At 40.8% G+C, this 57671-nt stretch carries 41 protein-coding genes and 1 tRNA gene (2 of these 42 cut by a window edge); 11 read left to right on the top strand and 31 right to left on the bottom strand.

The window, feature by feature from the left end; genetic code table 11:
- The 7 genes from MUN53_RS01070 to MUN53_RS01100 all read right to left on the bottom strand — a co-directional run.
- Positions 1–1304 carry the 5' portion of a hypothetical protein gene (locus MUN53_RS01070; protein ID WP_243323047.1) on the bottom strand. 502 nt of this gene lie to the left of the window's left edge, so 1304 of the gene's 1806 nt are visible here — the first part of the coding sequence; the start codon lies at positions 1302–1304; its stop codon lies off the left edge, out of view.
- On the bottom strand, positions 1301–3331 hold the full coding sequence (locus tag MUN53_RS01075; RefSeq protein WP_243323049.1) for a glycoside hydrolase family 71/99 protein: 2031 nt from the start codon (positions 3329–3331) through the stop codon (positions 1301–1303). Before MUN53_RS01075 ends, MUN53_RS01070 begins: the two co-directional genes overlap by 4 nt.
- 131 nt (positions 3332–3462) lie before the next feature.
- Positions 3463–4557 carry a DUF4959 domain-containing protein gene (locus MUN53_RS01080; protein ID WP_243323051.1) on the bottom strand — a complete coding sequence of 365 codons (1095 nt, stop codon included), beginning with the start codon at positions 4555–4557 and terminating at the stop codon, positions 3463–3465.
- A 21-nt stretch (positions 4558–4578) separates the two neighbouring features.
- Positions 4579–6333, bottom strand: a complete 1755-nt coding sequence (locus MUN53_RS01085; RefSeq protein ID WP_243323053.1) for a RagB/SusD family nutrient uptake outer membrane protein — start codon at positions 6331–6333, stop codon at positions 4579–4581.
- 28 nt (positions 6334–6361) lie between these two features.
- Positions 6362–9445, bottom strand: coding sequence for a SusC/RagA family TonB-linked outer membrane protein (locus tag MUN53_RS01090; protein ID WP_243323054.1), 3084 nt, complete (start codon positions 9443–9445; stop codon positions 6362–6364).
- Positions 9446–9475: 30 nt separating this feature from the next.
- A complete protein-coding gene (locus MUN53_RS01095; protein WP_243323056.1) occupies positions 9476–11371 on the bottom strand; it encodes a RagB/SusD family nutrient uptake outer membrane protein in 1896 nt (631 codons plus the stop codon).
- Positions 11372–11384: 13 nt separating this feature from the next.
- The gene (locus MUN53_RS01100) at positions 11385–14591 is read right to left on the bottom strand and encodes a SusC/RagA family TonB-linked outer membrane protein (protein WP_243323058.1); all 3207 of its coding nucleotides are present in this window, start codon (positions 14589–14591) and stop codon (positions 11385–11387) included.
- A 675-nt stretch (positions 14592–15266) separates the two neighbouring features.
- Between MUN53_RS01100 and MUN53_RS01105 the strand changes: the two genes are divergently transcribed.
- The 3 genes from MUN53_RS01105 (at position 15267) to MUN53_RS01115 (ending at position 19617) form a co-directional block, all read left to right on the top strand.
- Positions 15267–17438, top strand: coding sequence for a S9 family peptidase (locus MUN53_RS01105; protein ID WP_243323059.1), 2172 nt, complete (start codon positions 15267–15269; stop codon positions 17436–17438).
- A gap of 2 nt (positions 17439–17440) precedes the next feature.
- Positions 17441–18286: a lipoyl synthase gene (lipA, locus tag MUN53_RS01110; protein ID WP_243323060.1), complete on the top strand. Its 846-nt coding sequence runs from the start codon at positions 17441–17443 to the stop codon at positions 18284–18286.
- A gap of 173 nt (positions 18287–18459) precedes the next feature.
- Positions 18460–19617: a hypothetical protein gene (locus tag MUN53_RS01115; RefSeq protein WP_243323061.1), complete on the top strand. Its 1158-nt coding sequence runs from the start codon at positions 18460–18462 to the stop codon at positions 19615–19617.
- Here MUN53_RS01115 and MUN53_RS01120 read toward each other — a convergent pair.
- Positions 19614–20108 (bottom strand): metallophosphoesterase family protein, encoded by a 495-nt coding sequence (locus MUN53_RS01120; RefSeq protein WP_243323062.1) that lies wholly within the window; start codon positions 20106–20108, stop codon positions 19614–19616. The genes MUN53_RS01115 and MUN53_RS01120 overlap by 4 nt on opposite strands.
- A 59-nt stretch (positions 20109–20167) precedes the next feature.
- Between MUN53_RS01120 and MUN53_RS01125 the strand changes: the two genes are divergently transcribed.
- Both MUN53_RS01125 and MUN53_RS01130 read left to right on the top strand, forming a co-directional pair.
- Positions 20168–22249: an RNA degradosome polyphosphate kinase gene (locus MUN53_RS01125; RefSeq protein WP_243323063.1), complete on the top strand. Its 2082-nt coding sequence runs from the start codon at positions 20168–20170 to the stop codon at positions 22247–22249.
- A 5-nt stretch (positions 22250–22254) separates the two neighbouring features.
- Positions 22255–22920, top strand: coding sequence for a hypothetical protein (locus tag MUN53_RS01130; protein WP_243323064.1), 666 nt, complete (start codon positions 22255–22257; stop codon positions 22918–22920).
- Between the two features lie 138 nt (positions 22921–23058).
- Here the strand turns inward: MUN53_RS01130 and MUN53_RS01135 are convergent, their stop codons facing one another.
- The gene (locus MUN53_RS01135) at positions 23059–23454 is read right to left on the bottom strand and encodes a hypothetical protein (RefSeq protein ID WP_243323065.1); all 396 of its coding nucleotides are present in this window, start codon (positions 23452–23454) and stop codon (positions 23059–23061) included.
- A gap of 133 nt (positions 23455–23587) precedes the next feature.
- On the opposite strand from MUN53_RS01135, the gene MUN53_RS01140 reads away from it, so the two are divergent.
- Positions 23588–24583: a DUF4837 family protein gene (locus MUN53_RS01140; protein ID WP_243323066.1), complete on the top strand. Its 996-nt coding sequence runs from the start codon at positions 23588–23590 to the stop codon at positions 24581–24583.
- Here MUN53_RS01140 and MUN53_RS01145 read toward each other — a convergent pair.
- The gene (locus MUN53_RS01145; protein WP_243323067.1) at positions 24578–25969 is read right to left on the bottom strand and encodes an RsmB/NOP family class I SAM-dependent RNA methyltransferase; all 1392 of its coding nucleotides are present in this window, start codon (positions 25967–25969) and stop codon (positions 24578–24580) included. The two genes, MUN53_RS01140 and MUN53_RS01145, sit on opposite strands and share 6 nt — an antisense overlap.
- A gap of 53 nt (positions 25970–26022) precedes the next feature.
- On the opposite strand from MUN53_RS01145, the gene MUN53_RS01150 reads away from it, so the two are divergent.
- A complete protein-coding gene (locus MUN53_RS01150) occupies positions 26023–26727 on the top strand; it encodes an SAM-dependent methyltransferase (RefSeq protein ID WP_243323069.1) in 705 nt (234 codons plus the stop codon).
- 1 nt (position 26728) lies between these two features.
- A complete protein-coding gene (locus MUN53_RS01155) occupies positions 26729–27310 on the top strand; it encodes an acyltransferase (protein WP_243323070.1) in 582 nt (193 codons plus the stop codon).
- Positions 27311–27370: 60 nt separating this feature from the next.
- Here the strand turns inward: MUN53_RS01155 and MUN53_RS01160 are convergent, their stop codons facing one another.
- Together MUN53_RS01160 and gltX are read right to left on the bottom strand one after the other, a co-directional pair.
- Entirely contained in the window at positions 27371–28618 is a 1248-nt protein-coding gene (locus tag MUN53_RS01160; RefSeq protein ID WP_243323071.1) for a 3-deoxy-D-manno-octulosonic acid transferase, read from the bottom strand.
- A gap of 36 nt (positions 28619–28654) precedes the next feature.
- Complete coding sequence (gltX, locus tag MUN53_RS01165) at positions 28655–30172, bottom strand: glutamate--tRNA ligase (protein WP_243323072.1); 1518 nt, start codon at positions 30170–30172, stop codon at positions 28655–28657.
- Between the two features lie 213 nt (positions 30173–30385).
- Between gltX and MUN53_RS01170 the strand changes: the two genes are divergently transcribed.
- Entirely contained in the window at positions 30386–32419 is a 2034-nt protein-coding gene (locus MUN53_RS01170) for an HD family phosphohydrolase (RefSeq protein WP_243323073.1), read from the top strand.
- On the opposite strand, the gene MUN53_RS01175 is transcribed toward MUN53_RS01170, so the two are convergent.
- From MUN53_RS01175 to MUN53_RS01190, 4 genes are all read right to left on the bottom strand, one after another.
- Positions 32391–32888 carry a low molecular weight protein-tyrosine-phosphatase gene (locus tag MUN53_RS01175; RefSeq protein WP_243323074.1) on the bottom strand — a complete coding sequence of 166 codons (498 nt, stop codon included), beginning with the start codon at positions 32886–32888 and terminating at the stop codon, positions 32391–32393. The two genes, MUN53_RS01170 and MUN53_RS01175, sit on opposite strands and share 29 nt — an antisense overlap.
- A 331-nt stretch (positions 32889–33219) precedes the next feature.
- Positions 33220–35688, bottom strand: coding sequence for a replication restart helicase PriA (gene priA, locus MUN53_RS01180; RefSeq protein WP_243323075.1), 2469 nt, complete (start codon positions 35686–35688; stop codon positions 33220–33222).
- 82 nt (positions 35689–35770) lie between these two features.
- A complete protein-coding gene (locus tag MUN53_RS01185) occupies positions 35771–36937 on the bottom strand; it encodes a 6-bladed beta-propeller (RefSeq protein WP_243323076.1) in 1167 nt (388 codons plus the stop codon).
- Positions 36938–37064: 127 nt separating this feature from the next.
- Entirely contained in the window at positions 37065–37643 is a 579-nt protein-coding gene (locus MUN53_RS01190) for a porin family protein (protein ID WP_022455277.1), read from the bottom strand.
- Positions 37644–37893: 250 nt separating this feature from the next.
- Here MUN53_RS01190 and MUN53_RS01195 point away from each other — a divergent pair, with 250 nt between their 5' ends.
- Positions 37894–39069, top strand: coding sequence for a 6-bladed beta-propeller (locus MUN53_RS01195; protein ID WP_243323079.1), 1176 nt, complete (start codon positions 37894–37896; stop codon positions 39067–39069).
- Between the two features lie 91 nt (positions 39070–39160).
- Here MUN53_RS01195 and MUN53_RS01200 read toward each other — a convergent pair.
- The 8 genes from MUN53_RS01200 to MUN53_RS01235 form a co-directional block, all read right to left on the bottom strand.
- Positions 39161–39233: transfer RNA gene (locus MUN53_RS01200), tRNA-Thr, on the bottom strand.
- Between the two features lie 36 nt (positions 39234–39269).
- Positions 39270–39731, bottom strand: coding sequence for a hypothetical protein (locus MUN53_RS01205; protein WP_022455275.1), 462 nt, complete (start codon positions 39729–39731; stop codon positions 39270–39272).
- A gap of 59 nt (positions 39732–39790) precedes the next feature.
- On the bottom strand, positions 39791–40828 hold the full coding sequence (locus MUN53_RS01210; protein ID WP_022455274.1) for a DUF6340 family protein: 1038 nt from the start codon (positions 40826–40828) through the stop codon (positions 39791–39793).
- Between the two features lie 40 nt (positions 40829–40868).
- Positions 40869–41720 carry a sugar phosphate isomerase/epimerase family protein gene (locus MUN53_RS01215; protein WP_243323081.1) on the bottom strand — a complete coding sequence of 284 codons (852 nt, stop codon included), beginning with the start codon at positions 41718–41720 and terminating at the stop codon, positions 40869–40871.
- A 152-nt stretch (positions 41721–41872) separates the two neighbouring features.
- A complete protein-coding gene (locus MUN53_RS01220; RefSeq protein WP_243323082.1) occupies positions 41873–43351 on the bottom strand; it encodes a glycoside hydrolase family 30 protein in 1479 nt (492 codons plus the stop codon).
- An 87-nt stretch (positions 43352–43438) separates the two neighbouring features.
- On the bottom strand, positions 43439–44632 hold the full coding sequence (locus MUN53_RS01225; protein WP_243323084.1) for a 6-bladed beta-propeller: 1194 nt from the start codon (positions 44630–44632) through the stop codon (positions 43439–43441).
- 52 nt (positions 44633–44684) lie between these two features.
- Complete coding sequence (locus MUN53_RS01230; protein WP_243323086.1) at positions 44685–44867, bottom strand: hypothetical protein; 183 nt, start codon at positions 44865–44867, stop codon at positions 44685–44687.
- Positions 44851–45081 (bottom strand): hypothetical protein, encoded by a 231-nt coding sequence (locus MUN53_RS01235; protein WP_243323088.1) that lies wholly within the window; start codon positions 45079–45081, stop codon positions 44851–44853. The genes MUN53_RS01230 and MUN53_RS01235 overlap by 17 nt, the downstream gene beginning before the upstream one ends.
- Positions 45082–45682: 601 nt before the next feature.
- On the opposite strand from MUN53_RS01235, the gene MUN53_RS01240 reads away from it, so the two are divergent.
- Positions 45683–46459: a DUF6261 family protein gene (locus tag MUN53_RS01240; RefSeq protein ID WP_243323090.1), complete on the top strand. Its 777-nt coding sequence runs from the start codon at positions 45683–45685 to the stop codon at positions 46457–46459.
- A gap of 94 nt (positions 46460–46553) precedes the next feature.
- Here MUN53_RS01240 and MUN53_RS01245 read toward each other — a convergent pair whose 3' ends face one another.
- The 7 genes from MUN53_RS01245 to MUN53_RS01275 all read right to left on the bottom strand — a co-directional run.
- Positions 46554–48431 (bottom strand): RagB/SusD family nutrient uptake outer membrane protein, encoded by a 1878-nt coding sequence (locus MUN53_RS01245; protein ID WP_243323092.1) that lies wholly within the window; start codon positions 48429–48431, stop codon positions 46554–46556.
- 20 nt (positions 48432–48451) lie between these two features.
- Entirely contained in the window at positions 48452–51880 is a 3429-nt protein-coding gene (locus MUN53_RS01250) for a TonB-dependent receptor (protein ID WP_243323094.1), read from the bottom strand.
- 121 nt (positions 51881–52001) lie between these two features.
- Positions 52002–53087 carry a FecR family protein gene (locus MUN53_RS01255; protein ID WP_243323095.1) on the bottom strand — a complete coding sequence of 362 codons (1086 nt, stop codon included), beginning with the start codon at positions 53085–53087 and terminating at the stop codon, positions 52002–52004.
- A 112-nt stretch (positions 53088–53199) separates the two neighbouring features.
- Entirely contained in the window at positions 53200–53775 is a 576-nt protein-coding gene (locus tag MUN53_RS01260; protein ID WP_243323096.1) for an RNA polymerase sigma-70 factor, read from the bottom strand.
- Positions 53776–54017: 242 nt separating this feature from the next.
- The gene (gene hisS, locus MUN53_RS01265; protein ID WP_243323097.1) at positions 54018–55373 is read right to left on the bottom strand and encodes a histidine--tRNA ligase; all 1356 of its coding nucleotides are present in this window, start codon (positions 55371–55373) and stop codon (positions 54018–54020) included.
- 65 nt (positions 55374–55438) lie between these two features.
- The gene (mnmA, locus tag MUN53_RS01270; RefSeq protein WP_243323098.1) at positions 55439–56530 is read right to left on the bottom strand and encodes a tRNA 2-thiouridine(34) synthase MnmA; all 1092 of its coding nucleotides are present in this window, start codon (positions 56528–56530) and stop codon (positions 55439–55441) included.
- 92 nt (positions 56531–56622) lie between these two features.
- Positions 56623–57671 carry the 3' portion of an MATE family efflux transporter gene (locus MUN53_RS01275; RefSeq protein WP_243323099.1) on the bottom strand. Its footprint extends 307 nt past the window's final position, so 1049 of the gene's 1356 nt are visible here — the last part of the coding sequence; its start codon lies off the right edge, out of view; the stop codon is at positions 56623–56625.

Here is a 57671-nt window from a genome sequence, read left to right on the forward strand (position 1 = left end):
CCTCGATAAGAAGCAAAATAAGGCCTTACATCATCCCATTCTCCCTCTTTACCAATACAGATGGATTTTTGAGGAGATACAACATCCGGTTTAGAGACTCCTTTAAACCGTCTAACGTTATTCACTAATTGTAAATAATAAACATCTCCTTTATCGCCCCACCCTTTGTTAGGCTCAATATCTCGACTACAATTCCAATTATATTGATCTACAAAAGAAAATGGTTTTCCAGTCCAACCATCTTTCTCTAGCCACATACCAGCTATGTATTCGTTCCATCCAGTTACAAAAATTAATTCTGGATCTAACCCAAGTGCATAATCCCACTGTTCTTGAAAATTCCAACCATACAAATAGCCATCAATTCGTGGATCAAACCCTTTAGTCTCAGTATAATTACGACCATATGCATTAGGCAAATTAAATGCACTACAATGCCCTTTACTTTCAGGATTAGTATTTTGAGCGACACCAACAGTTACTTCTTCATAACCGCCTGTTGTTTTAACATATCCATGCTGAGGATACACTTCTAACCATCCCCACTGATCGTTACGAGTAGGTCCATTCACGTAATCAGGTTGTCCAGGACGGAATGTAAAAAATTGAGCGATCTCTTGGTCAATTGGGTCATTGGTTAAATTATCTGGATAAGCCATGATACAAGGTTTTCCTTTCCAATTAAACCATAAATTTTTATAACGTCCCGTCTTATAAATATCTTCATACAATTTTCTTAAAGAAACCAAAGAATTGGGTACAGCCCCAAAAGGGAGCATAAATGCTATTTTAGGAACTTTTACTCCATCCTTCATAGCAGATTCCCAAGTTTTCATTAAAATCTCATAAGAATCTTTCCAAGTAAATGAACCATTTGTACAATCGAAAAAGACCGCATCTATACCGGCATCAGCCAACAATTCTGCATGTTTACGAAGAACCCATGGATCCGTAGTGCGATAATATCCCATCAAGGGTTGTTCCCAATAGAAAAAACCAGGTTTTTTATCGCCCCATGCCGGATGATTATAATCTGCCATAGCTTCCGGATATTGACGAACTATTTCCGTAATATTTTTAACAGGGTAATTTGTATCATCACTCCCCTGGTGCCATGTCCAGTAAAAAATCGCAACATATTTATTCTCCCTTTTTGCCAATGCTTCTGAATAATCTATGACCTTACGTCCTAAAGCATCAGTGGCAGCCCATTGATCACTATTCACCAACTGTTGGGATTGCATATTTATATACATTCCACAACAACATAATATACATATTATTCTCTTAAATAACTCTTTCATCTTTTCCAAATATAACGATAATTAAAACGACGATTGGGAGCTGCGTCCCCTTCAATAAAAGCAATAGGATCAATTAATTCAGTAGCTGGATTATCCGCCCATTTGAAATCCAAAACAAAAGAATCATCTTTAAGTCCCAATAAATCCCGATCAATTGCTAATTCCATACATTTATTCCCTTTTCTATAAGCAATATCTCCAACATTCATCCAAGAGTCTGATTTATGATCATATTTCATTATAGTTGTTTTCTGTCCATCTATAACATGTTTATTAATCAAATAATCATAACCATACCAACCTGTTTCCACGTTTTTATCAACATCAATAAACAACATCATCCAATTTTCATCATTAAAATCCGTTAAGATATCAGCCGTTTCCACAAAAAAATAAATATTATCTTCATCTACAGCAACCTTTGAACATATAATATCGTTACGTCCAGTTGTATCTATATATTGATAACCTCCATATCCTTTATAATTTCTATGGACAATATCACCTCTTGTATCTCGATATTCTACCAAAACATCTTCCCAATCTTTAAATGATCCATCGATTTTTATATTGACAAATCCCTTGCATTCAGGGATACTTCGAACTCCCTTATAACGACGAATATTTTGAACCATTTGCATGTAATAATTATCAGTATATCCGCCTTTCATCGGTTGAATCGTACGATTAAATTCTGCATTATATTGATCAACAAAATAAAAATTACTTTTCCGATTCAAAAATGTAGTTGGCCCAGGAGACTCAGAGCCAGGAGCCTTTCCTCCAACATATTTACCCGCAGTCCACTCGTTCCAATCGTTTAAAAATAAAAAATCCGGATCATTTGCCAATGCTTCATCCCATCTTTGCTGAAAATAAATGCCATAAGCTGTAGGATTATTTACCGTTTTCCCTAACCAAGGGACATAGGAAGAAAGTGGCATGTCGTATTCATTCAACTTTGGCTCTTTATTTTCTCGAGTCCAAGATTTACCAACAACCGAAATTGGATGCTGAGCAGGAGTAACAGCCATTTGTTCCTTCAGACCTTTGTGAGTTGCTACTAAATCTGCTGGATTTAACAGACAAACACGATCATCTCCCAAATCATAACCAAAACTCCAATTATCTTCAGTACCGACATAACGTTCTCCTGCCCATTCATAATATCCCCACCACATATTGCGTAACGTAAAAAAATCTTTTACTTCTTGTGTATAATCAGTATAAAATTCGTCTACATAATCTTTATCTAGGTAATGTTGGTGTGTTGGATCTGTCAAAGCTTTCGGATCATAATGTGGATTGGGATTTTTTACCCCTCCACCATTTGCATCTACAAAAGGTTTGCTATTATATAACAATAAAGGCTTACTATCCCAATAAAACCATAAGTCTTTATATTTTCCTTCTTTATATATTTTGTCATATAAATCTTGAACAACGGTAATCACTGGGCCATTAAATGCCCAAAAACAGAATTGAGGAACTTTGTTACCTTCTTCTTTCATCTTAAGCATCGTAGAAAATAAAGCCTCCCATTCATCCCAATAACGGACAGCATTGGTTACATCCAGGACTAATACATCTACTCCAGCATCAGCTAACATAGAAATATCTTTCTGAATAACATATGTGTCACGACTTAAGAAATAGCCTAACTCAGGCTCACCCCAATGATATGAGCTTTCAGTCCATACAGGATTTGTACCATCGAGCCTTGCCATAGGATCCTCTCGCAAAACCTTAGTAACATCACCGTTATAAGGAGCTCTTAAATTAGCTAATCCATCAGAATGCCAAGTGATATAAAAAATTCCTACGACTCTACGTTTATCCGTCTTTACTTCCCCAACATCTTCTTGTTCAGGCATAGTTCTTCCTAAAGCATCAGTTGCAACCCATGTATCTGAATAAATATCCCACTCAAGATTATCAGATATCATTCCTATATTCTTCCGACTACTACAGGCCATCAACAAACTTTCCAAAAGAATACCCAAGACAACCCATTTAATATATTTCATAATTCATCTTTCCTTAATTTATTATTTTACTATTCCAAACATGATCAATTCTACAAAAATCTCCTTTACATAAATTTAGCGAAGAGGCTATAAGTTAGTACAACTTACGCCCTCCTTCGCTTTATTTTACACTATTCAAAATGTATATTCTTTAATTTAATAGTTAAACCAGCTTTTGTACCAAGATCAAATCTCATAAAGTCACCAGCATTACCCATCCAAGAATGCTGAGCCATAGCCTCGGTATAATCGTATCGGAATGTTTGCCACTCTCCTGTATTATTTTCAGGCACTTCTACTGAAGTAGAACGTCCTCCTGCAGCACCCCCACCTGCATCACACCAGAACAACTCTAAAGTAAAGGATTCTGTCGATTGATAACGAAATACCAATACTTTTCCTGCGATTGAATTGTGCATACCATAACAATTAATATTTGGATCACCCCCAAAGGTAACAAAAGTATATTCATACACATTATCTGGATTATCTTGGGTAAATGATACCTGATTAGCACCTGTTCCAAAAGTAATATAATCCACATCGTCATATACTATATCATCTGGATCAATGAGAGGAGTTACCTCAAAAGTATGAGGATCTGTCTCACCTTCATCCCCATCATTTTTGGCCACAATAGTCAAAACCGTAGTTTTTGTTATTCCTGCTAAAACATAACTACCAGTAACACCAGCATCAATTTCTACTTCTATGTTCTCCCCTTCCCTATTAACATAAAAAACTTTTAACTTTACAGAAACTCCTGTTTCATTCACCCAAGAAATCCTTGCCCCAGAAGATATTGGATCTACTGTAATAGTTTCAATAACATAATTCATTGCTTCTTGAGTATTTTGAGGTATACCAGATATTTCAACTGCAGATGAAATTACTCCAGAATAACCAACTGAACGTAAATTAAACACATGCTCATTCGTATCGGTAAATCCTCCTACAGTTGTTTCACCCAAGCCATCTTCATTTATATCATATTTACTAACTTTCTTCCTTACTTCCTTTCCTCCTGAATCTTTATATGTAATTAAAACATAATAAAAATCCTCATTATCTGGGTTCTCCCAATTCAAAATAACAGATCCAATAAAAGAAGTACTAGTAACATTCGATACAGGTTCTATTTTAGAATCATTTTTCCCATCATCCTCAGTACATGAAAAAATGGAGATAAGTAAAAATGAAATCAGAAATGCAATATTTTTTTTCATACTACTTATTCTTTTTATTAATTACCATCCTAAATTTTGCCAATCATCACCAGTTAATCTCTCCATTTTATCAACTTCAGTAACATCTAATGGATAAAATAGATAACGATCTTCATAAGAAGCACGATCATTAAAACGAAAACGCTGATAACTCAAAGAACCATCTTCTTTTCGTACAATACGCATACCTGTTACAAAACGCTCCGTTTCACTCAGAATCTTCCAACGACGCACATCAAAGTAACGCAAAATTTCCATCGCATATTCTATACGACGTTCATTACGATATTTCTTCTGAAATTCATCTGCACTCATGCCTGATTCAAATCTAGGCATTCCCACACGAGCTCTAACCACATTAATTGCATCACATGCACTCAACGAAATGCCATTACCCAAATCAATTTGTTTGTCAGGGCCATAAACCTGATAAGCTGTTTCTGCAAAATTATAATATAGTTCAGGTAAACGGAAAATACGCATGTATCCATCTGAATTACTATATCGATTAGAATTAAAATGTGCATACTTATGCATATAGTATCCTGTTCGTGTATACATCTTACTTGTCGTAGATATACCTTCAGTTCCCCCCTCGAATGTTTCTATTTTCTGATCGCTTGAACCATCTAATTTGCGAAGTGCCCCATTATAATAAATAGTTGCATAAAAACGAGGGTCACGACCTTCATATGGATTATTTTCATCATATCCCGAATTAGGATTAATAATAGGCTTCAAATGATCTACATCGTCATAGCCTAAAATAGGGGCTAATCCATTGGCCATTTCATAAGCATCTACCAAATCCTGAGTAGGACATGGACCAGCTTTAGTCATACCTTCAGTCGTAGGCAATCCAGCATCCGACCATGCGCTAACTTGAGTTCCACCATAAATTGTTTCTTTATCAGTAGCTCCTAAATCATTGGGATTATACAAAAAATAATATGCATATGCATTATGATAATCATCGGTTGTAGTAAACAAAGTATACCCATGATTTAAACACTGTGATAATGCGTCTCCAGTAATTTGAACTGCTTGTTCTATAGTAAAAGTACCGTCATCAAATAATGGACTTACGGCAAATGTAATAGCCTGTGACTTTATTGCATAAGCAACTGCTCGAGTCATCATATTCCACTGATTGCTCATCATTCGCCATGGAAAATCTTCACTTTCAGCAGTTGCTAATGCCGTATCACAATCCGACAATATTTGTGTAACAATTTCACCTATTGAAGCCTTTTTATCTTGAGCATAATCATAATCTGCAGACCTGGATTCTAAAACTAAAGGAACTTGTCCATAACGCTTAAAAAGCTCTAAATAATAAAATGCCCGTAAAACATAAGCCTGAGCTTTCCAGCCTATTTTTTCCGCATCTGTAACGTAAGCCGTGGCTTCATCAATATTAGCTATAAAAACATTACAACGACGAATTCCTTGATAATAATTTCCCCATGGAGAACCATCTAAAATATAAGAAGCAAAATTCGTTGCATTTACTCCTCCATTATACCAATAATCATATCGTGAACCAGGAGTAATATCATCACTATCTTCTGCATCATCTGTAAATGAACCTGCTTCTAAATAAGGGCTTGGCAAAAATCCATAACAACCATTTAAATAGCCACGAGTACGATTTCTGTCAGTAAAAACCTCAGCCATCGTAATAGATCCGTCAGACTTTAAATCCAAATCATCATTACAAGAGGTTACAAATAGCTCGCTAACCAACAATAAGGAAAAAAATATAAATTTATTCATATGAATATTCTTTTATGTGTGCAACTTTTTAAAATTGAGCTTTAACTCCAATACTATACATGCGATAAGTAGGAAAATCTGCATAAGATCCTTCTGGCCCAAAATCGTCAGACTTCATGTTATCTATTGTAAACAGATTTTGACCACTCAGAACAATTTTCAAATCTTTAGCATGAAGAACTTTCTTAAATCGTTCAGGAAGTGAATAGGAAACCTCTAAATTCTTTAATCTCAAATAAGAACGATCATAGAGGAAAAAGTCACTTGCCTGATGATTGGTTGAAGTCGTTGTGGATAATGCTGGATATAATATTTCCTCATCGTTATTCCAACGATCTTGAGTCCAAGCCTTTAAATGATTTGAACCAAAGACTCCTTCATAGCTGGTTTCATAAACGCCTATTCCATTCATAATAGAAGAATATTTTCCAACTCCTTGAAAGAGAAAGGACAATTCAAAATTCTTATACTGAAAACCACCAGAAATACCATAATAATAACGAGGTAAGTCTCCATTTCCAATTGGAGCTTGATCCCGTTCATCAATTATTCCATCACCAGTCAAGTCCTTATATTTTAGATCTCCTAACCGAGGAGTACCAAAATCATAAGTCAACCCACTGTTATCTATTTCACCTTGGAAATTGAACATGCCATTACCGTTACTATAATCAACTAAATAACCAAAAGCTTGTCCATAAGGAAATCCTTCCGTACGATAGGGATAAGCATAATCATTTCCCTTCGGGGTCTCACCACAATAAATAACCTTATTTTCGTTATAACTTACAAAGCCACCTAAATATACTGACCAATCTTTATTTAAACGTTTAGCATAATTCAACTCAACTTCATATCCTTTATTCTCATATTTTGCTATATTAGTATTTGGAAACATACTCAACGAAATACCTTGATAAGAAGGGACATTCACTGTAGAGTTTGTAACTCCATTAATCGTCTTATCTTTAAATAAATCAATAGAAATACTCAGTTGATTGAAAAGTCCAAAATCCAAACCTAAATTAGCTTTCCTTACTTTTTCTGCTACCAAATTTGGATTACCAAATGAGGATTCCTGTGTCAGATATTGCAAATAAGATATTGAACCACCACCAGCAAAAGATACCCGATCATCATATGCATATCTACCTAATCCTAAATTATCATTTCCAGTCAAAGCATAGGAAAAACGAGGTTTCAATAAAGTCAACCACGGAGCTTTTTCTTTCATAAACGCTTCATTAGATATGATATAAGCCACAGAAACGCCTGGTGTTGTCAAATAACGACACCCACGAGCAAACTGATCCGATCCAGAATATCCTACATCGAATCGTATGGCATAACGGTTATCATAGTCATATTGAACTTCTAAACCTGAAGAAAAACGATTATAATCATAACTTGCCTCATTCTTAGTAAATCCTTGTAAAATAGAAAAAGCAGTTGCCTTTACATGATGTTTACCAAAGTCCCGAATATAATCTATACTACCATGATATGACATATAACTATACAAATCAACAATCTTAGAATAAGCCAATTCTGTATTTTCAGTCGTTCCTTGTTGAACAAACGACAACTCATCCCAATTCCCAGATCTTCTATAACGAGCATAATTCTGCGTAGTTCCCATTGATGCAGTTATATAAGAGAGATAGCCTACTTTGCCTGAAATACTTAATCCAGGTGTTAGGAAAGACATATCTAATTTTAATCCAAATTGAGAATAAATATTTGTATTCGTCTGATTATAATAGCCACTCCGGTTTAACATACCGTAAGGTGATTTATCCATTCGTTCAGTGACTGTTACTTCCCCTCCCGGATCAATTACATTTCCTGCATCATCATAAATTGGAGGTGTTACAGGACCATATAATGTAGGAGGCGTCATAAATAAAGCTTCATAAATTTGTTCATTACCACTTTGTGTATTACCAAAAGGGTCATGTCTCTTTTCAATATTCCCAGCCATATTTAAGTGACCACTTAAATATTTGTTTAACTTGACATCAACATTGGCTCGAACATTTAATTTATATAATTCGTTATTTGAATTATATTCCGTCTGATCTGTTTTCCATAATCCACCTTGTCGTGTCAGATTAACATTCGTATAATACTGAACCTGATCAGTACCACCAGTAACACTAACACCTGCTCTCTGCATTTGTGAAATATTACGCATAAACATTGAACACCAATCATTATTGGGATACAAAGAATTATTACCAGCCTTAAATTGTTCTATTTGCTGATCAGTAAAATAATAATTAGAACCTAGCCCATCATTATAGGCCGCTTGATTACGCAAAGTCGCATAAGTAGCAGAATTAATAAAAGTCGGTTTCGTTATTGCCTGTTGTAAAATTTCATCTACCATAATATCCACTTTAGGCTTTCCTTTGATACCTCGTTTCGTCGTGATAACAATAATTCCCCGAGCACCTTGGATTCCATATAAAGCTTGTGAAGCACCATCTTTTAATACAGAAATCGATTCAATATCCATAGGGGAAATACGATACAACAAATCATGAGCATAGTTATCATAATAGATACCATCAATAACTATTCCAGCGCCAGTCCCATGCATAGCCGAATATCCACGAACATATAAACTAATATCTTCAGATGCTGGTTGCCCAGAATTCTCAACTGTTAACAAGCCTGATAATCGACCTTCCATAACACCCTGCAAACGAGTATATAATGATTTCTCTAAAGTTTCCCCCTTAGCTACTGATATTGAGCCTGAAAATGTCTCTCTCTTTTGAGTTGTATGCCCTAGATAAAGGGTTTCATCCAAACATTGAACATCTTCCTGCATAACAACATTAAATTCTTCACCAGCATACTTCAATGTTTTATAACCTAACAAAGAAAATGATAACATTTCATTCTTGTCTGCTTGAATTACAAACCGACCAGATACATCTGTAATACCTAAGTTTCGCCCTTGAGCAGAGGATATAATTACACCAGACAAAGGCTGACCATATATATCTTTTACCGTTCCTTCTATTTGTGATGCCACTTGTTGAGCTTGAATATAATAAGCAAAGCTTAAGCAGCCCAGAACGACTGTCACTATCTTTTTATTCATAATCGTATTCTTAGTATAATTAACAATTTATCACCATCCTGGATTTTGCCAGTTTTCACCAGTAATTGCCAAAACATTATTAACCTCATTGAGAGGAATAGCAACTTTCAAATACTTATTTGTATAGCATTGCCGTTCATTTCCATTCACTTGCATTCGTCCATATGTATATGAACCATCTTCATTTCGAGTAATTTTAGCAGCTGTCACCCAACGATCGGTTTTAGCTAAGTCACCGTCTGGCTCACTCCAACGACGAACATCAAAATAACGAAAACCTTCTAATGCCAATTCTACTCTTCGCTCATTGTGAATACGTAAACGAAGCTGATCTTTGGATAGAGTAGTTGGCAATTCAGGCATGCCTACTCGAGCACGAATCTCATTCACAGCATCTCTTGCTTCGTCTAAATGATTTGCCTCACAAGCAGCTTCCGCAAAATTCAAAATTACTTCTGCCAACCGGAAAGCTTTAAAACGAGCACCTACTAAAGTATTATTATTTCCACAAGTAGGATGCAGAAATTTACGCTCATAATATCCTGTTCTCGTCACAGCCCTACCGCTACTAGCAGTTCCTGTTTTAGGTTCCCCTACCCATGTAGCTATAATTCGTGTACGATTTCCCATTGGCGCTGGATAATTTTCATAGCATCCTGGTTCTTCTTCGAATTGCCAGTAAGCATATCGTTTTGAGCCATTATAATAAATCGATGCATAAAAACGAGGATCTCTATTTTCATACGGATTCTGCGGATCATAGAGAGTATTATCTTGATTATAATTAGGTATCAGATGAGTTTCTTCATCCTGATAAGGTTTCTCCAAATTTAAAATAGGCTGACCATCTATGGTTTCATAACTGTCTACCAGCTCCTGCGAAGGGCAAGTACCCGTCTTATAACCATCTTGAGCTCCTATTCCATCAATATTCCATATATTTCCCTGCGCATCAGCCGTCTGATATATAGTTTCCTTATCTGATGGCGTGGCAGAATAAGCTGCTGACTCACAAAAATATTCATGATATAACGCTGCATATTCATTAGGGACATATGCAGTTTCTGCATAATACACATTTGGAATGTTCAACTGTTTATATAATTCATATCCATTGTTACGTAAATTCTCCAATGATTGCTTAGTTATATTATAAGCTTCTTGCCAATAATCATTTCCTTCATTATATAAAGGACTTGCTGCATACAAAATCATACGTGCCTTGATTGCTTCCGCCAATGCTTTGGTCACACGACGTTCCTCACTACTCGTAGTAATACGCCACGGTAATTCAGAACTAGCCAATGCCACATCACAATCTTCTATAATAAATTTTACGACCTCATAATAAGAAGATCTAGTGACTGATGAGAAATCTTGATCAAAGTCATATGGTTCACGAATAATCGGCAGTCCACATCCAAACCAACGTAAAAGTTCAGAATAATAGAATGCTCTTAATAAATGAGCTTCAGCCCGCCAACGGTTTCTATTTGTTTCAGAAGAAACAATTGCATCATCTATATGAGTTATGAAATAAGAGCAATTCCGGATCATTGCAAAATAATTAGTCCAAAAATTCCCCATATTACCTCCATGATTATTATCAGAATTCCAAACCGGATGAGATGATGCTGTCGCACTTCCATTGTACAACAGTGCTGAACCTGCCCAGTTAACATCTAAATCATCAGCATCCCATGCTTCATCACTCCAACAAACAGGCCCTCTACTCCAAAAAAAGTATCGATCTCCATAAACAGGCATATAACGATAACATGTATTTAAATAAGCCTGAACATATTCATTATTTTGAAACACCTCTTCTAATGAAACCTTTCCTCCAGGAGCTTGATCTAAAACATCAGAACAACTTACGCTAAAAAAAGCGACTGCCAATAAAACGATATATTTATGTATTTTCATAATCCATCAAATTTTAAAAATTGATATTACAACCTATATTGATATTCTTTGTTATCGGATATCCATAAGGGTTGCTTTGTTCAGGATCAAGATGCGTACTGCGCAGAGCATCCCATACAAATAAATTTTGTCCACCGACATAAACTCTGAATTTACTAACACCTAACGATCTCAACCAATGAGCAGGAAGAGTATAACCTATCTCTAAATTCTTCAAACGCAAAAATGATCTATTTTGAATAAAGAAGTCGTTTGCCTGATGACTTGTAGAGGTACGTGTTGAAAGTGCCGGATAAGTAATTTCATCTCCATTTTGCCAACGTTCTTCAGTCCAAGCATTCCATGTCCAATCATAATATGTTCCATTCCTTACATTTTCAAATACTCCTTGCCCATTATAATACATAGAATAGCGTCCTACTCCAGAAAATAAGACATTAATATCTATTCCTCCATATTCAGCCCCAACAGTAAAACCATAAGTAATCCCTGGTATTGAGCTGGAATACCCTATAGGAACTTGATCTCTATCATTAATTACCCCATCTCCATTTTGATCAATATATACAAAATCACCTTTTCTTGGTGTCCCAAAATCATAGCTTGCATAATTAGCTATTTCTTCTTCTGAAGTAAAATAACCTTTACCAGGAGAATTCCAGTCAATAGCATATCCCCAACACTGTCCTAAAGAAAAGCCTTCTGTACGATATCGATAAACATAATCCTCTGTTCGTTGTGGTTCATCAAATTCTATTACTTTATTCTTGTTAAATCCAAAATTTCCTTTCACAAAAAAGCTAAAATCACTATTAACTTGCTTATTGTAAGAAATTTCAAGATCAACACCCTGATTATGAACTACACCCATATTTGCCTTAGGTATATTTCCACTCGGAACTCCTTGAAAATCTGGAATACTTTGACGAGAAATTAAAATTTGTGAACGATTTTCCCGATAGTAGTCAACTGACATATTCAAACTTTTAAAGAATTCTAAATCAACACCTGCATTATATTTAGTTGCTAATTCCCAAGTAATATTAGGATTCCCCAACAAGCCTTCATTTACAGAAAAACTACCTAAACCTCCAACATTCGAGGCTCCGTTTAAGGTTATATTATCTTGGTATAAAAAACGACTACCCCCAATCTGATCATTACCAACTTTTCCCACAGAAAAGCGCAGTTTCATATGGGTCAAATAATTATTTCCTTTCAAGAATTCTTCATTACTAGTTACCCATCCAATAGAACCTGCAGGGAAAAAACCAAAGCGTTTTGTAGGTGCAAATTGCTCAGAACCATTATAACCAATATTTACTTCTGCTAAATATCGATCATCATATGAATAGGTAGCACGTCCTGATAACCCGACAATATTATAAGGAATTTCTGCAGATTCCGATTCCCAGTAATCACGTTGAAACAGAACCATACCTGTTACAGCATGACGTCCAAACTTTCGATCATAATTCAATGAAGCCTGTGCATTGATCCGATAATTTGAGCTATAACTCCTACTTAATGACAATTGAGTAGCATTTGTATTATGTGGTGTATAAGTCAGGACGTCATTATCATAATCAACAGTTGCATAATAAGAAATTTCTCTCTTTGTTCCATTTAATACTGTCGAAGAATATGTATCATAAGATATCATACCCTTAATACTCAAACCCGGTGTGATTAAAGAACTTAAATCCCAATTTAAAGCCAATTGCGTATTCAAATTATTACGAGTCTGCGTATAAAAACCATAACGGTTCATAATTTCATAAGAAGTACGATCCAAATAATCCACATCAACCAATGCTCCATCCTCTACTCCGAACTCCGATATAGTAGTTGGGCCTGGAGAGATTGGAGTAATCGTTAATGCTTGATATATTAAGTCTGTCATCATATGATTAGAACTTGAATAGATTCCTGGATCGACTGCCGGCATATTTACTTTTTCTGTATAAGAACCTATTTTTAATTCAGCTTTAAGGCTTTTAGCTAAATTAAAATCTAAATTAGAACGAAAGCTCCATCGATTCATCCATGAAGATGGATCATAACCCAACTGGCTCTCCGGCTCTGTATTCAAGTTTCCTCCTTGATGGATATATCCTGCATTGAAGAAATAGGTTACAAAATCTGTTCCTCCTGAAACATTAGCGTTTATACGTGTTTGAGGAGTATATTTTTTTATATATTCCCTATAAAAGTCATTATCGCAATACATATATTGACGCATCTTAACCTGTTTTGCATAATCAGGAGAAGAAGGATCAAGACCAAAAAGAGGATCGCGATATTTTTGGATTATTGCATCTGTATATTCAGCAGGTAAACCGTCATTCTGCAAAGCTTGATTACGAAGAGCCATATAATCCCAAGAATGTAAACGAGAAGGTTCTCTTGAAAAAGAAGTCCAACTCTCATCAATACTAGCAGATAAATGAGGTTTCCCTTTTTCTCCTTTCCGAGTAGTAATCATTAATACTCCATTTGCTCCACGCACCCCAAATACGGCCGTTGCTGAAGCATCTTTTAAGACAGAAACACTTTCCACTTCATTCATGTCAATGGTTGATATATTACTACGCTCCACGCCATCAACTAATATTAGCGGACTTTGTCCATTAGTTGTTGCAGCTCCACGCAGAAACATAGTAGCTCCATCAACACCAGGCTGACCTCCTCCTGCTTGAGTAGAAGATAAACCTGTAATACGACCAGCTAATGCATTATCCAAACGAGTTGTGGAAGTTTTTTTCAAATCATTTGTGGTTACAGCAGAAATAGCCCCTGTAACAGATACCTTTTTTTGAGAGCCATATCCCACAACTATAACTTCATCCAAAGTTTCTGTATCTTCCCTTAACATAATACTTATGTCCTTTGTTTTAGTTATTTTTACCGTTTGTGACATATACCCTATATATGACAATCGAATCGATGCTCCAGGATTTATTTCTAATACAAAATTTCCATCTATATCAGTAATAGTCCCGTTTGTATCATTTCCAACTTCAACTATATTTACTCCAATCAATGGAATCCCCTCGCTATCTACAACCGTTCCTTGTATGGACACTAATTGTTGTTGGATTTCTGTTGCCTGAACATTTATATCATCTACATCATTTATTGTATAACCTTCTATTGGAATGATAGTTATAGATGATATCAATAGGATAAATTTACTATTACACTTAACCCATTTTTCCATAATGATTAACAAAATTATTTATTGTATTTCAAGATATTAGTATAACACTTTCAAGTGTGTCCAGAATATAATGAATAGTTTATACACCACCTTGTATTCGGTTAACATTCGCGGTAACAATTCATTCGGAGCAATTCAAAAAAAATAAATATTCGACTAAAGCATAAGTTCACTATGAACTTTCTTTAACAACATCTATTTTTTCAAAAAACACATTTAAAACACTGAAGCAAAACAGCACGAATAATTGTAATAACATTAATTTCATGATATCCTTTTATAATATATTTATAAATTATTGGTCAAAAGTAAAGGTTCTAAAGAATACTATATTTACAATAATGATTTATTTATTACAAAAAATGATTTTAACAAAATATGCAAGGAGTTTCAAATATCTTCTCTACTAAGATAAAACCAACGAGGATTATTTTTAATTCTCTCGAGAATCGTTTTCGGTTCTCGTTTATCTTATTTTAGGATATTACCAACACCTATTTGGAAAGTAGTAAAATCAGTTTCCGAGGCCTTATTACCGGCTACATGAAACAATAGCATCCTCCTCTAAGCAACCGGCTCATTATCTCCATACAAAAAAGTAGATAAATTGTTATATTTGCCCTCTGAAAAGAGGCCGTGGGGCTTTAGGTGTAAAAAATCAAGGAAAGAATAAATATGAAACGAATCAGTATGGCACTGCTGTTTTCGGCTTGTGTGGCCGGAAGCTGGGCTCAGCAAGGAAGTGAGCCAATAGATTTGAAAGAGATTACAAGCGGAAAGTTCCGGCAGATTACCAATGTAGGAGAAATGCGGTCGCTGCCCGATGGCGAGCATTATACGGCCATGAATCCGAAACGGACGATGATTGTGAAGTATTCTTATCGTACCGGCAATCCGGTGGATACTTTATTCAACGTAGCTACTGCCCGCGAATGTACGATCGATAAGTTCGACAATTACGAAATCAGTAGCACCGGACATCGGATCCTGATTCTTTGTGATGTAGAATCGATTTACCGCCGTTCCACACAAGCAACGGTTTATGATTATGACGTGCGCCGTAATTACCTGAAACCGCTGAGCGATGCTCCGGGTAAGCAGATGATTCCGACTTTTTCTCCGGATGGCCGTATGTGTGCCTACGTGAAAGATAATAACATCTGGATCCGTAAGTTTGATTATGATACGGAAATACAGATTACCAAAGACGGCAAACAGAATGCTATTCTGAACGGTATCACCGACTGGGTTTATGAAGAAGAGTTTTCGGTAACTAACCTGATGGCTTGGTCGCCCGACAGTAAAATCCTCGCTTTTGTCCGCTCCGATGAATCGGAAGTACCGGAATACTCCATGCAGATTTATGGCGACGGCCTGTATCCCGGTTATTACAACTTCAAATACCCGAAAGCCGGCGAGAAAAACTCAACGGTATCGGTCATGGCTTATAATATAGAAAGCAAGGATACCAAGAAGCTGGATATTCCGATGGATGCCGACGACTATATTCTGCGTATCACCTTTACGACGAAACCCGAACAACTGGCAGTCATGACCTTGAACCGCCAGCAGAACCGTTTCAATATGTTTTATACGAATCCGAAGAGTGGTGTTTCCAAGCTGATCCTGAAAGATGAGAACAAATGTTATGTAGATTCAGAGTGGCTGACTTCCATTCATTTTATGGAAAGCGGTTTCACCTACGTCAGCGAACAGGATGGTTATTCTCACATCTACCTGTATTCTCCGACAGGCGTCATGCAGCGCCAGATCACCAAAGGGAACTGGGATGTCACGGCTTTATTGGGTTATGACGAACTGACCAAAACGACATATTACGAATCGGCCGAAGAAAGTCCGCTCCGCCGGGCTGTCTATAAGATCGATGCCAAAGGTGTCAAGACGAAGTTATCAACGAAAGAAGGAACGAACCATGCTGATTTCAGCGCGAACTTCGCCTATTACGTCAATCGTTTCTCGAATGTCAATACGCCGATGCAGATCACAGTCAACGAAACGAAGAAGAATCGGGTACTGCGCGTACTTCAAGACAATACGGCACTCACCAAGAAGCTGGCAGCCAAATCTTATTCTCCGAAAGAATTCATGACCGTTACGACAAAATCCGGTTATGAATTGAATGCCTGGATGGTGAAACCGGTTAACTTCAACAAGAACAAGAAATATCCGGTCCTGATGGTTCAGTACAGTGGTCCGAATTCTCAACAAGTATTGGATCAGTACGGCATGGATTGGGAACAATATCTGGCATCAAAAGGAATCATTGTTGTTTCAGTTGATGGACGTGGAACCGGTGCCCGTGGAGAAGCTTTCCGCAAATGTACTTACATGAAGATGGGAATCCTGGAATCACAAGACCAGGTTGAAGCCGCCCAGGCTTTAGGCGAACAGCCTTATATTGACAAGAACCGGATGGCAATCTGGGGCTGGAGTTTCGGTGGATACAATACGCTGATGGCTTTGTCTGTCGGAAAAGGAACCTTTAAGGTGGGTATCGCAGTAGCACCTCCAACCGACTGGAAATACTATGATACCGTTTATACCGAACGATACATGCGTACGCCCCAGGAGAACTTTGAAGGCTATGCAGAAACATCTCCGTTGCGTCGTGTGAAGGACCTGCAAGGAAAACTATTGCTGATCCACGGAACAGCCGACGACAACGTACACTTCATGCAATCGCTGGAATATGCCGAAGCATTGGTTCAGGCCGGAAAACAATTTGACATGCACGTCTATAAAGACCGCAATCATGGTATTTCGGGAGGAAACACCCGTTATCACTTATACACCAAAATGTCTAATTATTTGTTCGATAATCTATAAACATGGCAGAACATATCAAGAAGCCGGATTGGTTGAAAATCCGGCTTCGTGGAAATGAACATTTCACGCAGACAAAGCGAATCGTTGAATCGCATTGCCTGCATACCATTTGTACCAGCGGTAAATGTCCGAATATGGGCGAATGCTGGAGCCGAGGAACAGCAACCTTCATGATCGGAGGTGATATCTGTACCCGTTCGTGCCGCTTCTGTAACACCCTGACCGGTAAACCGCTTCCGTTGGATCCGAAAGAGCCGGAAAATGTAGCGGAAAGTATCCGGCTGATGCAGTTGAAACATGCTGTTGTTACTTCCGTAGACCGTGACGATCTGCCCGACTTAGGCGCTTTCCACTGGGCAGCAACCATCCGGGCCATCAAGCAAGTCAATCCGGAAACAACACTTGAAGTATTGATTCCCGACTTCCAGGGCAAGCTGGAACTGGTTGATCAGGTCATTGACGCCGCTCCCGAAATCATCTCACACAACATGGAAACCATCCGGCGCATTACACCTTTGGTACGCAGTGCCGCCCGTTATGAGGTGAGTCTTTCGGTTTTGCAACATATCGCGTCGCGTAATATCGTTGCCAAAACAGGTATCATGGTTGGACTCGGAGAAACAGAAGAAGAAGTCTGTGAACTGATGGATGATGTATTGGCTGTCGGCGTTTCGGTACTGACCATCGGACAATACTTACAGCCTTCGCGTAAGAATATCCCGGTTTCGGCCTATATTCATCCCGATCAATTCGAGAAATACCGGACGATCGCCTTGGAAAAAGGCTTCAAACATGTAGAAAGTGCTCCGCTGGTCCGTTCATCATACCATGCGGAGAAACATGTATAAATGAGTGTCTGTCGGATATTCATTCAGAAAAACAGAACTTTTTATGGTACATTTTTGTTCTTATATTGAAACTGATCAAAAAACACAAGTGGAGACACAGACAACTCCGCCAAATTCATTGGAAATGAAAGAAAAGAGTATGATCAGACAGAACTGAAATAAGAACAAGAATTATGAATCGTATCAGAAAAAGTTGGGAAAATCAAGCTCTCGGAATATTGCCGTTATTGTTGTTTTTATTACTGGATAATTATATTTCCTACCTTCATGCCTACACAATATCGGCAATATTCTGCGTTTTGAGTATGTTTGTCTTCCACATCCTGCGGAAAAACAAAATCTACTCATTCATGTTATTGCCATCTTTTCTTACCCTCGTTCTATATGCTTTCTTTTTAATCTTTATGCGAGTGGAAGAAGTGCTGGCTGTTTATACTCCACTCATCACAGAAATCCTTTTCGTGATTGTTCTAACGTTGGTCAAGGTTGTCAAGAAACCATTGTTGCATCGTGTGCGCGACTCTCAGCATCCGGCCTATGAAAAGACGCATAACCTGACCATGCTGAATGAATTCTTCTTCATTGCCCAGCTCTTCCGCAATCTGTGTATTCTTCACTTGCTAGGAATTGCATTCTACAATATCCTACCGGACGGCATGAAAGATATCCGTTTCAACCGTTTTCTGTATAGGGATTTGGTATTGATTATCGGTATTGCAGTCGTTGCTTACGAACAAATTCGCTTACTGATGCTGCAAGGTCGCCTGAAGAAAGAAATGTGGTTGCCGGTTCTCAACGACAAAGGTTCAGTTATCGGTTGTATCGCTTATTCCGTCAGTCGTCTGCTGCCTAAAAAATACTATCACCCGATTGTGCGGGTTGCATTAATACACAACGGAATGCTTTATTTAGCCAAACGAAGCGAATATGCATACGTATCCGCGTCCCTGATAGATTATCCGTTTTATCGTTATGTCCTGTTCCGCCAGAGCATTGAATCGGCAGCACAACAGGCAATCGAAAAACTAAAGACACTGACAGGCAAGATCAGTCCGAAGTTATTAATCCGATATACGTTTGAGAACGAAAAGATAAAACACCAGGTTTCCCTATTTATCATTCGTATCTCCGACGAAAACGTTCTGGAACAATACAAAGAAATACAAGACGGAAAACTATGGTCCATTCAGCAAATTGAGGAAAACTTGGGAAAAGGAATCTTCTCTATTTACTTTGAACGTGAGTTTTCCTATCTGAAGAACACGGTTCTCCTTGCAGAAAGTTTCTGTAATTGCGAACAAGAAGCGACGGAACAAGAGAAAAAGGATTAACGATTCCCCAATTCAATCACTTCCAGATCCTTGATCTTATCCCCGTCTATCACAAAACGCAATAAGGTTCGTTTCAGGTGAAAGCCGCTTTTCCCGGCTGCTCCCGGATTCATATACAGGCAAGACAAGGTTGGATCAAATGCCACTTTCAGTATATGTGAATGCCCGGCTATAAACAATTGAGGACGCGTATCAAAGAGTTCTTTCCGGATTTCAGGATTATAACGTCCCGGATAACCGCCGATATGCGTCATCATCACCCGGACTTGTTCTACCTGGAAATGCGCAATCTTCGGATATTCCAACCGAAGATTCTGTCCGTCTATATTGCCATAAACTGCCCGTAAAGGATGAATAGAAGCCAAACGGACCGCCAACTCGTCCGAACCAATATCTCCGGCGTGCCAGATTTCATCACAATCCGCAAAGTATTTCAAGTATTTATCATCCCAATAACCATGGGTATCTGATAATAGTCCAATTTTTCTCATAATTCGATTCGTTTGTTTAGCAAAAGTATCTATATTTACGATTCCAAGCGAAGCTTAGTATGGAAAATATGTATCGATATTTCAAACGGGATATTAGTTGGCTGTCCTTCAACTATCGAGTATTGATGGAAGCCGAAGATGAATCGCTACCAGTATATGAACGGATCAAGTTTCTCTCGATTTATTCATCCAATCTGGAGGAATTCTATGAAATTCGTGTGGCCGAACATCGGGGTGTGATCATGAAGAAGAGTTATGCCGAAGAGAGTTCGGAAGAAGCCGAAGAAACTTTGGCTGAAATCACCCGTGAAGTGAATTGGCAGCAACAAGAATACAAACGGGTTTTCCGGGAAGTCGTAGCCGAACTGGAACGTCAACACATTCATCTCTATCTTGACAGCCGGCCGGAACCTTTCCATGAAGCGTTTGTCCAGAACTTCTTTAATGAGGAAGTCTTTCCGTTCCTGGCTCCGGTGATGATCCAGAAAGATGATATCCGGACCTTCATTCGCGACCGTCGTTTGTATCTGGTCATTCGAATGACCAAAAAGAGACATGACAAAGAGAGCTGTACCGAAGCAAAGCAAGTCCCGTATCAATATGCCCTGATGAAAATCCCCTACTCGAAAGTGCCTCGCTTCATTGAATTACCCAGTCACGAAGGAAAACATTACATCATGTTCATCGATGATATCATCCGGGCAAACTTATCCTCTATTTTCCCGGGTTACGACATTGATTCGTGCTACAACATCAAGATATCGCGGGATGCCGACATTTATCTGGAAGATGAAACCAGCAGCAGTATTGTCGAGAATATCCGTAAGAAACTGAAGAAACGTAAGATCGGTGCTTTGAGTCGTTTCATGTACGACATGAGTATGCCGGATGATTTCCTCGACTTTTTATGCAAGGCTTTTAATATCGCGGAAGAAGATCTGGTGAAAGGCGGACGTTATCATAATCTGCAAGACTTGGCCAAACTGCCTAACCCACGAGGGAAAGAGTTGGAACGACAAGTTCCTTCGCCTATGCGAGTGCCTTTCTTGGATGAAATGGGTTCCATGTTTCGGGCAGTCAAGAAACGGGATGTATTCCTGCATTTTCCATATCAGTCGTTCGATTACTTGATCCGCCTACTGATGGAAGCGGCCTTCGATCCGAAGGTAGAAGAGATTAAGATTACGCAATATCGGGTTGCCGAAAATTCAGCCGTGATCAATACACTAGTCAGTGCCGCCCAAAACGGAAAGAAAGTGACTGTCTTTGTAGAACTGAAAGCCCGCTTCGACGAAGAGAACAACATGAGTGCCGCCGAACGGATGAAACAGGCAGGTATCCGTATCATCTATAGTATTCCGGGCTTGAAAGTCCATGCCAAAGTAGCAGTTATCTTACGAAAGGATGCCGACGACGGACGGAAGCGAAAAGACATAGCTTACCTCAGTACCGGCAACTTCAACGAGAAGACGGCCCGCATTTATTCGGATATGGCTTTGCTGACTTGTAATGCTGCTTTAGTACAAGACATCAACAAGGTATTTGCCGTATTGGAAGGTCGTTTGTCGAACCCGACTTTCTCCCATTTGCTTGTGGCACGTTTTAATATGGTGCCTGAACTGGAACAGATGATCGAACGGGAAATCGAACATGTACGCCAGGGACGAAGGGGAAGGATTGTCCTCAAGATGAACGGCCTGCATGACAAGCACATGATTGATTGCCTGTATCATGCCAGTGAATGTGGCGTGGAAATTGATCTGATTGTCCGGGGAATTTGTTGCCTGGTGCCTAATCAGCCTTATAGTCAGCATATCCGGATCACACGAATCGTGGATATGTTTCTCGAACATGCCCGCGTATGGTACTTCTACAATGATGGGAAAGAAGACTTATACCTGACATCGGCCGACTGGATGCGGAGAAACCTGAACCGCCGCATTGAAACGGCGTTCCCGATCTTGGATCCTGACATCAAACAGCAGATTATCGATATCCTGCAAATCCAGTTAAAAGACAATGTCAAGGCTTGCTGGATTGATGAGCACCTGAAGAATATCCCGAAGGTAGATGATCATCCGGAAAAGGTCTGTGCACAGCTGGCAACTTATGCCTACATTAAAAACAATCCTATCGGATAAGGCGCATGGACTGGACCGAATTTTATCCGTTTCTCTTTGGTATCGGACTGATCGCTGCGGTCATGCTGGCATATGGATTGGGCTTGCATGTAGGTAAACGGCAGGAACGAGTTGCCATCAGTCGGAAACGGTGGAAGCAAAAGCAATTCCTGATAGGCAGACATCAAACGGAGCGAGAACAATATCTGGAGAAAATCCGATTCCTGGAAAAGGAACTCGGACGGATCAGCCTGGAATCAGCCGACTATCAGCAGAAGCTGGATGATATTGCTTTCTATCGGCAGAAGATTCTGATCTGTGAGCAGCAGATCAAACAACTCTCGTCGGCCGAAACAGAACATCCCGGCTTATCGCTCCTCTTGCAATTAAAGGAAGATCCGCAGCATACGAATCTTTCCCGGCAGGAATGGGAAACCTTGTTTGCCTTCACCGATCTGCTGTTCAACAACACGCTTTCATCTTTACAGGAGAAATATAACCTCACCCGCCATGAGCAAGAAATCTGTTGCCTGCTGAAGTGGCAGTTTTCCCGCAAGGAACAACTTGCCGTCTTCAACAATACATCCGAAGCACTTGCCAAATCGAAGAACCGCCTCAAAAAGCGACTCCAGCTCGACGACAAGACCGATTTGGATTGGTTTGTCTGGCAACAGTGCTTAAACCAACACTGAAACATCTCCCGAAAAGAGCGAAAAAGATTGCAGGAGCACATTTGATGCACCCAATTACCCGTTGCAAGGTCGCGTGAGCACATTTGATGCACCAAATCACCCGTTGCAAGGGTGCAAGGGTACATTTGATGTACCAAATCACTTGTTGCGAGGGTACAGGAGCAGATTGAAGATCGACAAACACCCCTTGCGGAGTTGCGTGGGCAGATTGAAGACCGACAAACACCCCTTGCAGGGTCGCATGGACAAATTGATGACCGACAAATACCCGTGCAAGGTCGCATGGGCAGATTGATGACCGACAAACACCCCTTGCGAGGCCGTATGGGCAGATTGATGACCGACAAATACCCGTTGCAAGGTCGCATGGGCAGATTGATGACCGACAAACACCCCTTGCGAGGCCGCATGGGCAGATTGATGACCGACAAACACCTCCTGCAAGTCTGCAAGAGAGATTGCCTGCGTATCTTTTTCCTCCCTTATCTGTCCGCATTCCCCCCGTATTTTATCTTCCTTATCCTTATAAACCACTGAAAATCAATAAATAGAAAAGCATTCCATTTGTCCGCCCATAAAATAAAGGAATCTGATGAAGCCGCATTACCTTTGCCTCTGTACTTTTTCACTCATATTTGTTTATTCAGGTTTAATGGAAAATGGCTTTATGAAAACAAAACATCTATTCTCGGTTCCACTCCTTTTGAGTGGACTTATGCTTCTCGGATTGGCGAGTTGTAATTCCGGTTCTATCGTTAAACGGGCAACCGGAGTGCCGTATGAAGTACTGGTCGTGATGGATACAAACCTATGGAAAGGACAAGTAGGCGAAGCAGTCCGCGACAAACTGCAAGAATCGTATCCGGCCTTGCCCCAGGCGGAGCCAACAGCCGCCGTCTCTTATTGCGAACCGGCATCTTTCAACGACTTCATGCGTTATGTGCGCAATATCCTGTTGGTGGATGTTAATCCCAGTGCCTATACCAAAGTCTCGCTCGTAGCGGACAAGGATGTCTGGTCCAGCGGACAACAAGTCATGCGCCTCCAGTCACCTTCAACTGATTCGCTGTTATGGTACCTGCAAGGGAATACGAATGATATCCTGGCCTATATCCGGCAAATGGAACAGAAACGATATGCCCAATATTTACAGGAGAATCACAACAGCTTGCTGGCAGAGAAGACACGTTCAGCCTTTCAACTGGACATCTATGCTCCGGAAGAGATGAATTCCTCGCAGACAGATTCGACGTTTCTCTGGTTTTCCAACAATGCGAACAGTGGACGAATGGATCTGATTTTCTATACTTTTCCGGCAGAGAATGCAGACGCGCTCGAGGAATCGCATCTTATAGCCATGCGCGACTCAGTAACCCGGCTCCATATTCCCGGCTCGTTTGAAGGTTCGTACATGATAACAGAAAACCGTTTCCCGGTCGAATATGAATCATTACAAAACGGGAAACAGCCTAGCGCCGTGATACGTGGTTTATGGAAAATGCAAGGCGACATGATGGGCGGACCATTTGTCTCGTATGCCTGGTATGATGCACCCCGCCATCGGATAGTTGTAGCAGAAGGATTCGTCTATGCTCCCGAAACCAACAAGAAACTCTATATGCACCGGCTGGAATCCGCTTTGCTTACGGCACGGATTTTATAACACCAACCGTCGGATCTCTTCCGGATTATAACTACTGCGGATACGCCACTCTTGCGGATAAAGGTTATTGGCCCGGTTTCCTAAATTCTTTACGAAGCCGATAGGACGCTGTTGATAAGTCAGCAAAACATAACCTTTCTCCGCATCAGCTGGGAGCACCAGCGCTTCTTTCCGGAAATAGCGGATAGCCATTTCATCATCCACTTCGCATACGGGAAAAGCTGTTGGATTCAAGGCAGTACTCAACGCCAAGGCTTGCGCCGGTACCCAATCCTTTCCCTTCCATTCGCCCAATTCAATGCCGGCAGAAAGGATATGAAGTTTTTCTTGCAGTAACGGATAGATGGCCTGTACTTCGGAAGGCAACAAAGAAAGACGGATATCGTTCCAGACGGGTTGATAAGTCTCGCTTGCACGAACGGCTGAAAGAATGGACGCCGGAATATCGGGCTGTTTCTTCCCTTTCTGTTTCTTGTCCTTATTCTTGGTCTTGATCCGAAGTTCTTCCCGTTCACCGTCGGCTTTCCGTAGGGCAGCGAGGAAAAAGCCTTCGCCTCGTGTCCGATGTGGGAAAAAGCGATAGACCGGATTGGCATATTTCAAGGCTCCGCACACGCCCCAAGCATCATCAATCGGAATAGACAACGGCTCTGCTTCTAATTCATCAATGATGTATTGAATATTCTCCTCATCTTCTTCCGTATTATACGTACAAGTACTATATACCAGCAAGCCACCGGGCTTCAGGGCATTCCAGATATCATGCAGGATACGCCGCTGACGGGAAGCGCACAGCTCGACATTCGCCACACTCCACTCACCCGTACTATCCGTATCCTTACGGAACATACCTTCACCCGAGCAAGGCACATCCGTAACAATCACATCAAAGAGATGAGTCAGTTCACCCAGTTCTGCCGGATCATTATTAGTCACAACGTGGTTCGGATAACCCCATTTCTGGATATTTTCTGCCAGGATATAGCTACGCGACCGGATCACTTCATTACTTACCAATACACTTCCTTCAGGAAGAAGGCTCAACAGATGAGTGGATTTTCCTCCCGGAGCCGCACATAAGTCCAGACAGACCACCGGTTCCTGTACATACGTCTTAATAGCCTGTTCAAGGAACATCGACGAAGCTTCCTGCACGTAATAAGTACCATTCTGGAACAATGGATCAAAGGTAAAAGAAAGGCGTTCGGGCAAATAATATCCCAAATGACTCCAGGGAACCGGTGTTGCCTCCGGATGCTTGTCGCTCTTCTTCGGATTCATTCGGATACTAACCGGAACATCCGCCATCAATGCTTTCTCCAGTTCTGTATATTCGTCGCCTAAAAGTGCCCGCGTACGGGTAATAAAATCAATAGGAAGTGCCATGTGTGCATGAATTGTTTCGTGCAAAAGTACTACATTTGCGGAAAATTAGAACTATGCAAGCATCATTATATCTGATACCGGTTACCTTGGGCGATACTGAACATCGCCAGGTCTTGCCGGAATACAACCGGGATGTCATCTTGGGCATCCGTCATTTCATCGTTGAGAATGTCCGCACGGCACGCCGCTTCCTGAAGAAAGTGGAACCATCCATTGTGATCGACGACTTGACTTTCTATGAACTGAACAAGCATACATCGCCTGAGCAAGTGGCTGGTTATCTAAATCCACTGGCACAAGGTGAATCGGTGGGTGTGATTTCCGAAGCCGGCTGTCCGGCGATTGCCGATCCGGGAGCCGATGTCGTCGCTATTGCCCAGCGTAAGCATTATCCGGTCGTTCCTTTGGTGGGTCCGTCGTCTATTATCTTATCTGTAATGGCGTCTGGCTTTAACGGACAGAGCTTTGCTTTTCATGGTTATCTGCCTATCGATGCAGTCGAACGTACCAGTACCATCAAGAAGCTGGAAGGACGAATTTATGCCGAGAACCAGACACAACTCTTTATCGAAACGCCTTATCGTAACCGTAAACTGGCAGAAGAACTGATCCGTACCTGCCGCCCGTCCACGAAGCTGTGCATTGCTTCGAATATCACTTGTGCAGATGAATGCATCCAGACACGTCCGGTTAAGGAATGGGCCGGGAAGTTACCAGATTTCGACAAGAAACCAACCATTTTCTTAATCTATAAATAACATGGAAACCTACGAAGCACATCCAACAGCAGTTATCGACGAAGGTTGTCAGATCGGAGAAGGTACACATATCTGGCACTTCTCGCACATCATGTCTGGTTGTCGTATCGGGAAGCATTGTAATATCGGACAGAATGTGGTGATTTCACCCGGAGTCGAGATCGGCAATCAGGTAAAGATTCAGAACAACGTGTCTGTCTATACCGGTGTTATCTGTGAAGACGATGTTTTCTTAGGTCCCAGTTGTGTCTTCACCAACGTGATCAATCCGCGGAGCGCCATTTCCCGTAAGCATGAATACCGAAGTACTCGTGTGAAACGAGGAGCTACCATCGGAGCCAATGCAACCATTGTCTGCGGACACGACATCGGCGAATACGCCCTTATTGGAGCCGGAGCTGTCGTTACCAAAGATGTTCCACCATACGCCTTAGTGGTGGGTAATCCTTCTCAACAAATCGGTTGGGTCAGTGAATACGGTTGTCGCCTTGAATTTGATAAGCTGGGGCACGCGGTCTGTCCGGAAAGCGGCGAGCATTATATACTGGAGAATAATCAGGTACGAAAAATAAAGAATGGATAACTGACACTGGAAAAACGCCGGATGTCAATTATCCATTCCTATTCGTTAGCTTACCTGTCGTTAATGTTTCAGAACGGGTAAAATATCGGAAAGTATTTTATCTGTTGCACCTACCTGACTGGCAACAAAGTCGCCTGCTGCTTTTCCGGCTGCCTGCATCACCTCCGGCTGCGTAATAAACTCGTTCATCCTATCTTCAAACTCAGCCATTGAATGGATACAGAAACCACCACCTACAGCAATCAGGTCTTTGGCTTCCTTGAATTTCTTATGGTTCGGACCAAATAATACCGGAATACCATAAACAGCCGCTTCGACTGTATTGTGGATACCAACTCCGAAACCACCACCGATATATGCCATCTCACCATACCGATAAATCGATGACAAGAGACCGAAGCTATCTATAATCAGGCAATCCTTACCTTCCAGATCTTTTTCTGACCGTACTTCAGAAAGGCGGATAAAAGGCCGTTCTAACAATGCCGCGATCGAAACCAAATGGCTTTGATGAATTTCGTGCGGAGCAATGATCAGTTTGATCCGTTCCTGCTTATTGAAATAAGGAATAATTACCTGTTCATCCTGAGGCCAGGAACTGCCGGCCACCAGTGTCAGTAATTTCTCTCCTTTTTCATTATGTACAAATTTGTCAATCAGTGGCAAATCTTTGGCCTGATTACGAACTTCCTGTACCCGGTCAAAACGAGTATCACCGGTCACCGTCACATCATGAATACCATATTCGGCCAGCAGTTCTTTCGAACGTTCATCCTGCACATACAAATGGGTGAAATGATGGAGCATCTTCCGATAAGGTGCCCCAAACCATTGGAAGAACAACTGGTCAGGACGGAAAATAGCGGAGATAATATAAACCGGAATATTCCGTTTCTTAAGAGCAGCCAGATAATTTCCCCAAAATTCATATTTGATAAAGACGGCAGCAACCGGATGTGCCAGCTTCAGGAACTTATTGACCCGATAAGGTGTGTCAAAAGGCAGATAGCAGATGACATCAGCACCGGCATAATTCTTGCGTACCTCATATCCCGACGGAGAAAAGAATGTCAGCAAGATTTTATACTGCGGATACTGCGCCTTGATCTTCTCCATCATAGGACGTCCCTGTTCGAACTCACCCAGTGACGCGGCATGAAACCAAATATATTTCTCGCCCGGCTGAATCTGCGAACGCAAGATTTGGTTAGTACGCCACTGGCCCAGACGCATGGTCCGAGCTTTCTTGTGGAACGGAGCGATCAACTCGATAATCAGGGAGTATAAATGAATAATCAGGCTGTACATACTTCTTGTCTCGTTAACTCACGACCTTATTTCGTCTTATCCCAAAACTTCGATAGCACGTTGGATACGGCGGATAGATTCTTCCTTACCCAAAGCTTCGGTTATATCAAAGATATGCGGACCTTTACCTTCGCCCACCAATGCCAGACGTGTGGCATTCATGATATTACCCAGATGATAACCTTTGCTTTCGATCCAGGCTTTTGCCGCATTTTCCGTACTTTCAATATCAAATGGTTCATGTGCACGCAGTACTTCGATGAACTCAGTCAACTGAGCTGCACTGTCTTCCTTCCAGCGTTTCTTACGAGTCTTTTCGTCGTATTCAGTCGGAGCTACGAAGAAGAACGCACATACATCCCACAAATCCTTGATAAAGCTGACACGGTCTTTCATCATGCCTACCACTTTTTCAACATAAGCAGGATCAGCATCTACTCCATGTTCCTTCAGGATCGGCATAAACAAGGCTGCGATCTCCTTGTTGTCTTTCTTCTGAATATATTGGTGATTGAACCATTTCCCTTTTTCGTAGTCGAACTTCGCACCGCTCTTGCTGCAATGAGACAAGTTGAATGCCTTAATCAGTTCATCCATGCTCATTACTTCCTGATCGTTACCCGGATTCCAACCTAACAAAGCCAAGAAGTTGACAACGGCTTCGGGCAGATAACCGCTTTCACGATAACCTGAAGAAATATCGCCTGTCTTCGGATCGTGCCATTCCAACGGGAAAACCGGGAATCCCAGACGATCACCATCACGCTTACTCAGCTTTCCGTTTCCTTCCGGCTTCAGCAACAATGACAGATGGGCAAATTGAGGCATGGTATCTGCCCAACCGAAATAACGATACAACAGAACATGCAACGGAGCACTCGGCAACCATTCTTCTCCACGGATCACGTGTGTTACTTCCATCAGGTGGTCGTCCACAATATTAGCCAAGTGATAGGTTGGCAACTGATCTGCCGACTTATACAATACCTTATCATCCAGGATTGACGAGTTGATCACCACTTCTCCACGGATCAGGTCGTTCACATGTACATCTTCGTTCGGCTCAATCTTGACACGAACTACATATTGATTACCGGCATCCATTAAAGCCTTCGTTTCTTCTGCCGACAAAGTCAACGAATTGCGCATCTGCAAACGGGTAGATGCGTCATACTGGAAATTCGGAATTTCCTTTCTCTTGGCTTCCAGTTCCTGCGGGGTATCAAATGCGATATAAGCATGACCGGCTTCCAGCAACTGATCAACATATTTCTTATAAATCTCCCGACGTTCACTCTGACGATAAGGACCATAGTTTCCACCGAAACCTACACCTTCATCAAAATGAATACCTAACCAGGTAAGAGCTTCAATGATATAAGCCTCGGCTCCCGGCACGAAACGCTGAGAGTCAGTATCTTCAATACGAAGAATCAAGTCTCCGCCATTTTGCTTGGCAAACAAATAATTGTATAAAGCTGTACGAACTCCTCCGATATGCAAAGCGCCTGTTGGGCTGGGTGCAAAACGGACTCTAACCTTTCTTTGAGTCATAATCATACTTGGATTAAATAATATTGGGGCAAAAGTACGCCTTTTTTTTCTGTTAATAAACTTTTTTGCGTACATTTCGCCTTCAAATGAATTTGTGAAGTTGTAAGGTTACGGGTAAATGAGGTTATAAGGTTATGCAGTTGCAAGTTAACTTTATGCACTCGTCAACGAAAACCGGGTCAACTCGTCAACTCAAAAACTAATAAACGTGATATGAATATTAAGAATTACAACGTACATCCGTCTATATTTTTTATCATCGCAGCCTTGCTGATGGCTTACTTTTTTCCACGTGATGCAAAGTTTAAATATCAGTTTTACGAAGGAAAACCGTGGCGCTACGGTTTGCTGACCGCTCCGACCAACTTTCCTATCTACAAGACAGATGCCCAGGTAAAAGAAGAACAGGACAGCGTACTGAAAAAGTTCCAGCCTTATTACCGGGTGAATCAGGAAATCGAGTCTAATCAAATTGATAAATTGCGGACTGATTATAACAACCGCCTGAACCAACGGGTAACGTCGGCTTATATGCAATACATCGAGAAGATGCTCCAACAGCTATATAGCAACGGTATTATCTCGCCGGAGGAAATGGAAAAGCTCCATGCCCAAGGTTATTCCCAGATTAACCTGTTGCGCAATACGGTTTCTTCGCCGCATTATGTATCAGACTTCTTCACTGTCAAGTCGGCTTATGAGTTTATCATCAACAATTGTCCGTCCAGTCTGAACCGTTCCTTGCTTCAGGCTTGCGATATCAACAACTATCTGATTGAGAATGTCAGCTACGATACGGAGATGTCCGACCGCGTCAAACAAGAATTACTGCAAAGTGTTCCGATTTCGAGTGGTGTCGTGCAGGCTGGAGAGCGTATCGTGGATCGTGGCGAGATTATCGACTCGCAAACGTACAATGTCCTTCGTTCGCTGAAGAAAGTCTATGAATCCAAATCCGGAGGAAATCAGCGGCATCATTTGATGCTTGCCGGACAAATCATCCTCGTCTTCGGTATTATCTTCTGCTACTGGCTGTATCTTTGGTCATTCCGTATCAAGTTCATGCATAACCGACGGAATGCCTTTTTCCTGATATGCTGTATTTTCGTACCGGTTTTCCTGACCGAGATATGCGTCACTTACAGCATCTTCAACATTTATATTATTCCGTATGCCATTGTTCCGATCGTCGTCCGTACCTTCTTCGATTCGCGGACAGCCTTGTTCACCCATCTGATTGCGGTACTGATCAGTTCGATCATGGCACCTTTCCCGCACGAGTTCCTCATCCTGCAGATCATTGCCGGCATGGTGGTAACTTTCAGTTTGCGCGAATTATCCGAACGTTCCCAGCTGATGCGCTGTTCGTTCTTTGTTTTCCTATCTTACAGCTTATCCTACCTCGGACTCGGTCTCTATCAGGATGCCGATCTGAACAAGATTCATTGGGTGATGATGCTTTATTTCGGAATCAACCTCATCCTGCTTATGTTTACTTACGTCCTAGTCTATATGCTGGAAAAGACATTCGGTTATTTATCTACCATCACGCTGGTGGAACTGTCGAATATCAATTCGGGTATCCTGAAGAAACTGAGTGAAACTTGTCCCGGCACCTTCCAGCATTCCTTGCAAGTATCCATCATTGCTTCCGAGGCTGCTGCCAAGATAGGAGCCAATGCTCAACTGGTCAGAACCGGAGCCATGTATCATGATATCGGGAAAATGTGTAATCCGATCTTCTTCACCGAAAATCAGAACCAGCAGAATCCGCACGACGGCTTGTCGTTCGAAGAAAGTGCGCAGATGGTGATCAGTCATGTAACCGAAGGTGTCAAGATTGCTGAAAAGGCTTCTTTACCGAAAGAAATCATTGACTTTATCCGTACGCACCACGGACGCGGTAAAGCCAAATATTTCTATAATTCCTTCAAGAACAAATATCCTGACCGGGAAGTGAAAGACGAATTGTTTACTTATCCCGGTCCGAATCCGTTCTCTAAAGAAACTGCTATCGTGATGATGGCCGACTCGGTCGAAGCCGCTTCACGCAGTCTAAAAGAGCACACCGTGGAAGGTATCCAGCAATTGGTCAATAAAATCATTGAGACACAGATTGCCGACGGATTGTTGAAGAATGCTCCGCTTACCTTCCGGGATGTGGAATCCGTTAAACAAGTCTTCATCGAGAAGCTGAAGATCATGTACCACACCCGTATCAGTTATCCTGACTTGAAGAAGAAATAACACGGGCCAAAAGTCCTCGGCAGGCATCTTCCAGCAGGTCGAGGACAAGTTCAAAGCCTTCGGCTCCGCTATAATAAGGATCGGGTACATAATCATAAAGGCCGTTCGTCGAATATTCCATCATCTGATGAATTTTCTGTTCGGTAACCAAATCAGGAGCTTTCTCTTTCAGATCATCGATATTCCGGTTGTCCATGCCGATAATCAGGTCGAAATCATAGAAATCCTGTGTCCGGACCGGACGGGAAATAGAATCCAACCGATATCCCCGGCGGATAGCATGGGCACGCATCCGAGGATCGGCAGGCTCGCCTTCATGATAACCGATAATCCCTGCCGAATCAATCAGAAAACGGTCTTCCATTCCGGCATCTTTCACCAACTTCTTCATCACTGCCTCTGCCGATGGTGAGCGGCAAATATTTCCGAGACAAACAAATAGGATTTTGTATTTCTTTTCCATATACATTGAGTTTTTAAGTTTTTGACTTGCTTTATTCGTCAATATTCAATCGACTAGGAGACAAAGGTAACGAATAAACTTGGATCTGAACCCTATTCGTTTTTTCAACGGCAGTTTATCTATCCATCGAAAAAGGCAGATTTTTTTGAAAAGCTAACCACCAAACTTATCTTTCCTATTACATTTTCTTTGTTCGCCCATGGCGAACATATAATCACCCACTCCGAACGTATATTCGCCCTGGGCGAATATAAAAACGCCGGCAGCAAATAAAGTTTATCCTGTAAGAAACGAAAAGAATCCGTGTATGCGGATAAAAAAGAAGATAAGAAGAATCCTACAAGGGATCTACATCATAATGTACCAGTAATTGACGGAACTCCGTGCTCTGGCGCATCTCCTGCTGCACGGACTCCAGTATTTCACGGACTTGCGGAATAGAAGCTGCAATCTCGATTTTCATGATGATCTTGCGAATATGAAGCAATTGAATATAGGAAACCGGCGGCGTAACGGGACCAAGTACACGGTCGCCCAAACGCCGGCGTAACCGTTCGGCATACAGCCTTGACAGTTCGTCGAGCACTGTCGGATTCTTCGAGCGAAGAACCAGGATAATCAGGCGGTAATAAGGCGGATAACGGAACATGCTCCGTTCCGTCAGTTGCCAACTGACCATTTCTTTATACGTTCGTTGCTGTACCATCTGAATCAAGGGATGATCAGGTTGTGAAGTTTGCAAGACCACCACACCCTGCTTATCTCGTCTTCCGGTCCGACCGCTCACCTGCATCATCAGCTGGAAAGCCCTTTCATGCGCCCGAAAGTCCGGATAATTCATCAGTCCGTCGGCATTCAAAATACCCACCACGCTCACGTGACCAAAATCCAACCCTTTCGAAATCATTTGCGTACCGATCAGAATATCCGTTTTCTGCTTCTCAAAGTCGCCGATGATCCGTTCATAGGCTGTACGCGTACGGGCTGTATCCAAATCCATACGAGCCGTTCGTGCAGCCGGAAAGAGCGAGGCGATCTCTTCTTCCACCTTTTCGGTACCAAAGCCCAACGGACGAATATTTACCGAATGACATTCCGGACACTCGGACGGCACACGAATGGTATAACCACAATAATGGCATACTAGCTTCTGATGAAACTTATGATAGGTCATGCTCACATCACAATGCTGGCAACGGGGAATCCAGCCGCAGTCCTTACATTCAATCATCGGAGCAAAGCCACGACGGTTCTGAAACAAGATTACCTGTTGTCCGGCTTCGAGCGCCTGGCGCATCTTCTCTACCAAGATTGGAGAGAAAAGTGTATCCTTCATCTGTTTCCTCCTTTTCAGTTCACGGATATTGACCAGGATCATCTCGGGAGGCGAAGCAGCTCCGTAACGAACCGGCAACTCAACCAAACCGAACTTACCGGTCATGGCGTTGAAATACGAATCGATCGATGGAGTAGCTGAGCCCAACAATACTTTGCCTCCATGCATCTGTGCCAGAATAATAGCCGCATTACGGGCATGATAACGAGGCGCCGGATCTTGTTGTTTGTAAGTCGTCTCGTGTTCCTCATCAACAATAATTAATCCCAGGCTACTAAACGGCAGGAAGATCGACGAACGTACACCCAAAACCAGCATCGGACCTTTGCCATGCAACAGCTTGTTCCATACTTCCACCCGTTCGTTGTCCGAGAATTTAGAATGATATACCAACAACTGATCCCCGAATATCTTCACCAGACGGTCGGTTATCTGCGTCGTAATCGCAATCTCGGGCAAGAGATAAAGCACTTGTCTCCCACTTCTCAAGACCTGCCGGATCAGATGAATATAGATTTCGGTCTTACCCGACGAAGTAACTCCATGTAAAAGGCAAACTTCCTTCTCGGCAAAGACATCCTGGATCTTCCCGTATGCCGCCTGTTGTTCGTCGGTCAAGGCGTGCGGTTCTTCCAAACGACACATCCTTGCCTGCAAGCGACTGACTTCTTTCTCATAACTCTGCAAGATACCTCGTTTCAGTAAACCATCAAGGATCGCAGCACTTTGCCCGCTTTTCTCCAATAATTCCTTTTTCGAGACTTCTTGTCTTAACACCGGATTCAAAGTGTGAGTCAAATCGAGAAAGCAGACCAGCAATTGCTCTTGTTTCTTTGCCCGTTTCACTGCATCAAAGGCTTCCTGCATCCGGTCTTCGGTGGCCCAGTCAGGATGTAGCCGAACATACGTTTGCGTCTTGGGGACAAAACCTTGCTTCAGTTCCTCACTTACGCTCACAGCACCTTTCCCCATCAACGAAGCAATAATCGGAACAATGTTACGCAAACCGGTTTTCTTCTCCAAATCAGAAACCGTCTGCTTGAGCACATTCCGTCCGAAAGCATCTAATACCGCCTGTTCGTTAGGTTTCAACGGAGCATCAGCCTCAAAGTCCGGGTTATAAGTAACCGTTGTCTCACTTTCCAGTTTCAGGCCTGAAGGCAAGGCAGCCTTATAAACATCGCCCAATTTACAGATATAATACGAGGCAATCCATTCCCAGAAGCGTAATTGCGGACGACGTAAAATAGGTGTCGCATCCAAAATCGAAAAGATTTCCTTCACTTCATAGTCCGTTTGCGGCTGACGATCGTGCACATCTACCACAATCGCCGTGTAAAAGCGTTTCTTTCCGAAATGCACAATCACACGACTGCCACGGACCACCAGCGGCTCCAAGTCGGCCGGAATCCGATACGTATATTGATTCTCCAGCGGAAGCGGGAGTATGACATCTGCGTAGGTACTCATTGCGAAGGACAAAAATAAGAAAAATCAGCCACTCTATCAATCCGACTGATTTTACCCACAAGAAAAGTTTAGATTTCACCCTTCAGAACTTCTCTTTAAACGTGAACTCCAATATGACAGGATTATCTTCAGGTGAAAGCATCTTTAATCTCTCATACTTCTCTTTTCCGATAAATTCGGTCAACTTGGGATTCAATTCCATATTTTCAACCATCATAGCAGCCCAAAAGGAGTCTCCTGAAGAATCTTTTATCGGCAGAAAGGTACTTCCAAACAAATCGTCCTTTATCTGGACATTTGTCATTTTCTTAGTTGCTTTCTCATAAAGCACCCATGCCCAAGCATGAAATCCGATCCCATAGCCAAATAACAAATAGGCAGGCGTCTCAAAAACACTATTCATGTTCCACTGCAAAGAAGGATGTTCCTGAATATATTTGTCAATCTCCTCTCCGGGCATATTATCCAGCTTTTCAGATGGAAGACTATTGCCCGTCAGGTGCACACAATACTTAGGATATATTTGCTTATTCTTTATACAATAAATCGTATCATTGAAAGTATAGCTAAAAGTTACGCTTCCATCAGGCTGAGGAGAAAATGGATGTGAAGAACCAAAAGATACTTTTGTCATGTTAGGTTTATAATAACCTATTATATCCGATTTAAACCAAGTCTTCTTTTGATCATTTGTTGTCAATAAAGTCAAATCGCCTGTCATAAATCCATCCTCATTATGAGCGTTGTCGTTTTTTCCTGTATAAAAATAGATATCATAATCTTCATCAACATACCAATCGGTGAAGCCTATCTGATAATCTCTCTTTCCTAAATAATTTCCATGATAATCGAATCGCATAAAATTGGTATTATTCGAAAGCCAGACTTCATTGTGTAGTTTGTCTATTGAAAACATTTGCGGATGTTGTATGTCGTCTGGTCCATTTCCTTTTTGTACCAGCTTTCTTATAAATTGTCCGTTCTCATCAAATTGAGAAACCAGCTGATTATATCCGTCTAGCACAAAGATATTCCCATCATCATATCCTAAATCTGCAATCGAGCCAATCAACGATTGATCGGTAGTTTCTAAAGGTATTACTCGAATGGACTCCACTAATTCAGATAAATTCTTTACTTCATATTGGTCATCAACAAAAAGTTCAATCAGATCACCGCTTTTATTTCCAGGCTGATGACGACATGCACAAAGCAATGTTAGAATAAATAAGAGATAAATGTTTTTCATGAAAAATATTATTGGTCGTATTACAATTTTCTAACGTTAAACACGACCTAAAAATAACACAAAAAACCGACAAACTAAAGTTTTTCACTTCATTTGTCGGTTTTCTATTTTAAGTAAACGTTTTTCCTTAGAACAAGATCGCAGCCGAAATCATCCAACCACGGTTTTTACCGTCAATTTTCAACTGCTTCACGCTATAATTGTCGGTCAAGCCCAACTGATAAGTCGCACTAATCTGTAAATGCTGAATCAATTCCACACCAGCACCCAGATTCAATCCGGCACTGAACGATTTGGATTCGATTTGGTCACTCAAAACATCCCAGATTTTACCACCTCCCAAGCGGAAACCCACATATGGACCAGCAGCAGCAAACACCTTCACGGCTGGAATACCAATCTTCCATTTCAAATTGACCGGAACATTCAAATAATCCGACTTAATCTTCTGCGTACCTATTTCCATACCTGTTTGCGAATACAGGATAGAAGCATCAAAGCCCAATCCAATAAACGGAGCCATCAACTCGATTGTTGGTCCGATATGGAAACCGGTCAGGTTATCAGTAGAAAAAGTTTCCGGTAAATCCGAAAAATGGATGCTCGAAATATTGGCACCACCTTTAATACCCCACTTAAACTGGGCTTGAGCCGGAACAGCCATCCAGGCGACCAACGCCAATATCAACAAATAAACTCGCTTCATACTTTCTGCTTTTAATGATTATCTATTTATGTAAACAAAGATAATGCATACAATGTTGAGAAAAAACAGTAATCTTTAAAAACAGGTAAACAGATAAATGAATCGGAAATCAAGATTGACTGATCCTGTAAGAGTTAAAGATGCTCAAAACCTAATTCATCTTATTGTTTAATTCGGTGTTCTTTTATTCCTTTGGACATCCTTTTATTGGTGCATTTTTCAATTGGTATTTACGTATATGACTAACGATATGAAAAAAATATTCCTTTTAATATGGTGTTTGAATTTCTTCAACTGTTTTTCACAGACACCGATTGAAATTAGCTTGGATCCGGAAGAAATAGAAGTGTCAGATTTGGGATTGGGAGATATTGCTGAATCGATCGAATATATTCCATTGGAAACGAAAGACGAATGTTTGATAGGCGAGAATGTGTATTTTGATTTTGACGAAACTCATATCATAATTGGTTATTATAATTGTAATACACTTTATCTTTTTGATAGGCAAGGGCATTTCATTCGTACAATAGGAACTAAAGGTGAAGGCCCACGAGAATTTAATGGCATACATAACATTTTCCTCAATTCAAATCACATTGTGATAGATGATGCTAGTAAAGTTCTTATTTTTGATAAGGAAGGAAATTTTATTTGGTCTACATCTTTTCCTATTGATGATAGATATGTCGCATCTTATTTTAATGAACAATTTTTACGTGTAGCAGAAAGTTATATTTTTCGGGATTCGACCTATTATGTTTATGATATCTATAATCAAACAGGAAATCTAGTAAAGGAAGCTATACCATCTGTTTCTATTTCCCTAAAAAAAGATTCTCAATGGCGTCTTTCTTATAAATGCAAAGAAATAAATCCGGTTTATATCTATCAGAATCAGTTGCATGTACGGGAATATCTGAACGATACGGTATATACGATCAATGGGTTGAACCAATTCATTCCTAAGTATGTACTTAATTTGGGGAAGTACAAAATAACACCCGAAATACAAGCCGATATAAAGAACTTCGAGAATCATATCAATAACAAAGTTGTTATTACAGAGATTGCAGAGACATCCAACAAGCTGTTGATGCACTATTTTTATAAGTGGAAATTTCATAGTTGTTATTATGACAAAAAAGAACGTAAGGTGTATAAGTTCGCAAGTGATGGTTTCCCGAATGATTATGATGGAGGAATTGATTTCTTAAATATGTATCCAATTTATGGTCAAAAGAATAACTATATCAGAACCTGTTTTCAGGCAGGTGAGTTTATTGATAAAGGAGAAAAGTGTTTATCAAAGAAGCGACCAGCTAAAGGCCCTAAATCTGCTGTGAATAGATTTAAAGATTTAGTTATGAAAAAAGTTGATGCAGAGGATAATCCAGTTCTGATGATTGTAAAACTTAAAGATTGATATATTATAGGGAAAACAAGAAAATCCCCAAATACGCATTCAGACATAAAAAAAGCAGTTACCTTCAAAAAGATAACTGCTTTATAATTAGAGCCGAAAACGGGACTCGAACCCGTGACCTACGCATTACGAATGCGTTGCTCTACCAACTGAGCCATTTCGGCAATGATTTTTCTTAAACCGCCGCAAAGATATAAACTCTATTCGACATCTGAAAGAAGTTTAGCCAAAAAATCATCTAAATCTGCATCCAAATCTTTCAGAAGCGGATCGTCAAGACGCAAGGTATCGTCGTCGAGGAACAACAGTTCTTCAATGACAACAAACGATTCGTCGGTCAGACTAATTGACAACGGTTTGACAAAGTGCGAATTCTCAAATACATTCTTGGAAGCCAAAGCAGACAAGGCTTGTTTCACAGCCGAAGCAACACGTTTATTGAAAACGGATTCTTCTTCCGAGTTGTTTACCCAATCAAAAATGATGGTTTTGTCAACCAGATTCTCTTCTTCATCATACACCTGCAGTTCTCCACTTTCTGCATCAGCCTGCAGATAAATATCACTGATGTCATTGAGTTTGGTATCTTCCACCATTTTCTGGATGGCTGAAGTCAGAAATGATTCTAAAACCGATTGTATTTGCGACGGACTTGCTGCCATAATTATAATCCTTTCTTTATTTTATTCATTTGAATTACCAAAAGTAGTAATAATTTGGATTATCTGCTACCAATTTGTGTATTTAGTTTCTTATCTGCCAGAATTCGTTCTTTCAGTACCTCAGCATAAGCCTTCAACAATTCTGTATTCCGGTTCTTTTCGCCTTCGGAGGCCAGAAACAACTCATACGATTTCTGTGCCCATTCATGTGCAGATTTCAATTGGCTTTGCATTTCGTAGCAAAGCGCAATATTGGAAGCCAACTTGGCCTGCTGGCTTTTCGAAGATGTAACCTCGAAGACCCGTTTCCAAATTGCCTCGGCTTGTTCCCACTTACTGGATGAAGCGAATGCGGCCGCTTCTTTCCAACGTGAATTGGCATTATTATAATACCAACGTGTTTCTTCACTCCAATGAGGAACGAAATAACCCGAAACTTTACCGCCCAATGCCGAAGCCGCTATCCGTAATGCCTCGTTGGCCGTTGGCAGATAATAATTCAACATCCGCAAATTCTCGGCAGCTTGCTGAAACTCGACCGAATCTTCTATCAACACCGTAGCCAAGGCATTGTCACGCCCCGGCAAATAGGCCCGCATGATTCCTTGCATCTTCACGGTGATGGTTCCACTCAAAAAACCGGCACCAACATTCACATCCTCACGTTCCATCGCGAAAAGCATCTTATCCAACGAGATAATAGCATCCGCTCCATTTGAACGGCATAAAGATGCCACCTGATCGCGCGTCAGTTTCCGATCCATCAAACTGCTTCCCGAATCACGCAACGGATCATGAAAAAGGAGAACATCCTCAAAATAAGAAGCATCCAGCATAGAGGTTCCACAAGCGGCGCACAAATCGAACAAAGCACTGTCGGCCTTTGCCTGTGCCGTATCCTGAACTACTCCCAACAGGGAATAAGTATAACCCGACTTTTCGGGCTGCGCCATCGCATTATTCACCATCAATACCTTCCGGACATCCTGTGGAAAAGTAACCTCACCCGGATTACAGGTTTCGATCCCTACATAATTGATTCCTCCACAAGCTGTCAACAAGAACGACAAGCCTCCTAAGTATATCTCCTTTTTCATATATCACCCAATTACTGAAGGCAAGTTGCCTTCACTGTCATCAAATTAATTCACTTACAGCCTTGAAATACCCGATCGACTCGGCAATTCCGAGGAAAGGATCTTTCATGTCTTTCTCGTATTCCAAGCTGCATTTACCTGTATAATTCACCTTCCTCATCATCTGGATCAAGGCAGGGAAATCAATCTTTCCGCGTCCTATTTCGATACCGCGTCCGGCTTTAGTCGAATCGGTCACATCCTTGATGTGCATATCGAATACACGCGTATGATACTTCTCCAAATCAGTTACCGGATTACAGCCATTACGCAAGTCATGGCCTACATCCAGACACATGCCGATACGCGGATCCAAATCCTTCGTATGCTTCCAGACGTCGGTTGCATCCGGATAAGTCTTGATATCGGGTCCGTGCAAATGGATCGCATAATGGAAATCGTATTCCTTTACTTTCTTATCCACATAAGGCAACAGCTCATAATTAGGAACACCGACAATCAGCTTCACTCCTACCCGTTTGGCATATTCGAAAGCTCGGTCGATCTCCGCCTCACTCTTCATGTAAATTGGTCCCACGGCATAACCGGTAACACCAAATTCGGCACAACGGGCATGGAAAGCCTTGATCTGTTCGTCCGTACTATCCAATGGCAAATGGAAATCCTTGATACACAAATAATGGACATCCAGTCGCTGCATCGTGCGAAGCGTCGTATCTAAGTCGAAATTGACGAATGTATAACCTGCCATTCCCAATTGGAACGGATTGACTGACTTAGGTGCCTTCGGAATAATCCGCGACTTTTCTTCGGCGTGCGACATGGCTGATGTACCCAACAACAAGGCGCCTGCCAAACTCTGTTTGAAGAATTTTCTCCTCGTATTGTTCATATATATCAGAATTAAAGTTGAATCATTTGAAGCAAATGTACACAAAAAAAGTAGTTGCTTCCTATGAAACAACTACTTTTTCTTTCTCCAACCTTAATTTTTAAGGGTGATTATCTCTTATTAGGAAAGCGGCAAGTACCTGCTTTGCCTCTTTATTTCCGCCAAAGAAACGTATTGATTGAACGCGGAGCGAGTTGTGGAGCATAGACTTGTCCGTCGACAGAGAACGGATATACTTTCGGTTCGGCAGATTCATTCGATACCACCACTACGATACTCTGATCCGGATTAACAAATGCCAGTAATCCTTTTGCATCGCCATCGGCCGCCAGCTTGAAAGCGCGCGGTTGCACATAGTGACTGACGTGCTTCATGATATAATATTCCGGAGTATAGCGATAGGATTTCCGCTCTGCATCGACTACTACCAAAGAGTTCTGAGCCCAGCCCCAGCGACTGATACCTCCGTCTTCGAGCGAGATATTCCAATACAGATAAGCCGAAGTTCCGTTGTTCAGATAATGCTGCATCAACTGCCAGGCGTACAATGCCGCGTTCCAGGTATTCTTTCCGTCGCCACACTCCTGCTCTGTCTGGTACAGCTTCAACGCTGGATAACGCTGGTGAATGGAAGCGATGACTCCTTTCCCGGCCCATTGGAAACCGACGCCACGGATGTACTTGCTACTCTCCGGATCATTCAGCAAGGTATCTACCAAGGCGGCATTCGGACGTTCCATCGTTCCGAACATCACTTCGATACCTTTCTCTTCCATGGCCGGGCCCAGATAGTTACCCACAAACTCGGCCAGTCCGGCTGCCGTCCAGCAACAACTCGGGAATATCTGTGCCGAATTGAATTCATTCTGCGGCATCACCATCGAGATGTTAATGCCTTCTTTCCGATAGGCATCGATGAATTTGGAGAAATAAAGCGCATAGGCCGAGAAATATTCCGGCTCACAGATGAACATATCCGTTCCTTCACGCCCCTGACGATCTTCCGGCAAACCATTATCCACAATGGTTGTCATATACGTACTTTCGCCCTCTTGCAGTTTCTTGTTCAGGCTGCCCGCCGTTTTCGGAGTCGAAACACTTGCATAATGCTGGTTATGCTTCATCCACGAAGGTGGCGACCACGGAGAAGCCCACAGCTTCAAATCCGCATTATACTTCAAGGCATTTTGGATAAACGGAATCAGCGTCTGTTTATCATTGGCTATCGTAAACGACTCCATGGCAAAATCGCCCGCCTGTTCATCATACGAATACCAGTCGCGTGAGAAATCGTTGGCGCCTACCGGCATACGAGCGATGGTGAAGTTGGCCCCGAAGTCGGGATAAAACAATTCTTCGAGTACCCTTTCCCGATCGGCCGGTTCGAGTTTATTCAACGACATCCAGCCCAACTCATTGAAACAGGCCCCAAAGCCTTCGATCTGCTGTTGCACATCGGTTGTCTTGATCGAGACCAAAGGTTCCACACTCGCCTCTGCCACCGGAAGCGGTTCTTCCGTTTGCCAACAAGCCGTTTCCGTAGAAGCGACCCATTCTAACTGGGGTTTGCCCTGGCAAGAAAGCAAACCACCTACCAAAATAATTGAACCAAGTAATGTATGTGTTTTCATATAAACCCTTTAAAATTTGACGACAATAGAATTTATATCCATAAAACTGAAGATTAAAATGAAGATTACACTCAGATGCAAAGGTAATCATTCCTTTACTTTAACCATAAACAAAACCGGATTACATTCATCCGTATCTATGTTCGGTAATTTCTCTTCGATCATTTTTCTTAGTTCATCTGCCTTTTCTTTAGTTAGAACCCCTTCTTTTATCCGATTATCAAAATGATCCATGCTTCTTTGTATACCTTCTGCATCTCGTAGTAAAAGCAGGTAGTCTTTATACTGGCCTATAGGATGGCCACTTCCTATAAACAGAAAATCGTCGTTCCAATACTGGTAAGTCTTGACTTCTTTTTTCACTTTGTCATAAATGGTCAGAACGGGGATAATCACATTGACACTTTTGATAAAGACCTTATCGTTGATTTCAAAAATATCTTTAATTCCTGCAATTGTCTTTTTTTCCAAGAGGATATCTATGGGGCGGCGAACATGTAACTTTATATCTTCCCTATCCTCTGGTGTCATGCTCTTGTCCTTATAGTCGATATAATATAAAGGGGATAATTTTCCATCCGACAAAACAAAAACTGAGTCATTCATATCTTGTGCAAACAGTATATCATTTTCTCTTTTACGGAATATACAGTTATGAGTATGCCGTTTTTCAGCATCGTTCAATATATGATAATGTTTTCCAATCAGTTCCCCATTCATGTCTTTAATAACCAGCGAATAGAGAGGGTCACAAAAAAGAGGATGCTCTGTATACAAATAGAACAACCCGTCTTGGTATTCAAAAAGACTGGCATAATAATTCATAGGAATACTTTTCACAAATTGGTTGTCAAAGGTAAAAACCAATATCTTACCCCGAGGTTGATCAAGCAAATAAATCAGCTTGTCTTTTTCATTGATAGAGAAATCAAACAATGCCAAACATTCTTCAGGTCCTTGACCCTGATTGCCTATTCGGTATAAAAATTTACCATTACGGTCGAATGTGTAAATGCCTCCCCTATTTGATTTATCCTGGACAAAAATAAAGTCTTCAGACAGCACCACTTTTCTGATTCCCCCCAAAATGGATTCATCCGTAAATTCTAATGGAACCATTTCTACTGCTTCCGCAAACTCAGAAAACCTTCCGTTGTAGGTTTCAAAGTCGGTTATCGGAATAGTCTCCATACCCGATAGATTTTTAACCTCGTTTTGTCTCTGGGTACAGCCACACAAAAACAGGCTGAATACGATGGATAATAAAAGATATTTTTTCATTTTCTTGAAGTATAAAGTTAGTTGAGAATTATTTGATTTCAACATAAAAAGACTACTCATACGCCGGATTCAATTTATAAAACACCAATGCCGGATTTGTATCATCCGTACCCGCATTCATGATTTTCAGATACTCTTTATTGAGCAAATGCGCGTTTTCCTTGATAGGAACAGGGATGAATGAGGTGACAAAATAGTCGCCATACAGGCAAATGGGATTACCGATCGAAAACATACCTTTTTTCAACACTTGATTCCGTGTACGACAAGGCTTTCATATCGGTCGCATCAATCTCGGTATAACCACTTTCAACCCGAGGAATATTACCGACATTATCACTGACCACCAGTTGTATTTTCTGTTGATCCACTTCCGGAGATGCTTGTTTTTTACCTGTACAGGAGAACCCCAAGACTAAGGTTACCAAAATAGAAATGTGTTTGTTCATCGTATTTTGTTTTTTAGATTAATGATTTTTTTCACTTCCAACGATAAGAAAAAAGGCCGACAAGTACATCAGGTCTTAACGTGTAAAACATAGTATTCGCTTTCATACAATGGCTAAATTGTGAGATTTTATCAACTGATTATAAATTCGCATAGCCTAGAGAAAAATCATACTAAGCCTTACACAAAAGTAGCTTTTTTTAAATAAAAACAAATGTTTTTTGAGAAAATCATTCCTCATTCTTTCTTCTTTTCCACTTTTTATTATACTTTTATCGGCGTGAGCGATCTTTGTTTTGCTTCAAAGTTTCCGTGTAAGCTGCACGAAGTCGGTGTAGGGCTACAGAAGTCCCATGCAGGCTGCACGGCGTTTTTGTAGCCCTACAAAAGCTTCTTGCAGGCTGCACGGCGTTTCCGTAGGCCTACAAAAGTCTCTTGCAAGCTGCATGGCGTTTCCGTAGGCCTACGACGGGTTCTTGCAGGCTACACGGGGTTTTTGTAGGGCTACGACAGATTCATGCAAGCCTGCACGAAAATTTTGAAGCACGGCAAAAGTCTATCACACAGTTTTTTAGTTGTTAATTTTTAAAACGCCTATGAATATGGAAAAACAAGTTGACACCATCGCCCTTAGCCGGTTTTCCAATTACGCACATTACAATTATATGGATGTCGTGTATAAAAACCTGAGTTCATTGCTTATTTTGGGTGAGAAACTGGCTACGGAACTGCCGATTTTCGAAGAAAAGCTGGACAATGAAAACGAAGTGCTGGTACAATCGAGGAAAAACGACCTGACCGAAGAGATCGAGGTGGGCGACGACCAACGCGACAGCGGGTTGAGCGGATATGCCCAAGTGCTGAAAGGATTCTTGTACCTGAAAAGCGGCGAGCAATATGAAGCGGCCAAAAAGCTGGACAAGCATTTGTCTGATTTCAATTTGTCGCCCCGCATGTCGCTCATCAAGCAGACGGGCGCGATGAAGAATCTCATTGAAGATCTGGAGACGACTTATACCTCGCAGGTCACCTCTTTGGGATTGACACCGTTCGTCACGATGATGAAAGAGGGCAACACAACGGTCGACACCAACCTGCAAGCCCGTGATGCCCGAAGTGCCGGAAAGATGAAGGCCGCCGTACTGACAGCCCGCAGCGAAACGGACGAAATCTACAACAAGATCATCAAGAAGATCAACGCTCTGGCAATTGTAGATGAAGAGAATGCCGACGAATACGGACAACTAATCGATGAACTGAACGCCCAGATCAAACACTACAAGGAACAGGAATTGACCCCGAAAACGAAGAATACAGACAGCAGTTCTACCTCTGGTAGCGGTACCAGTTTCAAACCGTTCTATCCGGAATACGAATAAAAGAGATAAAAAGAAAAACTCTCTATCTCCCAAAAGAGGCTATCCCCCAAAAGGATAGCCTCTCAAAATTAGCACTAATATTTATACATTGGCATTACCAACCCGGATTTTGTACTAAAGACGGACATCTCTTCAATTCTTCCTGTAAAATCGGATACAGATAAGACTTCGGAGAAGTAAATACACGTCCATCCTCTACCGTGAAACGTTCCATACGATACGTCTTACCGTTTACAACAATCTTACCGTTCGGATCTTCTACCGGTCTCATACCATGAGACTGACGCTGGTTCTTCGGATAAGGCCAGTCTGAAGGATCAACATTCGATTCAGTACCGTAGTTTTCCGGTTCCAGATACAAACGAGAAGTCCAATAACGATTGTTTTCATAGAACAATTCCACACGACGTTCACGCTGGATATATTCGTTCATCAACTCTTTATCCGTCTTAACAGCCGGCGGCATCGGAGCCATAAATGAACGGGCACGTACCTGATTGATCAAATCATAAATTTCTTCGTTCGGACCACTCAATTCATTGACAGCTTCACAATAGATATAGATAAATTCAGGCAAACGCCAGATTGCCGGACCATTTATCACGTGACCACCATGACCTCTGTCCCAACCATCTTTATAGAACTTTCTCAGATAATATCCTGTATGAGAAGCCTGATCCAAATAGCTACCACTAACAGCATCGTTACCTTCAGCAGTATTCAATTGAGTACCACCATACCAAGAACCATGATAACGGATATCGCGATAGAAACGAGGGTCACGCTGAATACCTTCGTACGGATTCGCATCATCATAACCATCTTTTGCTGCATGATCACAATAGATAGGATAACCATATCCATCCGGACCGATATATTCATATTCATCTACCTGTTCCTGCAACGGACGCTGACGAGCGTGTCCACCCTGAGAAGGAGGTAATACGTCACCAGACCAACCTGTATCCTTATCACGAGTTACAAACCAAACCCATTCATCCTGGATAGCATTCATGTCATACATCATCTGCCACAAACGCTGTTGAACTTTATGGTTATTGGTTTCAGCATTACCGTCAATATCCCGGAAGTCGTCCTTATCGTATGTCTCATACAATTTATAACGAAGCGAACCATCTGTTTTCTTACATTCCAATACAGCTTTAGCAGCATCTCTAGCTAATTCCCAACGCTTCGGATCATAACCATATTCATCTTTGAAAACACGCGTATCATTAGGTAAAGTACCACCATTCCACATAGGCGTTGCAGCCAACCAACGTGCCATAGCTTTCAAACCTAAACAAGCCCCTTTATCAACTCGACCAAAGTATTGACCTCCATTCCATGCATCCACACGAGCATAGGCTGAATCAGCATCCGCACAAATCTTTTCAACCATAGAATGGAAGGACTCTTTCTCGAAGGTCATATCATCGCCCGGATATATAACCCGATCCATGTAAACGGCTTCACCATATGAACGAATCAGCTGCAAATGCAAGTAACCTCTCAAAAAATAAACTTCTCCCATGCGACGTCTTAAATCGCCTTCACGACCATCTTGCGGATTATCCGGGGTATTGTATTTCTTCACACCTTCCAAAATGATATTTGCGTTGCGAATAGCATAATAAATATCATCCCAATACTGCCCCGCACTACCCGGCATACCTTGTGACGGTCCGTAGTTTCCTACATGGAACTGATGAGGAATAGCTCCTTCGTGACTACTGGCACTACACTCATCCGAAATACTTGACAAACTAAAGTGACTGAAATAAATCAACGGATGCAATGAATATTTCGCTCTTGCATACAAATCGGTCACCAAAGACTCAACCTTGTCAAAACGAGTAAAGACCTGCTGTTCTGTTGTCTGATCATCCGGAGTACGATCCAAATAATCACTACACGAAGTAAAACTCAACAAACCAGCCAACAACCCTGCTACAATATTTATTTTTTTCATTGTTTTTTCTCCTAACTAAATTAATAAGTAATATCAACACCGAAATTAAAGATACGCTGAATAGGATACCATGATCCATCACCATTATTTGTTTCCGGATCCACATCTACGTCATCCAATCCATCAAACGTCAATAAGTTCATACCTTGAACATAAAAACGTACATTTTGTAATCCTGCAAAACGGATAAGATGTTTCGGTAATGTATATCCAATTTCCACATTCTTCAAACGCAGATATGAAGCATCATACAAATACAAACTACTATTTGAGTTCTTATTATTATCGTTTGTACCAATTGTTAAACGTGGATAAGTTGCCACATCTTTCGTTTCTTCAGTCCAACGATTGAAATGCATAGGCTTCACCTTACCAATCTGGTCTTGGTCAAACTGTGGGAAATCCCATACAGCTGCACCATTCAACAAGACACTTGTATTAGCAGCACCTTGGAACAACAAACTCACATCAAAACCTTTATACTGAATACCTACAGGAATACCAAACTGGATTTCAGGTGTTCTCGGATTACCCATGGCGCGGCGGTCATGTTCATCGTCAATCTTTCCATCTCCGTTCTGGTCTTTATATACCACATCTCCCGGATACAATTTACCCCATGGTTGGAAACCTGATCCACCATTCATGGCATTTAACTTATCCGCTTCAGCCTGATCATATACAAAGTGATCAAATTCATAGACGAAATATTCATCAATTCTCTTACCTGTATTCGCACGCCATTCATTTTCATAAGCCACTTCGTTCATAAATACGATCTTGTTACGAGCAAACGTAAAGTTCGGTTTAATATAGTATCTGAAATCTTCACCGATATTACCGTTCCAGCCAATTTCAAAGTCAATACCACGATTATCAACAATACCCGAGTTTATAAACGGAGCATCTTTTCCTACAATACCTGGATAGCCTAACTTATTTCCATCGCTCAAACTTGTAATAATATCATAACGATGTTCATAGAAATAATCAGCAGAGAAAGTTAATCGTTCATTGAAGAAAGAAGCATCAAGTCCGACATTCAACTTACGTGCTTTTTCCCAAGTCAGATTAGGATTCGCAAAATTACCTTCTTTTAATCCAGAATAACCATTACCAAATTCATTTACACCAAATGAATAACCATCACCACCTTGGAAGAACTGCAAATAGCCGAAACGGCTACCTGAAATCATATCACTACCTACCATACCGTACGAAGCTCTCAGTTTCAGGTTACTTAACCACTTTTCAGCTCCTTGCATAAACCGTTCACGCGAAATAACCCATCCGATAGATCCAGCGGGGAATGTACCATAACGTTTACCTGGAGCAAAGTTCTCTGATCCATTATATCCAATATTAAACTCTGCTAAATATTTATTCTGGAAAGCATAAGTAGCACGAGCCGTTAAACCTTGATAACGATATGGCACTTGGTTATCAATCGTTGTATTAGAACGGTTGAACAAAACCATAGCAGAAACATCATGATCACCAAAGTTTCTCAAATAATCCAATTTCAACTGGTAATAAGTTTTGCTGTTAGAAGAATTATGGCTAAACGAGTTTGAAATTGTACCATCCTGATCATACCATGGATTTCCTAAGATATAAGCACCCGTATAATTTGGATTATTCATATAGATTGAACCATAACTACCTTCAGCCGGCTGGAAAGTTGCATATTGAGAGAAATTCATATAGCCTTCAGTCCGATCTCCCAAATTTCTGTGAATCCAGTTACCTTCAGAAGCGTCATAAGAGAAGATTCCTTCAATTTTTAACCCTTTGGTGATAAAATCTAATTTATGACCAATAGCAAACGATCCATTCAAATAGGTATTCTTTTCCTGCAAATATCCTCTTCTTGACAATTCCCCCAAGATATTCTTCCTATGTTTGTAATCTCCATACAACATACCATATGGGTTATTCAATTCATATGTTTCATTGGCTGGATTACCATTATTTTCTACTACAATTGGCAAATATGGAGGGAGAGTATTACATAACTTTACAACTTGAGATGCCGTAGTACCTGGAGCATATCGATCCGTGATACGAGCACCTAAATCTACGCGAACATAAAAATCTTTGGTAATATCCACATCTACATTCGCTCTAAAGTTATATCGTTTAAACTTAGCTTGTGTATCAGTTTCTGTCACATCTGTATGTTCGTAGTTTCCACCTTGCGAATAATAGTTAGCCATCACATAATATCTGGCACGTTCAGAACCACCACGTATTGACAAACTATAATCTTGCTGCGTGCCGGGTTTGAAAGCATAATCGAAATAATCCCAATTATAACCTAATCCATCTGAATTATCGCCTTTAGCCTTCCGATAATTAGCAATTGCTTCATCAGTAAATAATTCCAACTTACTTGGATCGGTTGTCGGATTACTGTTGATCATCGCCTCATTATATAAAGTCGCATAATCAGCTGAACCTAAATATTTCGGGAATTTTACTGGAGAGTTTGTTCCCACAGAAGCTTTGAAATTCACACTTGGCTTTTCAGAAGCTTTACCACGTTTTGTTGTAATGATGATAACACCATTGGCACCACGTACACCATAAGGAGCCGTTGCTGAAGCATCCTTCAAAATAGTAAATGTTTCGATTTCTTCAGGAGCCAGATAACTCATGTCACGTTCTACTCCATCCACAATAACAATTGGTGATTTATCACCATAAGTACCCATACCACGGATTCTCAAATCAGCTCTATCTACACCTGGTTCACCACCACCAAACTGATTAACCATCAAACCAGGCATTCGACCAGCCAATGCATTATTCAAATTGGCTGTTGGACTTTGTTTCAAGTCTTTGGTAGTAATTGTAGATACAGAACCCGTTATGGTTGCTTTCTTTTGTGTCGTATAACCGACAACAACCACTTCTTCCAAAGCTTTCGAGTCTTCCACCATCTTAATGGTCAAATCACTCCGCCCATTAATCTTAACTTCCTGAGCTTGATAACCAATATAAGAGAACACCAAGCTTGCACCAGAATATGGAGCCATAATTTCAAAATTACCATCCATATCCGAAACAACACCGGTCATCGTTCCTTTCACCATGATATTCACACCAATCAAAGGACCATTTGCATCTAAAACACGTCCTTTAACTCTAAAACCTTCCTGAGTAACCGTCGGTCCAGCATCTTCTGTGTTTTTATCATTTAAAGCGTAGAGAACCACTTGTCCATCTTCTACTTTAAATGAACAATTTTGATCTTTCAGCAGGATGCGCAACATTTCTTCCAAAGTAACATTCTCTGTCTTACATGTCACTCTAGCTTCATCATCCAATACATTGTTTGAATAAACAATACTTACACCGGCCTGTTCTTCTATTAGTTCTAAGGCTTGTTTTAAAGTTTTGTTCTTACAAGTTAAGGAAACTTCATCAGCAAGAATATTTGCATACATTCCAACTGATATACAACTGCACAACCCAATTGTCAAAACCCGTCTAACTGCCTTTTGTTTTATTAACAATTGGGGGGGGTAATTTAACAAATACTTCATAATACTAGATTTTATTAATATGTTATTTTCCGTTAGCTTTTATTTCATACTTCGATTCCACCTCTCCTGAAGATACGGTAAAAAGCAAAGAATTTAAAATACTTACTAATGTGTTCTTCAAATCCAACCTCCCTGAAATCAACATCCCATCAAGATTTTTATCTTTTAGCACAATTTTTACATTATATATTTTTTCCAGTTTTCTAATAACATTACTCAGAGCTTCCTTTTCAAATTTCAACCGTCCATCAATCCAAGATATGTAATTAGAAACATCTACTGATTCAAGTTTCTCTTCTGCATTATCTGCAGCATAAGTATAACACTGATTCGGTTCCAAAATCATCGTTTCATTGTTTCCATCCAATGCAATCTTTCCTGAAACCAATACTGTCTGGAATAATTCAGCCTCCTGATCAGAAAGAACATTAAATTGAGTTCCCAAGACTTCGACAGATTTATAAGCAGTCCTTACACAAAAAGAACTTTTACCATCTTTTACTACTTTAAAATAAGCTTCTCCTTCCAAATAGACTTCTCTTTTGTCTGAGTCAAACTCATCTGGATAAACTAAAGAAGAACCTGAATTAAGATAGACCGTCGAACTATCGGCTAAAACCAGTTTTGTTCTTTTACCATAAGGGACAAACACAGCATTTAACTGCGTCCCTTCTTTTTTTTCTATTTGAGTTGAATCATTAATAACAATCTTCCTATTGTTATTATAACTAATCAGAGCTGAAGTATCTTTCAATGAAACGATCTGCTTATCTGCTACTTTCAAAGTTATCTCTGTTCTTTTCTCAACATCACTCAATAGCGCCTGATATTTTTCTATCGAATCTTGATTCGAATTTGCAAACTTAGACAAACCCCAAAAAATCCCCAAACTACAAGCTGCTATACCAATTGCTATTTTTATCCACGAAACTTGCTTCTTCTCTTTCTGATAAGAAGGCATATAGAAATCAGTCAGAGAACAAATCAACATCAACTCTTTATACCGAGTTTTATTTTTATCGTTCTCTTCAATCCAAGAAAGAATAGCCCGACTTTCTTCTTCCGTGCATTCTCCTTGTATATATTTAATCAAAAGTTCATCTGACATATTCAAAATATTAACCTTCTCTAAATTAAAATACACATAAAACAAAGGTATACCCTAAAATGAAAAGAGAGTTTTTGAATAAAAAAATGTTAAACCGTAATTAAGGAAAGAATTACTCAAAAATAGCTTTCCGTATCTCTAATAAAGCTTTCGTAATATGATATTCAATTGATTTTTCCAATAGCTGCATCTTCTCTGCTATCTCTTTATTTTTCAAGCCATCTCTTCTACTAAGCAAAAAGATCTGCCGTGTTTTTTCCGGTAATTTATTAAGGACATTATTCAACTTCGCTTCATAGTCTTTTGAGACCAGAGAACATAATGTTTCATCTTCCAAGACATATAAATTACCACGCTGATAAATTTGTTCTTCTGTCAAAGAAGCCAAATCTATCATTTCCAAACGTTTTTTCCGCAAATAGTTCAAACACAAATTTCGGGTTATAACCAACAAAAAACCACTTATATCTTCTACATCTTTTAATTCTGTATGCTTATTCCATAAGGCCACAAAAACATCCTCGACTATTTCTTCTGCAACAAATTCGTTTTTGACATATTGCAATGCATACTTATACAAGCGCTTCTGATATACATCCATAATATCACGTAATGCTCGACTATTACCAGAACTTAATTGCACAATAAGTCCTCGTAGCATTGCACATATTTCATACACGACTATCATTATATTCTATATATAAATTACGCTACAAATTTATTAAATAAAATAAAATAGCAGCCTTTATACTATCAAAATCAATAAAGAGCCTATTAAATTCTTCATCTTTTGAAGTAATCTATAACAAAAGAATTTCACATTCACAAACAAATATCCTCTACTGTACTTAAAATATGATACAAAAAAAGTTACTATTGCCTTTCACAACAACAGTAACTCTTACATATCTTAAATACAAATCTGAGAACTTAAAACAATGCTATCAACTCATCCACTGTAAGCAACTGCTGCTCACCCGTGATCATATTCTTGACATTGATTTTGCCTTCTGACATCTCGGTTTCGCCGACGATAGCCACATACGGGATTTTTTTCGTATCGGCATAACCCATTTGCTTCTTCATCTTGGCCGACTCCGGATATAATTCGGTACGGATGCCGGCAGCCCGAACCTGAGCCACTAAAGGCAACAGATAGGCTTCTTCTTTTGCTCCGAAATTAACGAACAGAAGTTGTGTTGTCTGCAAAGCATCTTTCGGATACAAATCCAACTGGTTCAAAACATCGAAGATACGATCGGCACCAAAAGAAATACCTACTCCTGAAACACCTTCCATTCCGAACACACCTGTCAGGTTATCATAGCGACCGCCACCGGTGATGCTTCCGATCTGCACATCCAACGCCTTCACTTCGAAGATAGCACCGGTATAATAATTCAAACCGCGAGCCAACGTCAAGTCCAATTCCAATTCGGCACGCAAAGCCAATTTCTCAATCCGATCCAAGATGAATTCCATTTCGGCAATACCCTTCAATCCAGTCTCAGATGCAGCCAAGACGTTCTTCAGAGAAGCGATCTTTTCCCGGTTTGTTCCGCTCAACATAATCACCGGTTGCAGTTTATTGATGGCATCTTCCGAAAGGCCTTTTTCGCGCAGCTCGTCGTTCACCTTCTCCAAACCGATCTTATCGAGTTTGTCGATAGCCACTGTGATATCAACAATCTTATCTGCGGCACCCAAAATTTCAGCGATTCCCGACAGGATTTTCCGGTTATTCATCTTGATACAAACCCGGATACCAAAACGATGGAACACTTCATCCATAATCTGGATCAGTTCCACTTCATTGATCAAGGAATCCGAACCTACCACATCGCCGTCACACTGATAGAATTCGCGATAACGACCTTTTTGCGGACGATCGGCACGCCAAACCGGCTGTATCTGATAACGCTTGAACGGGAAAGAAATCTCATTCCGATGCTGTACAACAAAACGGGCAAACGGTACAGTCAAGTCATAACGCAAACCTTTCTCGCAAGCCTTTGCCGCAAACTTCACCGGATTCTTTTCCAGCAGTTCTTCACAGGAAATACCCGAGAAGCAATCACCCGAATTCAGGATCTTGAAGAGCAACTTGTCTCCTTCTTCGCCATATTTTCCCATCAAGGTTGACAGGTTTTCCATAGCCGGCGTTTCAATCTGCTGAAATCCGTATAAATGATAGACCTCACGGATTGTATTGAATATATAATTACGTTTCGCCATTTCTTCGGGCGAAAAGTCTCTCGTTCCTTTAGGTATGGATGGTTTCTGCATACTTATTATTATTTTATGATGTTTATTGACGCACAAAAATACGATTTTATAAGGAATAACAGGTCTTATATACCTTTTTCTGTCTGATCATCATTAATGATCATCCCACTACCCAGACACAGATGATGGTCTTTATCATAAACCACGCCATATTGGCCGGGAGCAATTCCTTGTATCTTATCATCCGATTCAATACGGTACACATCTCCGATCCGACGGATATAGCCATGGGTAAATTCCGGAGTATGACGTACTTTAAAGGTTATTTCCTTGGCATCGTCAAATTCGCCCCAGATATCTTCGGTGATAAAATCAAAGCCTTGCATATTGATCACTTTGCCATACTGTGTTTCCGGATCGTAGCCATTGGATACATAAATAATATTGCGGCGAATATCTTTCTTGATAACAAACCACGGACCACCACTTAGTCCCAAGCCTTTTCGCTGACCGATGGTATGGAACCAGTATCCGTTGTGCTTACCCAAGACTTTGCCTGTTTCCAGTTCAATGATCTTTCCCGGTCGCTTGCCCAGATAACGTTCGATGAAATCATTGTAATTGATCTTCCCCAAGAAACAGATACCTTGACTGTCTTTGCGTTTGGCACTAGGCAATTTCTGAGCTTCAGCAATCGCACGAACCTCACTTTTCATCAGATGCCCGATCGGAAACATCAGCTTCTGTATTTGTAACCGCGTGATTTGTCCCAGAAAGTCTGTCTGATCTTTCACCGGATCCTTGGCTGTCGACAACCAGACCTTTCCATCGATTTCCGTCGTCGTTGCATAATGACCGGTAGCTATTTTATCGAAGTCTTTTCCCCATTTCTCTTCAAAGCAACCGAACTTGATGAACTTATTACACATCATGTCCGGATTCGGAGTCAGTCCTCGCTTCACTGAATCAATGGTATAACTTACCACTTTATCCCAATATTCATCATGCAATGAAACTTGTTCGAAGCGACATCCATATTTCTTGGCAATATACGAAGTGATTTCGATATCTTCCTCAGCCGGACAATCAATATACCCGTCTTTGTCTTCCATTCCGATACGGATATAAAAGATCGTTGGATCATATCCGGCCTCTTTCAACATATGTACCACGACCGAACTGTCCACTCCGCCTGAAACTAAAGCTGCTATTTCCATAAATATCTATTTTCTTTCTGAATTGCAAAGGTACATATTTATAAATAATACCCGATTCAGACACATCATATTTCTTCGTACCAAACATTTATTTATCGCCCGGTTTCTTTCCGTTTCATTTCCAGCAAAACACTTCCCGTTAATGGAATGGCTAAAACAAATGTGAGCATATCAGCCACGGCCTGACACATTTCCACTCCTTGCAATCCTAAATAATAAGGCAAGATCATAATCAACGGAATAAAGAATAGTCCTTGCCGGGCAGAAGAAAGAACTGTTGCCCGGATTGACTTGCGTATTGTCTGTAACATCATATTACTTAAGATGATCCATGCTCCTAACGGATAAGTAATCAGCTGCCAGCGTAATGCAGCTGAACCGGTTTCGATCACCAGTGGATCTCCTTTTCGGAACAAAGCGACGATTTCTTCAGCATAAGCCATTCCGGCAACCGAACAACATAACAGGAATACAAAACCAACCTTGACACTAAACCAAAAGCCTTCTCGTACCCGTGCATATAATCCGGCTCCATAATTAAATCCGCACAAAGGTTGGAAACCTTGACCAAAACCTATCAGGAATGAGTTGATAAACATACCAATCCGCGACACGATAGACATCCCCGCAATAGCGGCATCTCCATAATTCCCCGCAGCAACATTTAGGAAAATGGTAGAAACACTAGCCAATCCCTGACGAGCCAACGAAGGTGTTCCACCACCAATGATCTCTTTCACAAAACTCCATGAGAAAGTAAAGTTCCGATAATGGATACGAATATTCCCTTCCCGCCTTCCCATATAGAAAAGCAGACAAAAACTAAAGACCTGACTAATCACCGTAGCCCAAGCAGCGCCGGAAATACCCAGGTCACAGACAAATATCAGAATCGGATCCAGAATCACATTGGTAACTGCACCGGCAACGATTCCCACCATCGCATAATCAGCGTTTCCCTGAAAGCGCATTTGATTATTCAACACCAACGAAGCAATCATAAACGGAGCTCCCAGCAGGATAATCCCCAAATAACGTTCGGTATAAGGTAAAATTGTAGGTGTTGAACCTAAGGCATACGAAAGCGGGCGAAGCAACAACAATCCGGAAAGCATAAGAATCAAGCCCAACGACAATGCTA

This window comes from Parabacteroides faecalis, from assembly GCF_022809355.1.
GTDB lineage: Bacteria > Bacteroidota > Bacteroidia > Bacteroidales > Tannerellaceae > Parabacteroides > Parabacteroides faecalis.

Bases quoted from the DNA above. Each gene is read 5' to 3' on its own strand.
- MUN53_RS01075 (WP_243323049.1), bottom strand. From the start codon at position 3,331: ATGAAATATATTAAATGGGTTGTCTTGGGTATTCTTTTGGAAAGTTTG.
- MUN53_RS01080 (WP_243323051.1), bottom strand. From the start codon at position 4,557: ATGAAAAAAAATATTGCATTTCTGATTTCATTTTTACTTATCTCCATT.
- MUN53_RS01085 (WP_243323053.1), bottom strand. From the start codon at position 6,333: ATGAATAAATTTATATTTTTTTCCTTATTGTTGGTTAGCGAGCTATTT.
- MUN53_RS01090 (WP_243323054.1), bottom strand. From the start codon at position 9,445: ATGAATAAAAAGATAGTGACAGTCGTTCTGGGCTGCTTAAGCTTTGCT.
- MUN53_RS01095 (WP_243323056.1), bottom strand. From the start codon at position 11,371: ATGAAAATACATAAATATATCGTTTTATTGGCAGTCGCTTTTTTTAGC.
- MUN53_RS01100 (WP_243323058.1), bottom strand. From the start codon at position 14,591: ATGGAAAAATGGGTTAAGTGTAATAGTAAATTTATCCTATTGATATCA.
- MUN53_RS01105 (WP_243323059.1), top strand. From the start codon at position 15,267: ATGAAACGAATCAGTATGGCACTGCTGTTTTCGGCTTGTGTGGCCGGA.
- lipA (WP_243323060.1), top strand. From the start codon at position 17,441: ATGGCAGAACATATCAAGAAGCCGGATTGGTTGAAAATCCGGCTTCGT.
- MUN53_RS01115 (WP_243323061.1), top strand. From the start codon at position 18,460: ATGAATCGTATCAGAAAAAGTTGGGAAAATCAAGCTCTCGGAATATTG.
- MUN53_RS01120 (WP_243323062.1), bottom strand. From the start codon at position 20,108: ATGAGAAAAATTGGACTATTATCAGATACCCATGGTTATTGGGATGAT.
- MUN53_RS01125 (WP_243323063.1), top strand. From the start codon at position 20,168: ATGGAAAATATGTATCGATATTTCAAACGGGATATTAGTTGGCTGTCC.
- MUN53_RS01130 (WP_243323064.1), top strand. From the start codon at position 22,255: ATGGACTGGACCGAATTTTATCCGTTTCTCTTTGGTATCGGACTGATC.
- MUN53_RS01140 (WP_243323066.1), top strand. From the start codon at position 23,588: ATGAAAACAAAACATCTATTCTCGGTTCCACTCCTTTTGAGTGGACTT.
- MUN53_RS01145 (WP_243323067.1), bottom strand. From the start codon at position 25,969: ATGGCACTTCCTATTGATTTTATTACCCGTACGCGGGCACTTTTAGGC.
- MUN53_RS01150 (WP_243323069.1), top strand. From the start codon at position 26,023: ATGCAAGCATCATTATATCTGATACCGGTTACCTTGGGCGATACTGAA.
- MUN53_RS01155 (WP_243323070.1), top strand. From the start codon at position 26,729: ATGGAAACCTACGAAGCACATCCAACAGCAGTTATCGACGAAGGTTGT.
- MUN53_RS01160 (WP_243323071.1), bottom strand. From the start codon at position 28,618: ATGTACAGCCTGATTATTCATTTATACTCCCTGATTATCGAGTTGATC.
- gltX (WP_243323072.1), bottom strand. From the start codon at position 30,172: ATGACTCAAAGAAAGGTTAGAGTCCGTTTTGCACCCAGCCCAACAGGC.
- MUN53_RS01170 (WP_243323073.1), top strand. From the start codon at position 30,386: ATGAATATTAAGAATTACAACGTACATCCGTCTATATTTTTTATCATC.
- MUN53_RS01175 (WP_243323074.1), bottom strand. From the start codon at position 32,888: ATGTATATGGAAAAGAAATACAAAATCCTATTTGTTTGTCTCGGAAAT.
- priA (WP_243323075.1), bottom strand. From the start codon at position 35,688: ATGAGTACCTACGCAGATGTCATACTCCCGCTTCCGCTGGAGAATCAA.
- MUN53_RS01185 (WP_243323076.1), bottom strand. From the start codon at position 36,937: ATGAAAAACATTTATCTCTTATTTATTCTAACATTGCTTTGTGCATGT.
- MUN53_RS01190 (WP_022455277.1), bottom strand. From the start codon at position 37,643: ATGAAGCGAGTTTATTTGTTGATATTGGCGTTGGTCGCCTGGATGGCT.
- MUN53_RS01195 (WP_243323079.1), top strand. From the start codon at position 37,894: ATGAAAAAAATATTCCTTTTAATATGGTGTTTGAATTTCTTCAACTGT.
- MUN53_RS01205 (WP_022455275.1), bottom strand. From the start codon at position 39,731: ATGGCAGCAAGTCCGTCGCAAATACAATCGGTTTTAGAATCATTTCTG.
- MUN53_RS01210 (WP_022455274.1), bottom strand. From the start codon at position 40,828: ATGAAAAAGGAGATATACTTAGGAGGCTTGTCGTTCTTGTTGACAGCT.
- MUN53_RS01215 (WP_243323081.1), bottom strand. From the start codon at position 41,720: ATGAACAATACGAGGAGAAAATTCTTCAAACAGAGTTTGGCAGGCGCC.
- MUN53_RS01220 (WP_243323082.1), bottom strand. From the start codon at position 43,351: ATGAAAACACATACATTACTTGGTTCAATTATTTTGGTAGGTGGTTTG.
- MUN53_RS01225 (WP_243323084.1), bottom strand. From the start codon at position 44,632: ATGAAAAAATATCTTTTATTATCCATCGTATTCAGCCTGTTTTTGTGT.
- MUN53_RS01230 (WP_243323086.1), bottom strand. From the start codon at position 44,867: ATGTTTTCGATCGGTAATCCCATTTGCCTGTATGGCGACTATTTTGTC.
- MUN53_RS01235 (WP_243323088.1), bottom strand. From the start codon at position 45,081: ATGAACAAACACATTTCTATTTTGGTAACCTTAGTCTTGGGGTTCTCC.
- MUN53_RS01240 (WP_243323090.1), top strand. From the start codon at position 45,683: ATGGAAAAACAAGTTGACACCATCGCCCTTAGCCGGTTTTCCAATTAC.
- MUN53_RS01245 (WP_243323092.1), bottom strand. From the start codon at position 48,431: ATGAAAAAAATAAATATTGTAGCAGGGTTGTTGGCTGGTTTGTTGAGT.
- MUN53_RS01250 (WP_243323094.1), bottom strand. From the start codon at position 51,880: ATGTATGCAAATATTCTTGCTGATGAAGTTTCCTTAACTTGTAAGAAC.
- MUN53_RS01255 (WP_243323095.1), bottom strand. From the start codon at position 53,087: ATGTCAGATGAACTTTTGATTAAATATATACAAGGAGAATGCACGGAA.
- MUN53_RS01260 (WP_243323096.1), bottom strand. From the start codon at position 53,775: ATGATAGTCGTGTATGAAATATGTGCAATGCTACGAGGACTTATTGTG.
- hisS (WP_243323097.1), bottom strand. From the start codon at position 55,373: ATGCAGAAACCATCCATACCTAAAGGAACGAGAGACTTTTCGCCCGAA.
- mnmA (WP_243323098.1), bottom strand. From the start codon at position 56,530: ATGGAAATAGCAGCTTTAGTTTCAGGCGGAGTGGACAGTTCGGTCGTG.